At 68.9% G+C, this 40,585-nt stretch carries 40 protein-coding genes and 1 pseudogene; 35 read left to right on the forward strand and 6 right to left on the reverse strand.

Annotation, left to right across the window (positions count from 1 at the left end; genetic code table 11):
* Nucleotides 1–424 (reverse strand): annotated as a pseudogene (locus EIO58_RS01385) (polyketide antibiotic transporter); the annotation flags it as partial.
* Nucleotides 421–1,374 carry an ABC transporter ATP-binding protein gene (locus EIO58_RS01390; protein ID WP_127817907.1) on the reverse strand — a complete coding sequence of 318 codons (954 nt, stop codon included), beginning with the start codon at nucleotides 1,372–1,374 and terminating at the stop codon, nucleotides 421–423. The gene EIO58_RS01390 and the pseudogene EIO58_RS01385, both read right to left, overlap by 4 nt.
* A 254-nt stretch (nucleotides 1,375–1,628) precedes the next feature.
* Between EIO58_RS01390 and EIO58_RS01395 the strand changes: the two genes are divergently transcribed.
* From EIO58_RS01395 to EIO58_RS01490, 20 genes are all read left to right on the forward strand, one after another.
* Nucleotides 1,629–2,279 (forward strand): GntR family transcriptional regulator, encoded by a 651-nt coding sequence (locus EIO58_RS01395; RefSeq protein WP_127817908.1) that lies wholly within the window; start codon nucleotides 1,629–1,631, stop codon nucleotides 2,277–2,279.
* Between the two features lie 10 nt (nucleotides 2,280–2,289).
* The gene (locus EIO58_RS01400) at nucleotides 2,290–3,816 is read left to right on the forward strand and encodes an MmgE/PrpD family protein (RefSeq protein WP_127817909.1); all 1,527 of its coding nucleotides are present in this window, start codon (nucleotides 2,290–2,292) and stop codon (nucleotides 3,814–3,816) included.
* 124 nt (nucleotides 3,817–3,940) lie between these two features.
* Entirely contained in the window at nucleotides 3,941–4,843 is a 903-nt protein-coding gene (gene prpB, locus EIO58_RS01405) for a methylisocitrate lyase (RefSeq protein ID WP_127817910.1), read from the forward strand.
* A 1-nt stretch (nucleotide 4,844) separates the two neighbouring features.
* A complete protein-coding gene (locus EIO58_RS01410; RefSeq protein WP_127817911.1) occupies nucleotides 4,845–6,035 on the forward strand; it encodes a bifunctional 2-methylcitrate synthase/citrate synthase in 1,191 nt (396 codons plus the stop codon).
* Nucleotides 6,032–6,487, forward strand: a complete 456-nt coding sequence (locus tag EIO58_RS01415) for a hotdog fold thioesterase (protein WP_127817912.1) — start codon at nucleotides 6,032–6,034, stop codon at nucleotides 6,485–6,487. The genes EIO58_RS01410 and EIO58_RS01415 overlap by 4 nt, the downstream gene beginning before the upstream one ends.
* 16 nt (nucleotides 6,488–6,503) lie before the next feature.
* Nucleotides 6,504–7,691: a thiolase family protein gene (locus EIO58_RS01420; protein WP_127817913.1), complete on the forward strand. Its 1,188-nt coding sequence runs from the start codon at nucleotides 6,504–6,506 to the stop codon at nucleotides 7,689–7,691.
* 29 nt (nucleotides 7,692–7,720) lie between these two features.
* On the forward strand, nucleotides 7,721–8,158 hold the full coding sequence (locus EIO58_RS01425; RefSeq protein ID WP_205789076.1) for a pyridoxamine 5'-phosphate oxidase family protein: 438 nt from the start codon (nucleotides 7,721–7,723) through the stop codon (nucleotides 8,156–8,158).
* A gap of 101 nt (nucleotides 8,159–8,259) precedes the next feature.
* Nucleotides 8,260–9,327, forward strand: coding sequence for an ABC transporter substrate-binding protein (locus EIO58_RS01430; protein ID WP_205789077.1), 1,068 nt, complete (start codon nucleotides 8,260–8,262; stop codon nucleotides 9,325–9,327).
* The gene (locus tag EIO58_RS01435) at nucleotides 9,327–10,196 is read left to right on the forward strand and encodes an ABC transporter ATP-binding protein (protein WP_127817916.1); all 870 of its coding nucleotides are present in this window, start codon (nucleotides 9,327–9,329) and stop codon (nucleotides 10,194–10,196) included. Before EIO58_RS01430 ends, EIO58_RS01435 begins: the two co-directional genes overlap by 1 nt.
* Nucleotides 10,196–11,044, forward strand: coding sequence for an ABC transporter permease (locus tag EIO58_RS01440; protein WP_127817917.1), 849 nt, complete (start codon nucleotides 10,196–10,198; stop codon nucleotides 11,042–11,044). The genes EIO58_RS01435 and EIO58_RS01440 overlap by 1 nt, the downstream gene beginning before the upstream one ends.
* Entirely contained in the window at nucleotides 11,017–13,035 is a 2,019-nt protein-coding gene (locus EIO58_RS01445; RefSeq protein WP_240658516.1) for an oxidoreductase, read from the forward strand. Before EIO58_RS01440 ends, EIO58_RS01445 begins: the two co-directional genes overlap by 28 nt.
* Entirely contained in the window at nucleotides 13,035–13,928 is an 894-nt protein-coding gene (locus tag EIO58_RS01450; protein WP_127817944.1) for an alpha/beta fold hydrolase, read from the forward strand. The genes EIO58_RS01445 and EIO58_RS01450 overlap by 1 nt, the downstream gene beginning before the upstream one ends.
* Nucleotides 13,929–13,966: 38 nt before the next feature.
* A complete protein-coding gene (locus EIO58_RS01455; protein ID WP_164861467.1) occupies nucleotides 13,967–14,437 on the forward strand; it encodes a nuclear transport factor 2 family protein in 471 nt (156 codons plus the stop codon).
* The gene (locus EIO58_RS01460; protein ID WP_127817919.1) at nucleotides 14,437–15,465 is read left to right on the forward strand and encodes an LLM class flavin-dependent oxidoreductase; all 1,029 of its coding nucleotides are present in this window, start codon (nucleotides 14,437–14,439) and stop codon (nucleotides 15,463–15,465) included. The genes EIO58_RS01455 and EIO58_RS01460 overlap by 1 nt, the downstream gene beginning before the upstream one ends.
* On the forward strand, nucleotides 15,462–16,304 hold the full coding sequence (locus tag EIO58_RS01465; protein WP_205789081.1) for an SDR family NAD(P)-dependent oxidoreductase: 843 nt from the start codon (nucleotides 15,462–15,464) through the stop codon (nucleotides 16,302–16,304). Before EIO58_RS01460 ends, EIO58_RS01465 begins: the two co-directional genes overlap by 4 nt.
* An 84-nt stretch (nucleotides 16,305–16,388) precedes the next feature.
* Entirely contained in the window at nucleotides 16,389–17,636 is a 1,248-nt protein-coding gene (gene dctP, locus EIO58_RS01470; protein ID WP_127817920.1) for a TRAP transporter substrate-binding protein DctP, read from the forward strand.
* A 50-nt stretch (nucleotides 17,637–17,686) separates the two neighbouring features.
* Entirely contained in the window at nucleotides 17,687–18,277 is a 591-nt protein-coding gene (locus EIO58_RS01475) for a TRAP transporter small permease (protein ID WP_127817921.1), read from the forward strand.
* The gene (locus EIO58_RS01480) at nucleotides 18,277–19,746 is read left to right on the forward strand and encodes a TRAP transporter large permease (protein ID WP_127817922.1); all 1,470 of its coding nucleotides are present in this window, start codon (nucleotides 18,277–18,279) and stop codon (nucleotides 19,744–19,746) included. Before EIO58_RS01475 ends, EIO58_RS01480 begins: the two co-directional genes overlap by 1 nt.
* Nucleotides 19,743–20,486 (forward strand): SDR family NAD(P)-dependent oxidoreductase, encoded by a 744-nt coding sequence (locus EIO58_RS01485; protein WP_127817923.1) that lies wholly within the window; start codon nucleotides 19,743–19,745, stop codon nucleotides 20,484–20,486. The genes EIO58_RS01480 and EIO58_RS01485 overlap by 4 nt, the downstream gene beginning before the upstream one ends.
* Nucleotides 20,483–20,941 (forward strand): VOC family protein, encoded by a 459-nt coding sequence (locus tag EIO58_RS01490; protein WP_127817924.1) that lies wholly within the window; start codon nucleotides 20,483–20,485, stop codon nucleotides 20,939–20,941. Before EIO58_RS01485 ends, EIO58_RS01490 begins: the two co-directional genes overlap by 4 nt.
* 11 nt (nucleotides 20,942–20,952) lie before the next feature.
* Here the strand turns inward: EIO58_RS01490 and EIO58_RS01495 are convergent, their stop codons facing one another.
* Nucleotides 20,953–21,711 (reverse strand): enoyl-CoA hydratase/isomerase family protein, encoded by a 759-nt coding sequence (locus EIO58_RS01495; protein ID WP_127817925.1) that lies wholly within the window; start codon nucleotides 21,709–21,711, stop codon nucleotides 20,953–20,955.
* Nucleotides 21,712–21,827: 116 nt separating this feature from the next.
* Here EIO58_RS01495 and EIO58_RS01500 point away from each other — a divergent pair, with 116 nt between their 5' ends.
* The 5 genes from EIO58_RS01500 to EIO58_RS01520 all read left to right on the forward strand — a co-directional run bounded on the left by EIO58_RS01500 (nucleotide 21,828) and on the right by EIO58_RS01520 (nucleotide 27,778).
* Complete coding sequence (locus EIO58_RS01500; RefSeq protein ID WP_127817926.1) at nucleotides 21,828–22,802, forward strand: NADPH:quinone oxidoreductase family protein; 975 nt, start codon at nucleotides 21,828–21,830, stop codon at nucleotides 22,800–22,802.
* Between the two features lie 70 nt (nucleotides 22,803–22,872).
* Nucleotides 22,873–23,634 carry an SDR family NAD(P)-dependent oxidoreductase gene (locus tag EIO58_RS01505; protein ID WP_240658517.1) on the forward strand — a complete coding sequence of 254 codons (762 nt, stop codon included), beginning with the start codon at nucleotides 22,873–22,875 and terminating at the stop codon, nucleotides 23,632–23,634.
* Between the two features lie 66 nt (nucleotides 23,635–23,700).
* Nucleotides 23,701–24,780 (forward strand): ABC transporter substrate-binding protein, encoded by a 1,080-nt coding sequence (locus EIO58_RS01510; protein WP_127817928.1) that lies wholly within the window; start codon nucleotides 23,701–23,703, stop codon nucleotides 24,778–24,780.
* A gap of 61 nt (nucleotides 24,781–24,841) precedes the next feature.
* Nucleotides 24,842–26,041 (forward strand): ABC transporter ATP-binding protein, encoded by a 1,200-nt coding sequence (locus EIO58_RS01515; protein WP_127817929.1) that lies wholly within the window; start codon nucleotides 24,842–24,844, stop codon nucleotides 26,039–26,041.
* Nucleotides 26,042–27,778: an ABC transporter permease gene (locus EIO58_RS01520; protein ID WP_127817930.1), complete on the forward strand. Its 1,737-nt coding sequence runs from the start codon at nucleotides 26,042–26,044 to the stop codon at nucleotides 27,776–27,778.
* A 57-nt stretch (nucleotides 27,779–27,835) separates the two neighbouring features.
* Here the strand turns inward: EIO58_RS01520 and EIO58_RS01525 are convergent, their stop codons facing one another.
* Together EIO58_RS01525 and EIO58_RS01530 are read right to left on the reverse strand one after the other, a co-directional pair.
* Nucleotides 27,836–28,654 carry a sugar phosphate isomerase/epimerase family protein gene (locus EIO58_RS01525; protein WP_164861468.1) on the reverse strand — a complete coding sequence of 273 codons (819 nt, stop codon included), beginning with the start codon at nucleotides 28,652–28,654 and terminating at the stop codon, nucleotides 27,836–27,838.
* An 11-nt stretch (nucleotides 28,655–28,665) separates the two neighbouring features.
* Entirely contained in the window at nucleotides 28,666–29,832 is a 1,167-nt protein-coding gene (locus EIO58_RS01530) for an acyl-CoA dehydrogenase family protein (protein ID WP_127817932.1), read from the reverse strand.
* A 113-nt stretch (nucleotides 29,833–29,945) separates the two neighbouring features.
* Here EIO58_RS01530 and EIO58_RS01535 point away from each other — a divergent pair, with 113 nt between their 5' ends.
* From EIO58_RS01535 to EIO58_RS01555, 5 genes are read left to right on the forward strand one after another with little or no spacing between them, the layout of a single operon-like run.
* On the forward strand, nucleotides 29,946–30,836 hold the full coding sequence (locus EIO58_RS01535; RefSeq protein WP_127817933.1) for an HpcH/HpaI aldolase/citrate lyase family protein: 891 nt from the start codon (nucleotides 29,946–29,948) through the stop codon (nucleotides 30,834–30,836).
* A 22-nt stretch (nucleotides 30,837–30,858) separates the two neighbouring features.
* Nucleotides 30,859–31,317: a MaoC/PaaZ C-terminal domain-containing protein gene (locus tag EIO58_RS01540; RefSeq protein WP_127817934.1), complete on the forward strand. Its 459-nt coding sequence runs from the start codon at nucleotides 30,859–30,861 to the stop codon at nucleotides 31,315–31,317.
* Between the two features lie 4 nt (nucleotides 31,318–31,321).
* Complete coding sequence (locus EIO58_RS01545) at nucleotides 31,322–32,713, forward strand: MFS transporter (RefSeq protein ID WP_205789083.1); 1,392 nt, start codon at nucleotides 31,322–31,324, stop codon at nucleotides 32,711–32,713.
* Nucleotides 32,710–34,827 carry an acetate--CoA ligase family protein gene (locus tag EIO58_RS01550; RefSeq protein ID WP_164861469.1) on the forward strand — a complete coding sequence of 706 codons (2,118 nt, stop codon included), beginning with the start codon at nucleotides 32,710–32,712 and terminating at the stop codon, nucleotides 34,825–34,827. Before EIO58_RS01545 ends, EIO58_RS01550 begins: the two co-directional genes overlap by 4 nt.
* A 13-nt stretch (nucleotides 34,828–34,840) precedes the next feature.
* On the forward strand, nucleotides 34,841–35,857 hold the full coding sequence (locus tag EIO58_RS01555) for an LLM class flavin-dependent oxidoreductase (RefSeq protein WP_127817936.1): 1,017 nt from the start codon (nucleotides 34,841–34,843) through the stop codon (nucleotides 35,855–35,857).
* On the opposite strand, the gene EIO58_RS01560 is transcribed toward EIO58_RS01555, so the two are convergent.
* Nucleotides 35,854–36,051 carry a ferredoxin gene (locus EIO58_RS01560; RefSeq protein ID WP_127817937.1) on the reverse strand — a complete coding sequence of 66 codons (198 nt, stop codon included), beginning with the start codon at nucleotides 36,049–36,051 and terminating at the stop codon, nucleotides 35,854–35,856. The two genes, EIO58_RS01555 and EIO58_RS01560, sit on opposite strands and share 4 nt — an antisense overlap.
* Before the next feature lie 116 nt (nucleotides 36,052–36,167).
* On the opposite strand from EIO58_RS01560, the gene EIO58_RS01565 reads away from it, so the two are divergent.
* Genes EIO58_RS01565 through rarD form a run of 5 tightly spaced genes read left to right on the forward strand, consistent with a single transcriptional unit; the run spans nucleotide 36,168 to nucleotide 40,472 of the window.
* Entirely contained in the window at nucleotides 36,168–37,439 is a 1,272-nt protein-coding gene (locus tag EIO58_RS01565) for a cytochrome P450 (protein WP_127817938.1), read from the forward strand.
* A 42-nt stretch (nucleotides 37,440–37,481) separates the two neighbouring features.
* Nucleotides 37,482–37,916 carry an HtaA domain-containing protein gene (locus EIO58_RS01570; RefSeq protein ID WP_164861470.1) on the forward strand — a complete coding sequence of 145 codons (435 nt, stop codon included), beginning with the start codon at nucleotides 37,482–37,484 and terminating at the stop codon, nucleotides 37,914–37,916.
* Nucleotides 37,917–37,953: 37 nt separating this feature from the next.
* Nucleotides 37,954–38,265 (forward strand): 2Fe-2S iron-sulfur cluster-binding protein, encoded by a 312-nt coding sequence (locus tag EIO58_RS01575; RefSeq protein ID WP_240658518.1) that lies wholly within the window; start codon nucleotides 37,954–37,956, stop codon nucleotides 38,263–38,265.
* Nucleotide 38,266: 1 nt separating this feature from the next.
* Nucleotides 38,267–39,523, forward strand: a complete 1,257-nt coding sequence (locus EIO58_RS01580; RefSeq protein ID WP_127817941.1) for an NAD(P)/FAD-dependent oxidoreductase — start codon at nucleotides 38,267–38,269, stop codon at nucleotides 39,521–39,523.
* A complete protein-coding gene (gene rarD, locus EIO58_RS01585) occupies nucleotides 39,510–40,472 on the forward strand; it encodes an EamA family transporter RarD (RefSeq protein WP_127817942.1) in 963 nt (320 codons plus the stop codon). Before EIO58_RS01580 ends, rarD begins: the two co-directional genes overlap by 14 nt.
* Nucleotides 40,473–40,585: the final 113 nt, after the last annotated feature.

The following is a 40,585-nucleotide window of genomic DNA, read 5'->3' on the forward strand; positions in this document are numbered from 1 at the left end:
CGGCTGCGACGCCGACCGCGGCGCACGCGAGGGCGCCGTGCACCAGCGTCGCGGCGAACGGCACCCACCGGCCGGCGGGCGTGGCCGCGGCCAGCTCCGCCCTGCCCGTCTCCTCTTCGGCCCTGGTGTGGCGCACGGCGAGGAAGGAGGCCATGAGCGCGGCGAGCATCGCGAGGAACGGCAGCACGAGGAACACGATGAATGCGCCCTGGTCGGTCCCCGACGGCAGGCCTCGGAAGAGCAGGATCACGGGATTGGCGATCGCCAGCGAGAGCAGCGAGGTCCGCTCCTCGAGCGTCCCGAAGTTCTCGGTGACCCCCACGCTCGACCCGTAGGTGAGCAGGAGCATCGAGAGCGTCCAGACAGTGAGCTGCACCGCGTCCCGCCGCGTCCGCAGCCGCAGCAGTGCTCCGAACCCGTTCATCGGACGCCTTCGAGCTCGTCGCCGGCGACCTCCACCGAGGCGCGGTCGACGGCCAGTTCGTCTCCGTAGTGGCGGAGGAACAACTCCTCGAGCGAGGGCGGCGCGACGCGCAGGCCGGCGACGTTCCTGCGGCCGAGCTCCGGCAGGATGGATGCCACCGCGTCGCTGTCGACGGTGAACCGCACGCGCCCGTCCTCGGTCACCGCGTCGTGGGCCCCGGCGATGCCGGCGGCGGCCGAGGCATCCGCCCCCTCGAACGAGATCTCGGTGCGCGTGAGGTGGCGCAGCTCGGCGAGCGTGCCCGACTCGACGATCCTCCCGGCGCGGATGATCGACACGCGGTCGCAGAGCTGTTCGACCTCCGACAGGATGTGGCTCGACAGCAGCACGGTGGCGCCGGCAGCGCGCACGCGGGCGACCTCGCGCCGGAACATCACGTCCATGAGCGGGTCGAGCCCGCTCGTCGGCTCGTCGAGGATGTACAGGTCGGCCGGCACCGCGAAGGCGGCGATGAGAGCCACCTTCTGGCGGTTGCCCTTCGAGTACGCGCGGCCCTTCTTGCGCGGGTCGAACTGGAACGCCTCGATGAGTCGCTGCTTCTCGCCGCGGTAGGCGGCGTCGTGTCTGGACGCTCCTCGCAGCCGGGCCATGAGGTCGATCGCCTCGCCGCCCGACAGGTTCGGCCAGACGCTGACATCTCCGGGAACGTAGGCGATGCGGCGATGCAGGGCGACGGCGTCGCGCCACGGATCGCCGCCGAAGACGGATGCCTCGCCCCCGGTCTTGCGTGCGAGCCCCAGGAGCACGCGGATGGTGGTCGACTTGCCGGCGCCATTGGGGCCGAGGAAGCCGTGGACTTTGCCTTCGTCGACGGCGAGATCGAGTCCGTCGAGGGCGTGGACGCGGCCGTAGTGCTTCGTGAGGCCGCTGGTGCGGATGACAGTGGTCATGACGGCGAGCGTACACCGGATTCACAATTTTCTGAAGACTCTGTCTCACCGAGTGCGTGCTGCGGTACGAACCGCCCGACCGGGACCTGAACAGCAGGGCGCCGAATGATGGCGCAGGCCAACGTGATCGCGGTGGGGAGGATCAAACCGCGACCGCCTGATGTATACCCAAGAGCGGCGTTGCGGCGATCAAGTGGCACTTTCCTGCGCTTTATGTATACACTGGGTCGATCGTTACACGCGGAGGTGAGTGGATGCGGGCCAGTGACCGCGCCTACGCGACCCTCCTCGACGAGATCCAGTCGGGCATCCTGCGTCCCGGCGCCGTGCTCGGCGAGGTCGAGCAGGCGGCCCGGCTGGGCGTCAGCCGCACACCGCTGCGAGAGGCACTCGGCCGCCTCGCGGCAGACGGACTCGTCGCGCAGCAGTCTCCGCGGGTGACGGTGGTGACCGCCATCGACGCCGACGACATCCGCGAGATCTTCGAGCTGCGCCGGGCCCTCGAGGAGACCGCGGCCCGCCTCGCCGCCGAGCGGGGCGACGCCGCGGCGTTCGCCGAGCTCGCGTGCGCGTTCGCCGAGGTCGACCTCGACGAACGGGGCGACGGGCGGGACGACTACTACGGCCTCATCGCGCGGTTCGACGCGACGCTCGATGCCGCCGTCGCGAACGACTACCTCACAGCGGCGCTGCGCACCGTCCGCACCCATCTCGTGCGCGTGCGACGACTCGCACGCGACAATCCCGACCGACTCGCGGCATCCGTCGCCGAACATCGGCTCATCGCCTCGGCCATCGCCGCCCGCGACGCCGACCTCGCCGCCCACGCGACGCACGTGCACCTGCACAACGCGCTCACGAACATCCTCCGATCCCTCGGCGCTTCGACACGCTCAGCGACCTGAAAGGCCCGATATGACCGTCATCCACCCACTTCGAGTCCACCGCAGCGATGAGAACCTCGCGCGCGAGGGCCAGCTCGCCTGGCACATCGCCGAGGTCGCCGCCGACCCGGTCGAGGTCGAGCCAGACGTCGTCGACATGATCATCAACCGCGTCATCGACAACGCGGCGGTGGCCGCGGCATCCGTCACCCGCGCCCCCGTGAGCGCCGCGCGCCAGCAGGCCCTCGACCACGCCGTGTCGGTCGGCGGCTCGGGTGCCACGGTGTTCGGCTGCGCCCTCGACCGCCGCACCTCGCCCGAGTGGGCGGCGTGGGCGAACGGCGTCGCGGTGCGCGAGCTCGACTACCACGACACCTTCCTCGCGGCGGACTACTCGCACCCGGGCGACAACATCCCGCCGATCCTCGCGGTGGCGCAGCACGTCGGCGCGGACGGGGCGGCGCTCGTGCGAGGGCTCGCGACGGGATACGAGATCCAGATCGACCTGGTGCGCGCCATCTGCCTGCACAAGCACAAGATCGACCACGTCGCCCACCTCGGCCCGTCCGCCGCGGCGGGAATCGGGACGCTCCTGAACCTCCCGGTCGAGACGATCTACCAGGCCGTGGGCCAGGCGCTGCACACCACGACCGCCACGCGCCAGTCGCGCAAGGGCGAGATCTCGACGTGGAAGGCGCACGCCCCGGCCTTCGCCGGCAAGATGGCCGTCGAGGCGGTGGACCGCGCGATGCGCGGCGAGACCTCGCCGAGCCCGATCTACGAGGGTGAGGACGGCGTCGTCGCCTGGATGCTCGACGGGCCCGACGCGTCGTACGACGTGCCGCTGCCCGCCGCCGGCGAGCCCAAGCGCGGCATCCTCGACTCGTACACCAAGGAGCATTCGGCCGAGTACCAGGCGCAGGCCTGGATCGACCTCGCCCGCAGGCTGCACGGCGAGCGGCCCGAGGTCGCGGATCCCGCGAACGTCGAATCGATCGTGCTGCACACGTCGCACCACACGCACTACGTGATCGGATCGGGCGCGAACGACCCGCAGAAGTACGACCCGAACGCGTCGCGCGAGACGCTCGACCACTCGATCCCGTACATCTTCGCGGTCGCACTTCAGGACGGCGGCTGGCACCACGTCGACTCGTACGCGCCCGAGCGCGCCGGCCGCGCCGACACGGTGGAGCTGTGGCGCAAGATCACCACCGCCGAGGACGCGGAGTGGACGCGCCGCTACCACTCGGACGACCCGAACGAGAAGGCGTTCGGCGGCCGCGTCGAGATCCGCCTGGCCGACGGCTCGGTCATCGAGGAAGAGATCGCCGTCGCCGACGCCCACCCGCTCGGCGCGCGGCCGTTCGCGCGCGAGGACTACGTCCGCAAGTTCCGCACGCTCGCCGAGGGCGTGCTCGCGACGGACGAGATCGAGCGCTTCCTCGACCTCGCGCAGCGCCTGCCCGAGCTCACGCCCGAAGAGGTGCAGCAGCTCACGATCGTCGCCGGCTTCGGCGTGCTCGCAGCCGCGCCGGCGCCGAAGGGCCTCTTCTGATGCGCGGTGCCGATCGCGCCAGGGCGCATATCTCAGGCTGGATGCCGTCGGCGGGGCCCGTCGCGGCGGCTCGCTCCGCGTACGGCCTGAATTGTGCGCACTCGCCGAGAGAGGGAGTCCTCTGATGCTGTACTCCACCGTCCCCGCGCACGAGAAGCGGCGGGCGTTCCGCGAGCGGCTGGCGAGCGGTGAGCTGCTGCGGCTTCCTGGGGCGTTCAATCCGCTGAGCGCCCGGCTCATCGAGCGCAAGGGTTTCGACGGCGTCTACATCTCGGGGGCGGTGCTCTCGGCCGACCTCGGCCTGCCCGACATCGGACTGACGACGCTGACCGAGGTCGCCGCCCGAGGCCAGCAGATCGCGCGCATGACCGACCTGCCCGCCATCATCGACGCCGACACCGGGTTCGGCGAGCCGATGAACGTCGCACGCACCATCCAGACCCTCGAAGACGCCGGGCTCGCGGGCGCCCACATCGAGGACCAGATCAACCCCAAGCGCTGCGGCCACCTCGACGGCAAGGCCGTCGTCGACCAGGACACCGCGATCAAGCGCATCCGTGCGGCCGCCGACGCGCGCCGCGATCCGAACTTCCTCATCATGGCGCGCACCGACATCCGGGCGGTCGAGGGCATGGATGCCGCGATCGACCGCGCGAAGGCGCTCGTCGACGCGGGGGCCGACGCCATCTTCCCCGAGGCGATGCGCACCCTCGACGAGTTCGCTGCGGTCCGGGCTGCGGTGGACGTGCCGATCCTGGCGAACATGACCGAGTTCGGCAAGTCCGACCTGTTCTCGGTCGACCAACTGAGAGACGTCGGCGTCAACCTGGTGATCTGGCCGGTCTCGCTTCTGCGGATCGCGATGGGCGCGGCATCCCGCGCTCTGGATACGCTCATCGACGAGGGGCACCTCACGTCGAAGCTCGGCGAGATGCAGCACCGCGCCGACCTCTACGACCTGATCGACTACGAGCAGTACAACCACTTCGACACGAACGTCTTCAACTTCACGATCCCGAAGGACTGACATGACCGAGCCCGATATCAAGAAGGGACTGGCCGGCGTCGTCGTCGACTACACGGCGATCTCGAAGGTCAACCCCGACACGAACTCGCTGCTGTACCGCGGCTACCCGGTGCAGGAGCTCGCGGCGACGCAGCCGTTCGAGGCCGTCGCGTACCTGCTGTGGAACGGCGAGCTGCCCACCGAGGTGCAGCTCGCACAGCTGCGGGCGACCGAGCGGTCGTACCGCGCGCTCCCTGCCGACATCCGCGCGGCGATCGACCTCGTGCCGCTCGACGCCCACCCGATGGACGAGGTCCGCACCGCCGTGAGCCTCATCGGCGCGCGCGATCTCGCAGGTACCGGCTCGGTGCTCGACGCCAGCGGCAGCGCCGACGAGAACCTGTCTCGCAGCATCCGTCTGTTCGCGGTCCTCCCCGCGATCGTGGCGTACGGTCAGCGCCGCCGCCGCGGGCTGCAGCCGGTCGCGCCGCGCGACGACCTCGACTACGCGGCGAACCTCCTCTGGATGACCTTCGGCGAGGAATCCGGCGAGGTCGTCGTCGACGCCTTCAACCGCTCGATGATCCTCTACGCCGAGCACTCGTTCAACGCCTCCACGTTCACCGGCCGCGTCATCGCGTCGACCCTGAGCGACCTGTACTCGTCCGTCGTCGGTGCGATCGGCGCGCTCAAGGGGCCCCTGCACGGGGGCGCGAACGAGGCCGTGCTGCACATCTTCGACGAGATCGGATCGGCCGAGAACGTCGGGCCGTGGCTCGACCAGGCGCTCGCCGAGAAGCGCAAGATCATGGGCTTCGGCCACCGCGTGTACAAGCGCGGCGACTCGCGCGTGCCGACCATGAAGGCAGCGCTCGACGAGCTGGTGCACCACTTCGACCGCCCCGACGTCGCGGCCCTGTACGACGCGCTCGAGTCGGAGTTCGTCTCGCGCAAGGGGATCTACCCGAACCTCGACTACCCCTCGGGTCCGGCGTACAACCTCATCGGCTTCGACACCCTCACCTTCACGCCGCTGTTCGTGGCGGCGCGGGTCACCGGGTGGACGGCGCACATCATGGAGCAGCTCGCCTCGAACGCCCTGATCCGTCCGCTCTCGGAGTACGACGGGCCGGCCGAGCGCCACATCGACGGCTACGTTCCGGATGCCGCGACCCTGGCCGCCGCCGAGCGCGCCGAGGAGTCCGCGGGGTGAGCCTCTGGCACGGCGACATCTCCGAGGTCGACTTCGCGGCGATGGCCGGCGGAACCCTGATCGAGACCCTCGGCATCGAGATCGTCGAGATCCGCGACGACGCGCTCGTGGGACGGATGCCGGTGGACCGGCGCACCGTGCAGCCCGCAGGAGTCCTGCACGGCGGCGCCTCGGTCGCGCTGGCCGAGACGCTCGCGTCGTGGGCGGGCTTTCTCGCGATCGACCGTGAGCGGTTCCACGCCGTCGGACAGGAGATCAACGCCAACCACATCCGTCCGGTGTCGACGGGGTGGGCCACGGCGACCGCGACGCCGGCGAACATCGGTCGACGCTCCCACGTGTGGGAGATCCGCATCGTCGACGAGGCGGGCAAGCTCGTGTGCATCTCGCGGTGCACGCTCGCCATCATCGAGCAGCGCAGCACGTACGCCACCCCCGACCAGCGGGGCTGAATCGAGGAGATGATCCATGGCCACGCGGGAGAAGGTCGTCATCGTCGCGGGGGCACGCACGCCCGTCGGCAGCTTCGGCGGAGTGTTCCGAGACACGGCCGCTCACGAGCTCGGCGCTGCCGCCGTCGGTGAAGCGCTGCGCCGCGCCGGTCTTGAACCCGATGCGGTCGACGAGGTCGTGATGGGGTGCATCGGCCAGGTGGCCGGTGACGCGTACAACGCGCGTCGCGTCGCCCTCGCGGCGGGCATGCCGGTTCGCACGCCCGCCTTCACCGTCAACCGGCTCTGCGGCTCGGGGCTGCAGGCGATCTGGTCGGGTGCGCAGGAGCTGCTCTGGGGCGGTGCCGATGTCGTGGTCGCCGGCGGAGACGAGAACATGACGCGGATGCCGTTCTACGACTTCGACGCGCGGTTCAACGACAGGCTCGGCAATCGCACGATGGTCGATGGCACCGTGGCAATGCTCACGGATCCGTTCTCAGGTACGCACATGGGCGTCACTGCTGAGAACGTGGCGGCGAAGTACGGAGTCTCACGCGGCGAGCAGGACGAGTTCGCCGTCGAGAGCCAGCGCCGCGCCGCGACGGATGCCGCCCGTGCGGCGTTCGCGGAAGAGATCGTCACCGTCACCACGAGCGGACGCAAGCCGATTGACGTGTCGGCCGATGAGCACCCGAAGCCCGGGACGACCCTCGAGGTTCTCGCCGCGCTGCGCCCCGCCTTCCAGGCGGACGGCTCCGTCACCGCCGGCAACGCGTCGGGCATCAACGACGGCGCCGGCGCGACCGTGCTGATGCGGGAGGCCGACGTGCGCGAGCGGGGTCTGGCCGGACTCGCCACGATCGAGGCCGTCGCCACCGCGGGCAACGAGCCGGAGCTCATGGGCTACGCGCCGGTCTACGCGCTGTCGCGTCTGTTCGAGCAGACGGGGTTGACGGCGGCGGATGTCGACGTGGTGGAGCTCAACGAGGCGTTCGCCGCGCAGGCGGTCGCGGTCATCCGCGACGCGGGCCTGGACGCGGCGAAGGTCAACCCGTACGGCGGGGCGATCGCACTCGGCCACCCCGTCGGCGCGACCGGCGCGATCCTCACAGTGCGCGCGGCGCTTGATCTTCACCGCCGCGACCTCGAGTACGCGGTGGTCACGATGTGCATCGGCGGGGGCCAGGCGCTCGCGGCGCTGCTGCGCCGGTGGGAGGCATGAGCAGCCAGCGCCGCGGACGTTCGATCGCGATGACCGACGCTGAGCTCGACGAGTTCCTGGCGTCTGCGCGAACGACGCGGGTGGCGACGGTGGATTCCGCCGGGCGACCCCACGTGACACCGCTGTGGTTCGTGTGGCAGGCGGGGGAGCTCTGGCTCAACTCGCTGACGCGCAGCAGCCGCTGGGCGCACATCACGCGACGCCCCGACGTCGCGGCGGTCGTCGACGCCGGCGATCGATACGAGGAGTTGCGCGGCGTGGAGCTGCGCGGTCGCGTCCGCGTCGTCGGAGAGGTCCCGCGCGGCCGTGTGCGGAACGCGGAGCTGGATGCTGTGGAGGAGATGTTCGCGGCGAAGTACCGGCCGGGTCGGGTGTTCGAGCCCGACGGGCGTCACGCGTGGCTTGCACTGACGCCGGTCGACATCGTGTCGTGGGACTTCCGCAAGCTCCGCCCGCCCGAGCACTGACGGCGTCGCTAGGTACCGGGCCGGATCTCGTCGGTGGATTGATCGGCGCATAATTCATGCGTATGATCACAACCATTACATCGACGAAGATGGAGGCACTCATGCGCACGACGTCGAACGGCCGACGGTCCCTCTGCGGGCTCGGCGCGACCATCGCGGCCGCGATGCTGCTGACCGCATGTGCCGGTACAGCAGCGTCGCCACAGTCGTCCGCGTCCGGGGCGGCGGAGGTGACGCCCGTCCGCGTCGGAATCACGTCGAGCTTCAACAACGCGACGATGAATCTGGCGATCGACGCCGGTCTCGGCGAGAAGTACGGGATCGACCTCGAGAGGACGACGATCGCGGGCGCAGGCAGCACGAACCAGGTGGCGGCACTGCTGGCGGGCGATGTGGACGTCGCGGTGGGCGGCACGAACACCATCGTCGATGCGATCGCGCAAGGGGCCCCGCTGCAGATCATCGCGGGCATGGCGCCGCTCCTGTTCAGCGTGACGGTCAGCAACGCAGCTGCAGAGCGGACCGGGGTGGATCCCGACGACGACATCGAGGATCGGCTCCTCGCGCTGAAGGGCATGAAGATCGCCGTGAGCCCCCCCGGGTCGACCGGGAACATCGTGCTCAGCACCATGCTGGAAAGCGTGGGACTCGATCCCGCCACCGACGTGCAGCTCGTGCCGCTCAACGATCTGGGCGCCGTGCCCGCCGGACTCATCCAGGGCGTGTACGACGCGAGCTTCGCGGCGATCGGAACGGGCGACGTCGCCGTCGCGTCGGGCGACGCCGTGACGTGGGTGTCGCTGCCGCGTGGCGACATGGAAGACCTCGAGGACTACGTCGGGATCGTGGCGTACGCGTCGAAGGACTTCATCGCCGAGAACCCCGAGATCGCCGCCGCGGTCCACTCCTCGCTGAACGATGCGCAGGAGATGACCGTCGACGACCCGGAGGGCGTCGGCGAGATCCTCAAGGAGAGCGTGTTCGCGGAGATGGATGGGGAAGTGTTCGCGGAGGCATGGCAGCAGGCCCAGGACGCGTACACCGTCGGAAGCAACTTCACGGAGATGAACTGGGACACCTTCACGGCGCTGTTCGACGAGAGCTCCGAGAACGACTACGCCGCGATCGAGTACGACGACCTGGTCGCCGAGTTCGCGCGAGGCCGGTGATGGGTCTCTCACGCTCCGGAGGCGCCGCGGTTCGCGGGGCGCTCGGCGACGGCGCCTCGACGCACGCGTGGGGCGGCCCGATCTTCGAGGTCAGGGATGTCGCGATCGGCTTCGGTGATCGAGACGACGTCCTCGCGGGCGTCGACCTCGCGATAGAGAAGGGCGAGTTCCTCACTCTCCTCGGCCCGAGCGGGTGCGGCAAGACCACGATCCTGAACCTCGCCGCCGGCCTCCTCCAGCCGCGATCCGGGCAGGTGCGCTTCGCCGGCAAGGAGATCGTCAGTGTGAACACCAGCGTCGGCTACATGACGCAGGACGACACCCTGCTGCCCTGGCAGACGGTGAGCACCAACGTCGGGCTGCCGTTGCGGATGCGCGGCGTGACGAAAGCCGAGACGGCCGAGCGCGTCGCACGCTACCTCGACATGCTGGATCTCTCGCACGCGTCGAACCTGCTGCCGGGTCAGCTCAGCGGTGGCATGCGTCGGAGGGCCCTTCTCGCGCGCAGCATGATCTACGATCCGCAGCTGCTTCTCATGGACGAGCCGTTCGCGGCCCTCGACGCGCAGATGCGGCATCAGATGCACTCGGAGCTGCGTGCGACGGTGAACCGGCTCGGCCAGACCGTGCTCTTCGTGACGCACGACATCTCCGAAGCGGCGAAGCTGTCCGACCGCGTGCTGATCGTCGGAGGCGGTCCCCCGGGAGGAATCGTCAAGGAGTACACGCTGCCGTTCGGCCGCGAGAGGGATCTGGACAGGCTTCGTTTCACCGACGAGTATGCGCGCGTCGAGCGGGAGCTGAACGACGGACTGCTCGAGGCGCGATCGAGCCGCTCGGCTGCAGCGACGACGGAAGGGATGAGCTGATGAGCGCGAGCATCGTCGACAGCGCGCGGCCCGGGGTGCCCTCGACCGTCACCCGCGCGATCGCGACACGGCGCAAGGCCCGCAGGCACAAAGCGCGGATCATCCTGATCCAGTGCGCGGTCGTCCTCGTGTTCCTCGCGGTGTGGCAGTTCGTCTCCGGCCGCTTCATTCCCGATCTGCTCATCAGCAGCCCATCGCAGGTGCTTCCCCTGTTCTGGACCTGGCTGACCGACGGGACGCTCGCGTTCAACGCCCTGGTGACCTTCCAGAACGCCTTCCTCGGCCTGCTCGTCGGCGGCGTGCTCGGGATCATCGTGGGCATCATCCTCGGCCAGTCCACGGTGCTGGCCGAGATCTTCGAGCCGTTCATCACTGCGCTCTACACCATGCCCAAGCACGCCCTGATTCCTCTGTTCATCATGTGGGTGGGAATCGGCGCAATGCTCGGGATCCTGACCGCCGCCGTCATCGTGTTCTTCCTGGTGTTCTTCAACACCTTCTTCGGCATCAAGGACGTCAGCCAGTCCCTTGTCAACGGGGTGCGGGTGATGGGCGGTTCGCGCATGGACGTCATGTTCCGAGTGCGCCTGCCGTCCGCGCTCATCTGGGTGGTGGCGGCGCTCAAGCTGGCGGTGCCGCAGGCCGTGGTCGGCGTCGTCGTCGCCGAGATGCTCGCCGGCGACAGTGGGCTGGGATACCTCGTCTCGCGCAACGCCGGGATGTTCAACAGTGCGGGAACGTTCGCCGCGCTGCTCGCACTGCTGATCGCTGGGTTTCTCATCGATCGTCTGATGAGCTGGGTCACGCGCAAACCGCTGCAATGGAAGAACGCCAACGGCACCTCATGAGCGAGGACGCCAAGGCGGAGCAGGTCACCCACGTCCTATTCGAACCACTCCGGATCGGTGCGCTCATCGCTCGCAGCCGGGTCATCGTGCCGCCGCACTCGTCCGCCGTCGGAAACCTGTGGGGCTCGGAAGCGGAGGCCGCACAGGCGGTGGCCTACCTGCAGCGGCGTGCAGAGGCCGGCGTGGCGTGGACGACGATGCCCGGCCGCGTCAGCAACGTCCTCGCGCCCGGATTCGAGCCCTCCGGAATCAGCGCCGTCGTGACGGGTCCATTCCGCTACGACGACTACGTGGAGCGGATGTCGCGATTCGTGAGCGCGATGCACGCAGCGGGCGCGCTCGCGGCGACGCAGCTCACGATGAACGGCGGGTACCCGCACGCGCCCTCGGCGCGATTCGCCCAGCCCGTGAACGCGCTTGCGCCGCATGCGATCAGTGCGAAGGAGATCCGCCTGCTGCTCGAGGAGTACCGGTTCTCGGCCGCGCGCGCCGCTGAGGCCGGGATCGACATCGTCGAGCTGCACATGAATCACGAGGACCTGAGTCAGCAGTTCCTGTCTCCGAGCATCAACGTCCGAACGGACGAGTACGGCGGCTCGCTGGAGAACCGAACCCGCTTCGCAGTGAGCGCGCTGACTGCGGCGAGGGAGCAGATCGGTCGGGGCAGGGCGCTCGGCGTGAGGATGAACGCGGCGGATCCGCGCTTCTATTCGCTCGAGGAGGGGATCGAGATCGCGCAGCGCCTCGCGGCGACGGGTCTCGTCGACTACTTCCACATCGTGTTCGGCTCGACATGGGGTAACCCGAGCTACATCCAGCCGCACTTCTTCCGGCCCGGTCAGTGGTCCCCGCTGGCTGCGCGGTACAAGGCCGAGCTTCCGCTCCCGGTGATCTACACGGGTCTCGTCGACTCAGCGGAACGGGCGGCCGAGATCGTGGCGGCAGGAGACGCCGACATGGTCGGGATGGCTCGGGCGCATATCGCCGATCCGGACGTCCTCGCCAAGGCGAAGCGCGGAGCTTCGGCAGAGGTGCGGCCCTGCGTCGGGGTGAACGACTGCATCAACCGTCGTTACGTCGACGGGCTTCCCTTCGGCTGCGCGGTGAACCCTCACGCCACGAGGGAGCTCGACGGCGAGTGGGGCCGGACTCGGATCCACCGCCGTCTCCTCGTGGTGGGCGGTGGTCCGGCGGGCCTCGAGACCGCGGCGCTCGCGGCGGAAGCAGGCGCGACCGTGACGCTCTACGAACGCGCCCCGGAGATCGGCGGACAGCTCCTGGCGGCGTCGTCCGCACCCTCCTTCGGACGCTATGCGGACTATCTGGGATGGCAGGCGCGGCGTCTCGCCCGTCTCGGAGTCCGGATCGAACTGGAGACCGAGATCTGCCCGGACTCGAGCGAGCTCGATTCGCCCGACACCACCGTCGTCGTAGCCACGGGCGCGCGGGACCGTGTACCTCCCATCCCCGGCGCGGGCGGGCCGAAGGTCTTCACCGCGCGTGACGCGATGAGCGGCCGTGTCGAGGGCGAGGAGATCGCCCTCGTAGTCCAGGACGATCACCTCGCGCCGTTCGCGATCGCCGAGAAACTGGCAGTCGCCGGTGCGCGGATCACCATGTTCTACGCGACGCACGTGCCGGGACAGCTCCTCGGCCGCTACAGCATCGGGTCCGTCCTCGGGCGGATGGACGACCTGGGCGTGCGCATCCGCATCATGGAGGAGGTGGTCGAGATCTCGGAGGGGTCGGTGCACGTGCGCAACGTGTACTCCGGGCGACCTGACGTCGTGAGCGGGTTCCACGCCACCGTGCTCGCCTGCGGAGGAGAGTCGGAGTCCGGCCTGCATGAGAGTCTCAGCGTCGGCGGACGCGGCGAGGTCTACATCGTCGGCGACGCCTACGCCCCCAGGCGCCTCGTCTTCGCGACGCGCCAGGCACTTGCCGTGGCACGGCTCCTGACGGATGCCGCCGCGTCAGGGCGGCACGCGTGATGCCGCACGAGTCGGATGCCTCGGCGAGGCGGGCAGAGACGGTCGTGTTCGAGACCAGGATCGGGCGGCTCGTCGGGGAGCGCCACGACCCGGCGGGCGACCCCTCCGGCATCGTCCTGCTCCTGCACGGAAGCGGACAGCGCCGTCACTCCTGGCGCGAGACCGGCCCGCGCGTCTCCGATCGTGGATGGACGGTGGTCGCGCTCGACGCGCGTGGTCACGGCGAGAGCGCACGAGGCGGCTCCTACCGGATCGACGACTTCGTCGACGATCTCGCCGACGTCGTCGACGCGCTCGGCGAGAAGCCCGTGATCGTCGGCGCGTCACTGGGAGGGATGACCGGTCTCATCGGGGAGGGTGAGCGGGGTGGCCTCGCGCGGGCTCTGGTGCTGCTCGACGTCGCGGCGACCGTGGACATCGCCGGCGTCCGTCGTGTGCACCGGTTCATGCGGGCGAACCCCGACGGCTTCGCGACGCTCGAGGATGCGGCGGCAGCGGTCGCGGCGTACCGCGCCGAAGCCCCGTCGGCCGAGCGCCTGCGGCGCAACCTGACCGAAGGGCCGGACGGGAGATGGCGGTGGCACTGGGACCCGGCAAGCCTTCCGTCGCCGGAGGACCCGACCAGGGGTGCCGTCCCCGAACGGGCGGAGGCTGCCGCGCGGTCGATCGGCGTGCCGACGATGCTCGTGCGCGGAACGCGGTCGGACGTCGTCGACGAAGCCGCGTTCGTCCGCATGGGCACCCTCGTCCCTCACGCGAGGATGGTGCGTGTGGACGCCGGTCACATGATCGCGAGCGATGACAACGACACCTTCGTCGCCGAGCTGACATCCTTCCTCGCTGACGCGGTCGCGTCGCAAGGTCGGCGAGGGGCTCAGGATTTATGGTTATGATTCGTAGAGAATCGCACGACGAAGAGGTCACCGAAACCATGTCTGACACCCAATGGCAAGAACGCATCGCAGCGCTCGAGGCGAAGGACGAGGTGCGTGAGCTCATCGCCACGTACTGCTCTCTCAACGATGCTCTCACGCGGCTGGACGAGCTCGTCGGCCTCTTCACCGATGACGCCGTCATGGTGAACGCGGCGGGCGATCACGTCGGTCGCGCCGCCATCGGCGCGTACTACCGGGCGTTCTTCGACGGCTCGACCGAGTTCGCGCGGCACCACACGATGAATCAGGTCATCGACATCCTGGAGCCCGGCGTCGCGCGTCATCGATCCTACTTCATCGCGTTCCTGGGTCGGCAGGGGGACTCGAAGATCGCTTTCGGCGAGTATGACGACGTCCTGGTCAAGACGGCGGAGGGATGGCGGTTCTCGCGAAAGGTCAACCACGTCGCGGGCATCACGACAGCTGAGAGCGGTTGGGCGCGCGGTTTCGCGGGGGCGGTCCGCTGATGGAACTGGGCATCATCCTCGGCAACATCCCGACCGCGGTCTCGGAGCGGGAGCACTTCGACTCGATCCTCCGGCAGGCTCATGCCGCCCAGGAGGCGGGCATGACGCACATCCTCATCGGCCAGCACTTCCACTTCGAGGGTTCTCGCTGGTTCCAGCCGGTGCCCGTGCTCGCCCGGCTCGCCGGCGAGCTCGACCCGCATGTGCGCCTGTGCACGCAGATCCTGATCGGCCCGCTCTACAACCCGGTGCTTCTCGCGGAGGAGCTCGCGACCCTCGATGTCGTGACGGGCGGGCGCATCTCGGTCGGCCTGGGGCTCGGCTACATCCCGAAGGAATACGAGACCTTCGGCATCCCGTTCTCCGAGCGCGGCAGGCGGCTGTCGGAGATCATCGAGATCCTCAAGCTCATGTGGACCCAGGACCGCGTCACGTACCGCGGGCGCTACTACACGCTGGACGACATCGCGGTGCACATCCGCCCGCTCCAGCAGCCGCATCCGCCGATCTGGGTCGGCGCCGGCAGCGACGCGGGGATCAAGCGCGCGGCCGAGCTGGCCGACGCCTGGCCCATCACACCCCAGGAGAGGCCCGCCGAACTCCCTGAACTGCTCGGCAGATACTTCGATTACCGGGAGGCGGCAGGTCGCTCGCGCTCGGGGCGCGTACCGCTGAGGCGCGAGATCATGATCGGCCGCGACCGGGACGATGCCCTGAAGAAGGCGGTCACGGTCGCCTCCGAGTGGTACCTGAACATGGCTGCGACAGGACACAACGAGTACGTCGACCCGGAGGGGCTCCGAAGCTCGATCCCGGGTGTGATGGCGCAGCACTGGGTGCTCGGCGATCCCGAGGACTGTGCCCGGCAGCTGCGCGACATCGCCGCCCGGGTACCGGTCGATCCGATCATCACGCGGGCGAACTGGCCCGCGATGTCGACCCAGGGCTCCGTGGACTACATCCGCCTGCTCGGGGAGCGCCTCGTACCCGCGGTCAAGGACTTCGAACCGGTCGAGACGCTCGCGTGATCGCCTCGTCGGCCGGACCCGCTCGGCAGCTCGAGGATCGCATCTGCGTCGTATCGGGTGCAGCGCAGGGGATGGGCCGCTCTATCGCGCTCATGATGGCTGAGCGCGGAGCACGGGCGGTGGTCGTCGTCGATCGCGTCGAGAGCGCAGAGGTCTGCGACGAGATCCGCGACCGTGGGGCGGACGCTCTCGGTGTCATGTGCGATCTACGGGACCGCGAGTCGGTCCGTGTCGCGGTCGACGAGACCGTCGCTCGATTCGGGGGGATCGACGTGCTGGTCAACAATGCGGGAGTGCTCGAGCGCGCATTCACCAACGATGTCGACTTCGACACCGTACCGGAAGCACTCTGGGACCTCGTCATGGACGTGAACGTCAAGGGTGCATGGCTGCTCAGCCGATTCGCCGCGCCGCACCTTAGGGTCTCGCGCAGAACTCCGGCCATCGTGAACGCCGCCTCGATCGCGGGGCGCGCCGCCTTCAGCCACGCGGTCTACGGGGTGTCGAAGGCTGCGCTCATCCAGCTCACGCGCTCGATGGCGCTGACGCTCGCACCTGACGTGCGGGTCAACTGCTATTGCCCCGGGACGGTCGATACGGACATGAGCGCGAGCGCTCGCAGCGCGGGCGCCGTGGACTCTCGCGTCTCGGCCATCACCGAGACGAACCTCATCCCACGTCTGGCGCGACCGGACGAGATCGCTGAGCTGGCGTGCTTCCTCGCCTCCCCTGCGGCGAGCTTCATCACCGGTGCCGCGTACGACGTCGACGGGGGTGCGATGGCATGGCGGGGACACCGACGCGACCCGGATGCCGGCGGTTCCTCATCCCGCCATTGACACTGACCGGCATATTCAGTGTAATGGTATGCATCGATAGGTCCGGTGAGCGGCGTCGCTCACCCGTTGAGACAAGGCTGTCACATGCGCAAGAACACGAAGGTCCGTATCGGCGCGATGGGCGTCGTGGCCGCGATGCTGATCCTCGCCGGGTGCGGCAGCGCCGACTCCGCCGACTCCGGCTCCGGTGGTGAGAGCGAAGCGCACACACTCAAGGTGCAGGAGATCTTCGCGCCGGGCGAAGCCTTCGCCGACTCCACTCAGGCTTTCGGCGATGCCGTCACGGAAGCCACACACGGCAGTGTCTCGTTCGAGTACTTCTGGTCCAACGCCGTCGTCCCCACCAACGAGATCGCCGGTGCGATGAACGATGGGCTTCTCGATATGGGGCGGATTCAGCCGCCCGCCAGCCCCGCCGACTTCCCCACCATGAACTGGCTGTCGTCGGCGTCGAGTCTCAACACGCAGGCGTTCCCTGCCGGCCTCCTTCAGAAGATCGGCGCCCATCTCGAGTTCGTGATGAACTCCGAGACCGGATCCGCGCAGCTGGACTCGGAACTGCGCAACCTCGGCATCCAGTACATCGGCGCGTTCGCCCTCGTTCAGCAGTACGACCTCTTCTGCTCCAAGCCTGTGGCCTCGCTCGACGACTTCGCCGGTCTCAAGGTGCGCGTCGCCGGACAGGCATGGGTCGACGAGATCGAGAACCTCGGAGGCGAGCCGGTCACACTGCTTCCCGAGGAGATCTACGAGGGCTTCCAGCGCGGCATCGTGGACTGCGTCATGACATACCCCACGCACTACATCAACTCCGGACTGTGGGAGCTCGGCGGCTACTACGTCCCGCTCAAGCTCAACGGCTGGAATCAGGACGGGCTCACGATCTCGAACGCGGCGTGGAAGTCGCTCGACGAGTCGCAGCAGGTCGCGATGTACGACGCCGTGAAGGACTGGCTCCGCGTCTTCGTGGGGCGCCAGCTCGACGGGTACTGGCGGTTCATGACCGAGGGCCGTGAACAGCACGGCATCGAGTACCTCGAGCCGGACTCCGAAATCCAGGAGCGCATCGACGAGCATCATGACGCGGTCATCGAGAGCCTCGCCGAGACCGCGCCCGAGGGCGTGGCCGACCCTGAGGCGATCGTGGAGGAGTATGTCGCGCTCCACGACAAGTGGCTCGGCACGATCGAAGAGCTGGGCTTCGACGTCGAGGGCGACGGCGTCAACGACTTCCTCGCAGCCCTCGAAGACCCTGACGTTCCGCCGTCGGAGCAGATCGATCTCGAGCCGTGGCTCGACGCGATCATCGCCGCCGCCTACGAGAACAACTGACCAGGGCCGCCGGCGGCCACGCGTGGCCGGCTGCCGCGAAGGACCGTGCAATGAACGAAGCGAACGGCGATCCCGGGGCCGTCGACCTCCTCGATGAGGAGCTGCAAGGCGATCAGGACGTGTCAGGAGTGCTGGGCTCCGTGTCCCGCGTGTTCTGGGTCATCCTGACCGCGATCGGCGTGCTGAGCGTCGCCGGACTCTTCTTCACCGTCATCGTCGACGTGGTGCTCCGGTACACCGCGGGGTCCGGCATCCCGGGTGGGAACGACATGGTCTCGTCGTGGTGGATGGTGTCGATCGCGTTCGTCGGCATCGCCCTCGCACAGCATTCCCGCGGACGGATCCAGGTCGACTTCCTCGTCGACGCGCTCCCGCCGCGGATGCGCCGCATCGTCGACACCGCGATCTTCACGGTGGTCTGCGTCATCGGGCTCGTCCTCGTCGTCGCGACGTTCCAGGAGGCGCTTCATCAGATGGACGTCGGCGAATACGCGCCGATCGGCCACAGGCCCATCTGGCCGTTCCGGTTCATGGCTCCGCTGGGCTTCCTCGGGTTCTCCTTCGCCTGCGTCCTGTCGATCGTGAGCGTCTGGCAAGTGGCCGCACGCGAGCACGCGGCTTCGGTCACGGCGGTGCGCTGATGTCGGCCGTCGACCAGCGCGAGGAACTCAGCGCGGATGTCTCGCCGCAGAAGCTGCGGCGAGCTGCGGTCTGGTATGTCTACGCCACACCGATCGTGGTCGGCATGCTGCTCGTCCTCATGTTCACGGTGGAGTCGGGCATCGTCGTCGGCGCCCTCGCGTTCGTGCTGCTGCTGTGGCTCATGTTCCTGCGGATCCCCGTCGGGCTCACGCTCGGCATCGTCGGCGTCCTCGGGATATTCATCCTGGCCGGCGGCAACGCGGCGTCCTCGATGCTGCGGGGGTCTGCCTGGACGAGTTCGGCGAGCTGGACCCTGAGCGTCATTCCCATGTTCATCTTCATGGGCATGATCATGGAGCGCAGCGGCCTCGGCAGCACCGTCTTCGGAGCCGTGCGGGCGCTCGTCGGGCGCACGCCCGCCGGGCTGGCGGTCAGCACCAACTTCGCAGGCGCCGCCATGGGCGCCGCGAGCGGCTCGACCCTCGGCATCGTCTACGCGCTCGGCCGCACCGGGATCCCCGAGATGGTGAAGGCCGGCTACGACCGTCGCTTCGCCGCCGGCGCCGTGCTCATGGCGGGCACGGGCGGCCAGCTCATCCCGCCGAGCATCCTCCTCGTCATCTATGCCGGCATCGCACAGGTGCCGGTCGGGCAGCAGCTCATGGCGGGCGTGGTCCCCGGTGTCCTCATCCACGTCGCCTTCGCGTTCATGATGGTCGTGATGGTGCTCGTGCGTCCGTCGCTCGCACCGCGCCGCGACGGCGAGAAGCTCCCGATCGGCCGGCGGCTCGGTGCGATCGTGGGGCTGTGGCCTGTGATCGTGCTGATCGCCGTCGTGCTGGGCGGGCTCTACGCGGGCGTGTTCACCCCCACCGAAGCGGGAGCGTTCGGTGCACTGGCCGCATTGGTCATGGTGGGACTCACCAAGGGGCTCAAGGTACTCGGCCGTGCCGTGCTGCCGGCGGTGCGCGACACTGTGATCGCGACGGGTGGGATCTTCCTGATCATCATCGGCGGTGACATGTTCGGCCGGTTCATGACCGTGACCGGCATTCCGCGTGCCTTCACGACCTGGCTGGAGGATGTGGGCGCCGGGCCCGTCGTGTTCATGATCTTCGTGCTGGTCCTCTACCTGCTGCTCGGAACGTTCATGGATCCCGTGCCGATGATGCTCGTGACCGTCCCGATCCTCCTGCCCGTCGCGATGTCGGTCGGCGTCAACCCGCTCATCTTCGGCGTCTTCGTCGTGCTCCTCGGTGAGCTCGCGGTACTCACGCCCCCCGTCGGTGTGCTGGTGTTCGTCGTCCACCGCATCGCGCGCGAGGCCAAGGTGCCCATGACCCTCAGCGAGGTGAACCAGGGCGCGGCGTGGTTCTACCCCGTTACGATCCTCTTCGCGCTGCTGCTCATCCTGTTCCCCGATCTGTTCCTCTGGCTCCCAGAGGCGATGAACCAGACGGCGCCATGACGACCGCTCTCGCAGGACGCGTGGCGGTGGTGACCGGTGCTGCGAGCGGCATCGGATCGGCGACCGTCGCCGCGCTGCGCGCCGACGGCGCCGTTGTGGCGGCTCTCGACATCGCAGCGACGGACGCCCCTGCAGATCTGTTCGTGCCGTGCGACGTCGCGGAAGAAGCCTCGGTACAGGCTGCGCTTCAGCGCGTGCGAGAGGAGCTGGGGCCGATCGACATCGTCCACGCCAACGCCGGCGTCTGCTTCAACGGAGAGGGCGAGGCGCAGGACGGCCCAGCCCACGAGCTCGAGCTGGAGGTATGGAGTCGAACGCTCGCCGTGAACCTCACGGGCGCGTATCTCACCGTCAAGCATGGGCTCCGCGACATGCTCGAGCGACGATCGGGAGCTGTGGTGCTGACAGCCTCTGTCGGAGGAGCGTCGTTCGGCACCCGTCACCTCGCCTACTCGTCGTCGAAGGCGGGTGTGGTCGGGATGGCGCGATCGCTCGCTCGCGAGTACGGGCCCGCCGGCATCCGGACGAACGCCGTCTGCCCCGGGCCGGTGCGCACGCCGCTGTCGGTGATGGCACGCTCGAGCGGCGAGGAGTACGACGAGTGGATCGAGGGCATCCCGCTGCGCCGCATCGGCGAGCCCGACGATATCGGCCGGGTCGTGGCGTTCCTCGTCTCAGACGCCGCCGGGTACCTGAACGGAGCGAGCATCGTGGTCGACGGCGGGATGACGATCGCATGAGCGTCGTGACCGGCTTCTGGCACGTCGGACTGTCGGTGGCCGACCTGGAGCGGAGCATCGCGTTCTATCGCGACGGGCTCGGCCTCGAGGTGCGTTCGCGTGGCGAGATCAGCGCGGCGGGCCCCGAGGTGTGGGGGGCTGAGCCTGTCGCACGCGGCGACGTCGTGTTCCTCGGCTTCCCCGGCGGGCCGGACGTCATCGAGCTGCTCCGTGTCAGCGGCGTCCCTCAGCGCGACGCGTCGGCTCGTCCGTGGGACCGCGCGTCCGCGCATGTATGCTTCGAGACCGACGACCTCCCCGCCCTCTATGCCCACATGGCGTCGCTGGGGCACCGAGCGCGCTCGCAGCGCGCCGTCCCGCTTCCGTCTGGCGTGCTGGAGGGTGGCTGGGCGGTGTACTTCATCGATCCGGACGGCTTCCACGTGGAGGTCGTGGAGCGGCCTCCGGCATCCTGATCCGTCGTCGATCAATCCCGGAAGTTCGGCGGACGCTTCTCGAGGAAGGCCCTGGCGCCTTCGATCATGTCGTCGCTGCCGATGGCCTGGACGAGCATGCCGAGGCTCGTGCGCATGTTGTCTCCTGCGGCGTTCCACCACAGGTTCGAGCTCACCTTGACGATCTCGAGCGACCGAGGACTCAAGACGTGGATCTCGGCGAGCCAGCGTTCGACGGCCTCGTCGAGGCCGTCGTCGGAGGTGACTTCGTTGATGAGCCCCATGGCGAGCGCCTGTTCGGCGGAGTAGCGGCGGCACATCATCGCCATCTCCTTCGCGCGCTTCTCGCCGATCTGGATCGGGAGGAGGTTGGTGGCGCCCAGCACCGGAGCCGACCCGACCCGGGGTCCGGTCTGGCCAAAGGTCGACCGCTGCGTGGCGATCGCGAAGTCGCATGCGATGACCAGCTCGTTGCCGCCGCCCGCGGCGGCGCCGTCGACCGCCGCGATGACCGGGCGGGGACAGGCGCGGATCGCGTCGACCAGGCGAAGCGAGCTCGTGAACAGCTCTCGGATCGTGTCGGCCTCCGCCGACTCGAGATCGGCGAGGTAGCCCCCGGCGCAGAACGAACCGCCGCTGCCGGTCAGGATGACCGCGTCGAAGCGCGAGGCAGTCTGGAAGGCCTCCGTCATCGCCGCCGCCATGTCGCCGTCGTACGCGTTGCGGCGTTCGGGACGGTTGATGCGAATCCAGCGGGCGGATCCGCGATCCTCGATCTCGATGTCGGCCATTGGTGCGCCCTTCCTCGTCAACCCATCCTGGCGCTCACGCGCCACGCGAGCTACCTTTCGATTGATTATCATAGTAACGTCGGTGCCAGCATCGTGAACCACGACGAGGGAGTCGCATGCGCGCAGCACAGGTCGTCCGGCTCGAGGGGCCGGACGGGATCGAGGTACGCGACGTGCCCGAGCCGGCCGAGTCCGCCGGGTTTCCCCGGGTGCGCGTGCAGGCGGCAGGACTGTCGTTCCCCGATCTGCTCATGTCGCGCGGTCAGTACCAGTTCCGGCCGGAGCTTCCCTTCGCGACCGGCGTCGATCTCGCGGGCGTGCTCATCGACGATGCGCCGTCGCAGGGGCTGAGCGCCGGCTCGCGCGTCGTCGCCGCGATCACCCACGGAGCGGCGGCGCAGGTCGTCGCGGTGCCCGATGAGCGCCTTCTGCCGCTGCCGGACGTGCTCACGGCCGAGGAGGGGGCGGGGATGCCGCTGACCTTTCTCACCGCACATTTCGCGCTCCTCACGCGCGGCGACGCTCGCCCCGGCGACTGGGTGCAGGTGAACGGTGCGGCGGGCGGCGTCGGCAGCGCCGCTCTGCAGGTGGCGAAGGCGCTCGGATGCCGCGTCGTCGCGCTCGTGGCGTCAGAGGCGGAGGCAGCTTTCGTCGAGCGGTTCGAGCCGGATGCCGTGCTGACCGCGCCCGACGCGGGAGCCGTGCGAAAGGTCACCGGCGAACGCGGGGTCGACATCGTGCTCGACGTCGTAGGCACCGACGACCTCGTGCTGGAGGGACTGCGTGCTCTGGCGCCGCAGGGCCGGCTGCTGTCGATCGGCTATGTCGGCGGGACCATCCCGTCGGTGCGCCTCAACCGGCTCCTCCTGGGCAACATCGATGTGCGTGGCGTGTCGTGGGGACCGTACTCCAGGGCCAATCCCGGCTTCGCCCAGCGACAGTGGCAGGACATCGTTCGGTGGTGCGAGGCCGGCCTCGTCGTCCCCAGCCCGGCGGTGGTCCGGCCGATCGAGGAGGCGGCTGAGGCGCTGCGCGACCTCGACGAGCGGAGGGTCCGCGGCAAGGTCGTGCTGACGATACCGGCGGACTGAGCGGGTCCGATCCCGCGGCGATGCCGCGTAACGCAGAGGCGCTCGAGCGGCGCAGAAGGAGTGGATGTCGATGAGCGAGCGTGTGACCGGTGTTGTGACAGGCGCAGGATCCGGGCTGGGACGTGAGATCGCGCTGCTGGCGGCGTCTGCCGGCCGTCACGTCTTCGTCGCCGATCGCGATCTCGCGGGCGCGGAGGGGACGGTGAGGCTCATCGAGTCCACGGGCGGATCTGCACAGGCGGTGATCGTCGATGTCACCTCGGAAGACAGCGTGGCCGCCCTGTTCGCGGACGTGGATCGGCGCGGTCGCGGACTCGCATGGGCCGTCAACAACGCCGGGATCCATCCCGACGACGACCGGCTCGCCGACCTCGACCTCGCGGCCTTCGACCGGATCATGGCGGTCAACGCCCGAGGCGTCGCGCTGTGCCTCAAGTACGAGATGAGGGCCATGCAGTCCGCGGGAACGGCCGGTCGCATCGTCAACATCGGATCGACCAGGTCGTTCCGGGCGATCAGCGGATCGGCCGCCTACGTGGCGTCGAAGTTCGCGGTCATCGGCCTGACCGAGACTGCGGCGCTGGAGGGCGGCCCGTACGGCATTCGAGTCAACTGCGTCTGCCCGGGTGTGATGTCGACTCCGATGGTACGGGCCAGGCGGGAGGGCAGCGTTGAGAGCGAGGCTGCCTACGTCGATCGCGTTGGGGGCGTCCTCGGCCGGATCGGCTCGCCGGACGAGGTCGCCGAAGCGGTCGAGTGGCTGATCTCGGACGCGTCCTCGTACGTGACGGGACACACGCTCGTCGCTGACGGCGGGTACCGCATTCGTTGAGCAAAAACGTTGACATTCCTGCGCATCATTCATATCGTTAGATCCACCCTGATCAAGGAGGATCACATGCATTCACACAGCGCCCGCTCCCGTGTGGCCATGCGTGCTCGCCGAGGCGTGCTGGGCGGCATCGCAGCCGCCGCAGCCGCCGTGCTGTTCGCCGCCTGTTCCGCCGGGGCGCCCCCGACGCCTGCGAACACCCAGGTCCCGGCGGGCGATGACGACGCGCTCGGCGCACTCTACGAGGAGGCGCAGGCCGAGGGCACTCTCACCTGGTACACCTCGATCGTCCCTGACAACATGGACCAGATCAAAGCGGCGTTCGAAGCGCAGTTCCCTGGAGTCACGCTGCAGATGCTGCGGCTGGGCGGCACGGAGGGCCCGCTGCGGTTCTCGTCCGAGATGGAGGCCGGCGCCGTGTCGGCAGATGTGCTGACCACTTCCGAGGGCGACTTCCCCGATCATGCGCTCGAAGAGGGCTGGACGAAGAACCTGGACGAGTTCGACCTCCCGACGCTCGCCGACTACCCCGCCGACTTCGTCCGCGGGCCGCAGATCGTGAGTCAGGTCTCGCCCATCCGATTCCTCTACAACACCGAGACCGCCGAGGCGCCGGGCAGCTGGGAGGACCTGCTCGAAGACGAGTGGAAGGACCAGCTCATGCTGGTCGACCCCCGCGCCATCCTGCCGTGGATGGCCCAGTACAGCCTCCTCTATGACACGTACGGTGCCGAATACCTCGAGGGCATCAGCGACCAGGACTACCGTCTCGTCGACAGCGCGATCCCCGGAGCCCAGGCGCTCGCGGCCGGTGAGGCGATGGGACTGTTCCCGAGCCTTCCGTCGGTCGCGAATCCGCTCAAGGCGGAGGGGGCTCCCGTGGAGAACGCGTCGCTCGAGCCCTTCACCGGCGTCGAGAACACCACCATCATCAACTCCGAGGCCGAGCACCCCAACGCGGCGCGCCTGTTCGTCGCCTGGATCGCGACGCCTGAGGGCCAGGAGGCCTTCAACGGCAACTTCGCGGCCTCGCCGATGGACGACATCCCGAACGCGGAGAGCCTCGGAGACGGGTACATCCCGTACGACATCGCCGAGGTCAACGCCAACCGCGACGCCGTCCTGGCAGCGCTCGGCATCCAGTGACCGGCCGGGGTCGCCCGGCCAGTCCGGGCGACCCCACCCACGCGCATTCGAAGGAATCACCATGTCGGCAGAGAGCACCATCACGACGGTCCCGCGGCTCGCCCCGGGCACCGCCACGGTCCTCGCGGGGGCCGGGCTGGAGCCCGTGCTGCGAATCGACGACCTGCACAAGCACTTCCACCTTCCGGGCGAGAAGCGGGTGACCGCCGTCGACGGCATCTCGCTCGCCGTCAACCGCGGTGAGTTCCTGGTCCTCCTCGGGCCGAGCGGATGCGGCAAGACGACGCTGCTGCGCTGCGTCGCCGGCCTCGACCACCCCGACTCGGGGCGGGTCGCGATCTCGGGGCGTCCCGTGTACGACAGCAGCGCCGCGCTGAACCTTCCGCCCGAGCGTCGCCACGTCAGCATGATCTTCCAGACGTACGCGTTGTGGCCACACATGACCGCGGCGCAGAACATCGCCTATCCGCTGCGCACCCGGGGAGTGAAACGCGCAGAGATCAAGGAGCGCGTCGAGCGCGTGCTCGATCTCGTGGACGTCTCCGCCCAGGCCAATCGCTATCCGAACCAGATGTCGGGCGGGCAGCAGCAGAGGGTCGCGCTCGCGCGGGCCCTCGTCTCCGAGAGTGAGCTCGTGCTCTTCGACGAGCCGCTGTCGAACATCGACGCCAAAGTGCGCGAGCAGCTGCGCGAGGAGATGCTCGAGATGCAGCGCACCATCGGGTTCACCGCGCTGTACGTGACACATGACCAGTCGGAGGCGATGCACCTCGCTCACCGCATCGCGGTGCTCGACGACGGTCACATCGCGCAGCTCGACACCGGCCGCGCGATCTACACCCGCCCGGCGAGTCGTTACGTCGCCCGCTTCATCGGGCGTGCGAACGAGGCGACCGGCAACGTGACGGCGCTCGAGGGCGGGCGCGCTTCGGTTGCCACGCCGTTCGGGCTCGCGACGGCGGTCGTGTCGGGAGACCTGGTCGAGACCGGTGAGACGTGCGTCGTGACGTGGCGACCCGAGAACGCCCGCGTGGATCCGGTCGAACGTGCCGACGCAGCGGTGCCGGCGAGTCTCGTGATCGAGGGCGACGTCACGGCGCGGGTGTTCGTCGGACTCAACGTCGAGCTCCTCATCACGGCGGGCGACCGCACGATCCTCGCGCTCGCTCCCGCAGACTCCGACATCACCGAGGGTCAGCGCGTGCGGCTGTCGGTCATCCCGGACGGCCTGCTGGCGATCAAGAACCCCACAGAGGCCTGAATGACGACGACCGTGGCCGGGCGTCCGACGATCGCCCAGCGCGTCGTCGGACGCGTACGCAACCTGTCGCTGTTCGGCGTCTTCGCCGGACTCGTCACCGCGGGCATCGTCATCCTCGTGGGGTATCCGCTGATCTCCACCCTCGTGTCGGTGTTCATCTCCGACGGCCGCCTCGACCTGAGCGCCTTCGTCGAAGTCTGGGCGCTGCCCAATATCGGGACGGTCCTGCTCAACACCTTCGTCGTCCTCGCGATCTCGATTCCGATGTCGCTCGCGATCGCGACGCTCTTCGCCTGGGTCATGGAGCGCACGGACGCGCGCATCGGCTGGGCGTCCACGGTTCTCCCGCTCATCCCGCTCATGATCCCGTCGCTCGCCGGCACCGTGGGGTGGATCGCCCTCACGTCGGGGCGCGCCGGCCTTCTCAACGTGTGGATCCGCGACTTCCTGGGGATCTTCGGCATCCAGATGGCAGAGGGGCCGTTCGAGATCTACTCGTGGGGCGGGCTGATCTTCCTCTACGTCCTCTACATCGTGCCGTTCGGCTACCTGAGCATCAGCTCGGCGCTGCGCAACCTCGATCCGTCCCTCGAGGAGGCGGCGCGCGTGAACGGGTCTGGCGTGTTCCGCACCTTCTGGACCGTCACCCTCCCGTCGATCAAGCCGGCGCTCGTCGGCGCGTTCAACATCCAGCTCATCATCGGGTTCGCCATGTTCTCCATCCCGGCGACGGTCGGCGTCTCGGCCGAGATCGAGCTGCTGTCGCTGCGGATCTACCGGCTGCTGACCTTCGCGTATCCGCCCGACACCGACGTGGCCGTCGTCCTCAGCATCCTCATGCTCCTCGTCGTGGCCCTCGTCGGGTGGTGGCAGATCCGGGTCAATCGCACGAAGCGCTTCGGCACGATCGGGGGACGCATCGGACGCGGATCGGCCGTCGAGCTCGGACGGTGGCGTGGGGTCGCGCGGTTCGGGGTGCTGTTCTACATCGCCGCGACGTCGATCCTGCCATTCCTCGGCCTGATCTTCCTGTCGGTGCAGGGGTTCTGGTCGAGCAGCTTCGACGTGTCGAAGTACAGCCTGAAGAACTACGCTGCGATGTTCCAGGATCCCGAGATCCAGCGGTCGCTGATGAACTCGGTCATGTTCGGCATCCAGGGCGGCCTGATCGTCATGGTGGTCGCCACGATCGTGGCGATGTACCTGGCGCGCAACAGCGGATTCCTCGCGAAGGTCGTCGACAACGTCTCACGCCTTCCCGCGACGATCCCTCATCTCGTCGTCGCGGTCGCGTTCGTCGCGGCGTTCGCCGGTCCGCCGTTCATGCTGTCGGGCACGTCGTTCATCCTGATCGCGGCGTACATCGTGATGTATCTGCCGCAGGCGGTCGTGTCGGCGAACTCCGCCGTCGCGCAGGTCGGCAACGACATAGTCGAGGCTTCTTACGTCTCGGGGGCGGGCCAGGGCCGCACGTTCTTCCGGGTGATGCTCCCGCTGATCTGGCCGGGGTTCATCTCGGGCTTCGCGCTGTGCTTCGTGCTCATGGCGGGGGAGCTGACCGGGTCGGCCATCCTCGCCGGCATCAATACGCCGGTCATCGGCTTCACGATGATCAAGATGTGGCTGAACGGCTCGACGACGCAGCTCGCGGCCCTGTCGGTCATCGTGAGCGTCGTCTTCACGGTCGTCACGCTCCTCGCGCTCCTGATCGGGCGCCGGCGTCAGCGCCACGCGTGAAACGGGACGGCGGCCCGTTCCTGTGCGATCGGGTCGCCGTCCGGTCGGCCAATGGCCTCAGCGGGCGATGCCGGCGAGGAACGAACGGAGACCGTCGCGCGTGCGCTGGGCGACCGTGTCGGTATCGAGGGCGCGCAACTCGTCGGAGAGGACTTCCATGCCGACGGGCGACGAGACGCCCATCCTCCGAAGTGTGTCGAAGAGGCCGCGGAGGTCGAACTCGCCCGCGCCTGGCAGGTGACGGAGGTGGAACGTGTCGTCGAGCTCTGTGCCAACCCGGGTGAGGGGGCCGTCGCTGAGCTGGATCACCGGTATGCGGTCGGCCGGGACCCGCTCCAACTGAGCGAACGTGCTCCCACCGCGGAAGAAGTGCCACGTGTCGACGACCACGCCGCCATTGGGCTCGCCGGCGGCCTCGACGATGCGCCACGCGTCTTCCACGGTGCGCGTGTCGGTCCACGGCAGGAACTCCAGCGCTACGCGGAGGTCATGCTCGGCGGCTCGTCGGCACACACCCCTGAAGCGCTCCGCCACCGCGTTCAGGCCGCGATCGAGCGGGCCTGCGATCACCATCATGTGACGTCCGCCGAGCGCGTTCTTGAGGGAGTGAAGGGATGCCTCGTGGGCGAGCGACTTCGCGTTCTCACCGTCGGGCAGCCACCAGTCCGACAGGAATCCGACCTCGAACACCTCGAGATCGTGCAACGCGAGCTCGCTGCGGATCTCGTCCGTGTCGGCCCCTTCGGCCTGAGCGCGGGCGAGGTGGCCGGGACGAAGGCCGATGCCGTCGTACCCGGCTCGGGCCGCCGCGACGATGCGCTCCCGCAGGGGCGCCGCATCGATGGTCGACGCGCACAGGAAGACCTCGTCGATCATGTCGGGAGCCATCAGTACGAGCGGGGAAGGCCGAGGACGTTGGAGCCGAGGAAGGCCAGCACGAGCTCGTTGCTGATCGGGGCGATCCGCTCGATGCGGACGTCGCGCCAGTAGCGCTCGACGTGGTACTCGGTCGTGTAGCCGTAGCCGCCGTGGAACTGGATGGCGCGGTCGCAGGCCTCGAACGCCCACTCCGACGCGAGGTACTTCGCCTCGTTCGCCTCCTTTCCGCAGGGCTCGCCGTTGTCGTAGAGCTTGGCGGCCTGGCGCACGAGAAGCTCGGCGGCGTCGAGCTTCGCGAGGGAGTCGGCGAGCGGGAACTGCACACCCTGGTTCTGCCCGATCGGGCGTCCGAACACCGTGCGCTGCTTCGCATACTCGACCGTCTTGCGCAGCGCGGCCCGGCCGATCCCGAGGCAGACGGCGGCGACGATGATGCGCTCGGCGTTGAGGCCGCTGAGGAGATACCTGAACCCGCGTCCCTCCTCGCCCACGCGGTCCTCGTCGGGGATGAACAGGTCGTCGATGACGAGCTCGTTGGTGGCGATGGCGTTGCGGCCGAGCTTGGGGATCGGGTTGATCTGGACGTGCTCGTGGTCCATCTCCGCGAAGAACAGGGTCATGCCGTCCGTCGGCTTCGCGCCCTCGGCGCGGGGCGACGTCCTGGTGATCAGCAGCATCCGGTCCGCTTCGAGCGCGCGGGAGATGAACACCTTGCGACCGTTGACGATGTAGCCGCCTTCGACCTTGCGCGCCGTCGTCGTGATCGACGTCGTGTCCGTGCCGGCATCGGGCTCGGTGACGGCGAAGCACACCTGGAGCCTGCCCTCGACCGCCTCGGGCAGGAATCGCCGCTTCTGCTCCTCGCTGCCGTGCTTGACGATCGGCTCCAGACCGAACAGGGCCACCTGGACCGTCGTGGCGGCATTGAGCGCACCGCCGTTGCCGGCGACCTCTTCCATGAAGATCGCAGCTGCCTGCACACCGGCGCCTCCGCCGCCGTACTCTTCGGGTGTGCAGATGCCGAGCCAGCCCTCGTCGGCCATCGCGCGGTAGAACTCCCACGGGAACTCGTGGTGCGTGTCGGCGTGCGACCAATACTCGTCGGGGAACTTCGCGCAGATCGCGCGGACGGACTGGCGGATGTCGTGCTCGGCCTCGGGAGAGAGCTCTTCCATGAATGGCTCCGATCGGAATCTATGGATATGATACATATCAAATGCCGCGAAGTCGGGGCAACCCGCACGCGGCGGAGAGGCCGTGCCGTGATGCGGCTGAGGAAGGATCCGCCATGCGTCCGTATCGTTCGATGCTGTTCGTCCCCGGTCACCGTGTCGACTGGGTCGACAAGGCGATCGCCTCAGGTGCCGACGCGATCACCCTCGATCTCGAAGACAGTGTCCCCGCCGATCTGAAGCCGCAGGCGCGGGAGCAGGTCGCGGCATCCATCCGCCGACTTCACGACGAGCAGGTCAACATCGGGGTTCTCGTCCGGGTCAACGGCCTTGCCACCGGGCAGACCGGCTTCGACCTCGAGGCCGTCGTCGGGCCGGGACTCGACGCCGTGTTCGCCCCCAAGATCGAATCGGCGCTCGACGCGCAGCGCTTCGAGACCCTGATCGACTACGTCGAAGCCCGCAACGGCGCGTCGGATGTCGAGCTCGTCGTGCCGATGGAGACCGCGCGCGCGCTCGTGCACTGCGAGGAGATCGCGACGAGCACGCCGCGGATGGGCTGCGTGATCGGATCGACGGCGGAGCACGCCGACGTCGCGCGGGAGGTCGGCTACGAATGGACGCCCGAAGGGCTCGAGACGCTCGCCATGCGCAGCCGCGTGCTTCTGGCGTGCCGCGCCGCCGGCGTGCACGCCATGACGGGGCTCTGGGAGAGGATCCACGATCTCGACGGCCTGCGTGCGTTCGCGAAGCAGGGCAGGCAGCTGGGCTTCCGCGGCCAGATCGCCATCCACCCGAGCCACGTCGGGATCATCAACGAGGTGTTCGGGCCCGATCCCGAGCAGCGCGAGTTCTTCGAGGGTCTCGTCGCCGCCTATGAAGAGGCCGCGCAGCAGGGTGCCGGTGCCGTCGTCTACCGAGGCGGACACATCGACAAGGCGCACGTCGACAAGGCGATCGAATGGCTGGCGCGTGCCGACGAGATCGCCGGCATGAACGCCCGTTGAGGCGGGAGAGGGGACGCATCATATGAAAGGCCTGTACTTCGAGGAGATGGAACCGGGAGCAGTCATCCGGCACCCGCTGACTCGCACCGTGACCGAGATGGACAACGTCTTGTTCACGTCGCTGTCGATGAACGTCGCTCCCATCCACCTCGACGCGGAATACGCCAAGACGCTCCCGTACGGGAAGCCGCTCGTCAACAGCCTCTTCACGATGGCGCTCATCGGCGGCATGACTGTGCCCGATCTCGTCTTCCAGACCTCGCTCGGCAACCTCGGGTACGAGCACGTCGAGTTCCCGAACCCCGTCTTCCATGGCGACACCCTGCGAGCCGAGACGACGATCCTCGACAAGCGCGAGTCGAAGAGCGATCAGACCCGCGGCATCGTGTGGTTCGAGCACCGGGGCATCAACCAGCGCGACGAACTCGTCCTGCTCTGCAAGCGCGTCGGCATGATCATGCGCCTGCCCGCAGCCGACTGACGCCGTGCCGAGCGCGGGCGAGCGGGTGCTCAGCACGGGGCTGGTGTACGCCGCCCTGTCGTCCGGCATCGTCAGCTCGCTCGGCATGCTGCTCGTCCCGAGCGTCGCCGCCGAGATGCAGGTACCCGTGAACTCGGCACAGTGGATGCTCACGGTCAATCTCCTCGTGGGCGCCGTCGCCACCCCGATCATGGGGCGTCTGAGCGACGGAGCCCGCAAGCGCCGCCTGTTCGTCGTCTCGCTCGGTGTCATCCTCGTGGGGTCACTCGTGTGCGCCACCGCCGACGACTTCGCGGTGTTCCAAGTGGGACGAGCGCTGCAGGGACTCGCGTACGGCGTCTTCCCCGTCGCGATCTCGATCTGCCGCGGACTCGTGTCCAGGCCACGGCTTCGAGCCACGATGTCGACGCTCGCGGTCACCGGGGCTGCCGGCGCGGGCATCGGCTATCCGCTGACGGGAGTGCTGGCGCAGCTCGGCGGGTTCCGGCTTGCATTCGTCTTCGGCGCCCTCTTCATGGCGACCGCGATGGCCGTCGTCCTGTTCGTCGTGCCGCGCGATCGGCCGGTGCCCCTCCGACGGGGCCGCTTCGACGTCCTCGGTGCCGTGCTGCTCGGCGGCGGGCTCACGGCGCTCCTCCTCACGGTCAGCGAAGCCCCCGTGTGGGGGTGGCTGTCGCCGTCCACGATCGCGATGGCCGCGGCATCCGTCGGCCTGCTCGCGGCGTGGGTGCTCGCAAGCCGCCGCACGCGGCGTCCGCTCGTCGACCTGCGCGTCCTGCGCGATCCCGACATCGCGATCGCGCACGGCACTGCGATCGCCCTCGGCGCGACGATGTACATGGTGCTGTCGGTCTCGAGCCTCGTGGCCCAGGCGCCGCAATCGACCGGCTACGGCGCGGCACTGCCGCTCGTGTGGGCGGGCTTCGTCATGCTGCCGTTCACGATCGGCTCCCTCATCGCGAACCGTGTCGTCCGGAGGCTGCGGGGCGAGCACGCGTCCCGGCTCGTCCTCCCGGCGGGGGCCATCGTCGTCATGACGTCGGCGGCGCTCCTCGCGATCGTGCACGACAGCCTGGTCTGGGTGCTCCTCGGCATGTTCCTCAACGGCCTGGGGGTCGGTTCGACGTACGCGGCGCTTCCGCTTCTCATCGCGCGCCGAGTCGCCGCGGACGAGTTCGGCAGCGCGGTCAGCTTCAACCAGGTTCTGCGCACCGTCGGGGGATCGGTCGGGAGCGCGATCGCTGCCGCCGTGTTCGCGGCCGCACTCGCGCCGACGGGGTTCCCCTCGAGCGCCGGCATCACATTCGCGTACGCCGTCTCGGCGGCCGGCAGCGCCGTCACCGTGGTCCTGCTGAGCATCAACATCGTCCGACGAGGAAGAGGGAGCACGACGTGAAGACCCAGACGGATGACCGAGCCTCGAAGGTGGACCTGGATCGGCTCCTCGCGCCCCGCTCGATCGCGATCATCGGGGCCTCCGCGGACGAGGGGCGCCACAACGGACGTCCCATCGCCAACCTCCTCCGCACCGGATACACCGGACGCCTCTATCCGGTCACGGCGCGCGAGGGCGATATCCGCGGCCTTGCGAGCTACCGACGCATCGGCGATGTGCCCGAGCGTGTCGATCTCGCCTACGTCCTCGTACGCGCCGGACTCGTGGAGGACATCGTCGCCGAATGCGCCGAGGCGGGCGTCGGGGCCGTCGTCGTGTGCTCGTCGGGGTTCGCCGAGGAAGGGACGGATGGGCAGGTGGCGCAAGAGCGCATCCGCGAGCTGGCCGCTCGCACAGGGATGCGCGTCATCGGCCCCAACTGCATCGGGCTCATCAGCGTTCCCGAGAACGTGCTGTCGTGCACGACGCTCAATGTGACGACTCGGCAGCTGCCGGGGGACGTCGCAATCGTGAGCCAGAGCGGCGGGATGGCCGCGAACCTCTTCAACCGGGCGCAGGGCGACGACGTCGGTGTGCGTGCGATGGTCAGCGTGGGGAACGAGGCCGACGTCGGCATCGCCGACATGGTCGCCGCGTTCGCGGATGACCCGTCGGTCCGGACGATTCTGCTGTACGTCGAGCAGCTGCGCGACATCGGCGCGTTCCGGGATGCCGTGGCGCGGGCGCGCGCGACGGACACGGCGGTGCTCATGCTCAAGGTCGGGCGTTCGGCCGCAGGCGTGCGCAGTGCGCAGAGCCACACCGGCGCGATGGCCGGGTCGTACGACGTCTTCCGGGACCTCATGCGCCCCTTCGGAGTGCGCGTGGTCGACAGTGTCGACGACCTGGTGGACGCCGCGCGGCTCCGGCAGCAGCTGCCGGCGCTCGGAGGGCGGCGCGTGCTGGTCGTGTCGCCCTCCGGCGGCGAGTGCGGCTACGTGGCCGACCTCGCCGAGGGGGCGGGTCTCGAGCTGCCCGAGCTGTCGCCGGCGCTGACCGAGGCGCTGTCGCGCACGATGCGGTTCGGATCCCCAGGCAATCCGCTCGACCTGACGGGGCAGATCATCGGCGACCAGGAGCTGCTGGGGAACGTATTCGCCGCCATCGCCGATGCCGGCGAGCACGATGCCGTCGTGGTCGCGCTGCCGACGTGGGGCGAGTTCGACTCGAGGCGCCTGACACCGGCGATCGTGGAGGCGACGCGGGGCTCGCGCATCCCGATGATCGTGACCGCCTGGGAATCGCACGGACTCACCGAGTGGCGGGACGCGTACCTGCGCGACTCCGGAGTGGTCGCCTTCTCGGACGCCGCCCGCGGGGTGCGCGCGCTCGCTCTCACCGCAGATCTCGAGCGGGTCGCCCCACCGCCCCCCGTGCGCGAAGCGGTCGAGCCGCCGGCTGCCGGCCGCGTGCTCGGCGACGAGGCCGTCCGTGACGAGGCCGGAGCGAAGTCCCTCCTCGCCGCGTACGGTGTCCCGGTGAGCGTCGAGCGCGCAGCGCGCACCCGAGGCGACGCTCTCACGGCGGCGGCGGCCCTCGGCTACCCGGTCGTCGTGAAAGGCCTGTGCCACGGCATCCAGCACAAGAGCGATCTGGGGCTCGTTCGCACGGGCGTGGCCGACGATACCGCCCTCGCGGCAGCGCTCGACGCGATCGACGGGGCGGTCGCGCGTCACGGCCTGGACTTCGACGCCTACCTCATCGCACGGCAGTACGCCGGGATGGAGATGATCGCCGGCGCGGTCCGAGACCCCGCCCTCGGCCCCGTGATCATGGTCGGCGCGGGCGGTGTGCTCGCCGAGGTGCTCGACGACCGTGTCTTCCTCCCCTGCCCGGTCGGTGCCGTCGCGGTGCGCGACGCGATCGCGAGCCTGCGCGTCGGTGGCGTCCTCGGCGGGCACCGTGGACACAGCTACGACGTGGCTGCGCTGGCGAACGTGGTCGCCGCGGCTTCCCGGCTCATGGCCGAGCATCCCGATCTCGGCGAGATGGACCTCAACCCGATTCTCGTGGGCGCGGACGGGGAAGGAGCGGTCGTCGTCGACGCGCTCCTCGCGCGTGCCCGCGACAACTGAAAGGACCGCCCGGATGGCTCTTCGCTTCGGTCTCGCTCTCATGAACGACTTCCCTCCCGGCACGCGCGTCGCCGAAAGGGTGCCGCAGCTGCGCGAACAGGCCCGCGAGGCCTCGCGCAACGGCATCTCGTCGCTGTGGGTGCTGCAGCACTACCTCGGCACGATGCCGACGCTGCAGCCGCTGCCTCTGCTGGCGGCGCTGGCAGCAGACAGCGGGGACCTCGAACTCGGCACCAACATGTTCATCCTGCCGCTGCGTCATCCCGTCGGCGTGGCCGAGGAGTTCTCCACGCTCGATCACCTGAGCGGCGGCCGCGCGGTCGCCGGTTTCGGCATGGGCTATCGCGAGAACGAGTTCGCCGCTTTCGGAGTGCCGATGGACGAGCGCATCGCCCGTTACACGGAGGCGATCCACATCGTCCGGGCGCTGTGGTCGGGGCAGCGCGTGACCTTCGAAGGCCGCCACTTCCACATCGACGATGAGAAGATCAGCCTCGTCCCCGTCCAGGAGGGCGGCCCGCGCATCCTGATCGGCGCCGGTGCGCACAAGGCGGGCATCGAGCGGGCGGCCGCGCTCGGGGACGCCTGGATCGTGCCTCCCCACGTCACCGGCGATCGCCTCACGCGCGCGATCCGGCTGTACTCGCAGGCGCGCTCGGAGGCCGCCCCGGGGGAGTCCTCGAGATTTGTCGTGCGGCGTGAGCTCGTGCTGCACTCAGACCGCGAGCGGGCGCTCGCCGAGGGCACCGCCGCCCGCTCCGAGCTCACCGCCGAGTACGGAAGGTACAACGCCCCCGACCGGACGGCAGACTATGCGCAGCTCGCCGATCCGGCCGCGGCCGAGCAGAAGGCGAGAGAGGCGTACATCTTCACCGACCCCGCAGGAGCCGTCGAGGAGTTCCGTCGGCTCGAGTCGGCCGGGGTCACCGATGTCGTGCTGCGCATGCAGTGGTTCGGTTTGGCCCACGAACGGATGCTGCAGACCCTGGCGCTCTTCCGCGACCAGGTGCTGCCGCAGCTGGCCGGCTAGTCCTCCTCGATGCGGATCGCCCGCTCGGGGCAGTTGCCCTGCGCCTGACGGGCGAGGTTCCGCTCGGCATCCGTCTGCGGCTGCATGACGACCCACGCGAGGCCGTCCGCGTCGTCGATGTCGAAGATCCTGTCGGCCACCATGAGGCAGACGCCGTGACCCTGACAGACGTTCTTGTCGACGGTGACTCGCATGGGCTCCTCCTCTTCATCGAGCGTTGACCAAAGACTATGATAATGGTTAGGCTAGTCGCAACGTCTCAAGTCGCGCTGATCCGGGTCGGCCGGCACACAGTGAAGTGGAGAAACCCTTGAGCGAGCAGCAGCGCACACCGGTGATCGAGTTCGACCACAACTCGGCCGGGCACAGCGCCGACACGGTCGGGGACTTCCGGCGCGTACGCGAGCAGGCGCCGGTCGCATGGACAGAGGCATGGGGCGGGTACTGGCTGCTCAGCGGCTACGACGCGGTCTTCGATGCCGCACGCGACGACGACCTCTTCAGCTCGGCGCGCCATGCGGAGTTCGGGATCACCGGTCAGGCGATCACGCTGCCGCAGAAGCCCATGGCGCTGCACCTGCCCATCGAGCTCGACCCGCCGGAATCGCAGAAGTACCGCTCGATCATGAACAGGCTCATCACCCCGAGGCAGGTGAAGGAGTTGATGCCGATGATCGAGAAGTACGTCGACATGTTCATCGACGAGATCATCGAAACCGGCGAGGCCGACTTCTCGACGCTGACCGGTGTGCCCGCGATCGTCACGATCACATGGCTCGGCGCCCCTCTCAGGGACTGGCGCCGCCACGCGAAGCTGCATCGTGCGATCCTCGCCGAGCCGATCGGCAGCGAGGCGTATCGGCATGCCGTCGAGGTGGAGCTCCCTGCGCTGTCGAAGATCATCGAGGAAGTGATCCACGAGCGTCGGCTGAACCCGACCGACGACGCCATCAGCTTCATCGTGACCCAGGAAGTCGACGGGCGCCCGATCACCGAAGAAGAGGCGTTCAGCATGATCGAGCTCCTGATCTCGGGCGGCGTCGGCACGACCGCCGCACTCACCGGGCAGTCGCTGGTGTGGATCAGCGAGCACCCGGAGGTCAAGCAGCAGCTGCTGGACGACCCCGGGCTGATGCAGACGGCGCTGGAGGAGTTCCTCCGCGTGTTCAGCCCGACGCAGGCGCTCTCACGGACCGTGATGAAGGATGTCGAATTCCATGGGGTGCAGCTGCGGCGCGGCGAACGCGCGCTGCTCGCCTGGGCGTCGGCGAACCGCGACGGCGCGGACGCCGGCGACACGCCGGACGAGGTCGACATCCGTCGCTCCCCGAACCGCCACCTCGCGTTCGGCGTCGGCAGCCACAGGTGCGCCGGCTCGCACCTGGCGCGCCCGCTGGCACGCACGATCATCACGAAGATCCTCGAGCGGATGCCGGACTACCGCATCGATTCCGTGAGCGCCCGTCGATACGATCGCCAGGGCGTGAACACCGGCTACGAGTACCTGCCGGCGACCTTCTCGCCCGGTGAGCGCGTGTATACCGACGAGGCGCTGTCCGACTTCGAGGGCCCGGAGAACTGATCGGTGATGGTCGGATCGACCGCCCCGGCACCTCTGCGGGGAATGCGGTGGGGGATCAAGGCGAGCTTCCTCGCGTATCTGGCGCACCTGCCCGACACGGCGATGTCCGCGACGGACGGCGCTGTGGACTCCCCGGAGGGCTTCGTCTTCCCTCTCGAGGACGCGAGCGACTTCGACGCCCGGACGGGCGCGGGCGAGCTGCGATTCCGCGGCGATGTGAGGCTGCGGGGGCACGGCGGGATGCTGTCGGTGCGCTTCGCGAATCCCCGCGTGACGGTCGACGACGTCGGACCGTGGCTGTCTGTCGAGGATGCAGCGGGCGCTCGACGGCGAGTCGCGGCGCTCGGCACGCCGAGGTCCGCCGGCGGCGGCGGGATCGAGATCCCTGCCGCGCTCACGGCGGAGGCCGTGGCGTGCTTCAACGATGTGTACCCCGAGGGGACCGGGCTCGACCCGGTCGTCATCCGGGGTGTGTGACAGGGCGAGTCGGGAGAGGGCTGGAATGTCCGCACAGGTGACCTACACCTCGTCGACCGGCGAACAAGTGACGTACGAGGGCGCAGCAGGCGAGTCGGTGATGCAGATCGCCATGCACCACGGCCTGCGCGGCATCATCGCCGAATGCGGGGGATCGATGTCGTGCTCGACATGCCATGTGTTCGTCGACGAGGACGACCTTGAGCTGCTGCCGCCGGTCTCGGAACTGGAAGACGAGATGCTCGACACCACGGCCGTGGACCGTGAGCCGAACTCTCGACTTTCCTGCCAGCTCGTGCTCGCTGACGGCTGCTGGATCCACGTGACCACACCAGAGAGCCAGATGTGACATGGCGAACGGAATCGTCGTGGTGGGCGCCTCTCAGGCCGGCGTGCAGCTCGCTGCGAGTCTGCGGGAGGGCGGGTTCCGCCACCCGATCACTCTCATCGATGGCTCCACGCACGAGCCGTACCAGCGCCCGCCGCTGTCGAAGGACTTCCTCGCCGGCCACGTGGATGCGGAGGGGCTTCGGTTCCGCGATCGCGAGTACTACGAGGAGAACGGCATCGCGCTCGCGCTCGGCTCGCCGGCGGTCCACGTCGAGCGTGACCACGAGGGTGGCGTCGTCGTCACCGCGGACGGGTCGCGGCATCCTTACGACCGGCTCGTGCTCGCAACCGGCGCGGCCCCGCGCCGGCTCGACATTCCCGGTGCCGACTTGGACGGTGTGCTGGCGCTGCGCGATGCCGACGACGCCGCGCGGCTCAAGGCCTCCTTCGCGACGACCGAGAACGTGGTCGTCGTCGGCGGTGGCTTCATCGGGCTGGAGGTGGCGGCGAGCGCACTCAAGCAGGGCAAGAAGGTCACCGTGCTCGAGGCGGCGCCTCGCATCATCGGGCGTGCCGTCGGAGAGGAGACGAGCAGCTGGTTCCTCGAGGCGCATCGCGCGCGCGGAATGCGGATCGACACCGGGGTCTCCCTCGCCCGCCTGGTGGGCGACGACGACGGCCACGTCATCGGCGTCGAACTCGCCGACGGTGCAGTGGTGCGCGCGGATGTCGTGATCGTGGGGATCGGCGTCGTGCCGCGCACCGAGCTCGCCGAGCAGCTGGGCCTCGAGATCGCGAACGGCATCGTGGTGGACGAGCACTCGGTGGCATCGGATGGCAGCACCCTCGCAGTCGGCGACGTCGCCAACCTTCCGAATCCCTATGGGCGATGCGCCGAGGCGATGTCACGCATCCGCCTCGAAAGCGTGAACAATGCGATCGAGCAGGCGCGGTTCGCCGCGGGCACCCTGCTGGGCGATCCGCGCACGTACGCCTCCGTCCCGTGGTTCTGGTCGAACCAAGGGGACATCAGGCTCCAGATGGCGGGCCTCAACGTCGGCTACGACCGCGTCGTGATCCGGGGCGACGTGCCGGCCGAGAAGTTCTCGGTGCTCTACTTCCGCGACGACATGCTGCTCGGGGCCGACTGCGTCAACAATCCCGTCGACTTCATGGCTGTGAGGCAGGCCCTCGCGCGCGACAGGCATCTGGTTCCCGAGGATGCGCTTCGGCCTGAGCCCCTGAAGACGCTCTTCGTCGACGGTGCGACCACCTGAGGCCGCCGTCCGCCGCGCCGACGCCGATCGTCGCGGAGGCCTTCTCTGGGCGGCGGCGGCCTTCACGATGTGGGGGCTGTCCACGCTGTTCTGGCCGTTGCTGGTCCCGGCCGGGCCGATCGAGGTGCTGATGCACCGCATCGTCTGGGCGTTCGTGCTGAGTGCGGTCCTCATGTCCGTTCTGCGCAGCTGGGGGAGCCTGCGGGGTCTCAACGCACGGACGTGGTCGCTGATCGCCGCGGGCGGCGTGCTGAATGCCGCCAATTGGGGGCTGTTCATCTTCGCCGTGCTCAGCGGTCAGGTCATCTCCGCCTCGATGGCGTACTTCCTCAATCCGATCGCCAGCGCCGCCTTCGGTGTGCTGGTGCTCCGCGAACGGCCGCGCGCGACACAGATCGCGGCGCTCGCGATCGGTTCCGGCGCGGTCGTGGCGACGGGTTTCGCCGCCGGCGGCAACGTCTGGCTGCCGCTCCTCATGGCCACGTGCTTCGGCCTCTACGCGCTGGTCCAGCGCGTGGTCCGGCTCGCTCCGGTGGCGACGCTCACGGGCGAGTCCGCGGTGCTGTTCCCCTTGGCGATCGGCGTGCTCGCGATCCTGCAGCTCACGGGCGAGTCGACGCTCCTCGATCAGGGCCTCTCGCACGTCGTCCTGTTCGTCGTCGGCGGTGCCGTCACCCTCGCCCCTCTGCTCGCATTCGCCTACGCCGCGCGTCGCACGCCGCTGAGCACGATGGCGGTGATGCAGTACATCGCGCCGCTGATCCAGTTCTGCGTGGGTGTCTTCGTCATGGGCGAACCCATGCCGGCTGCGCGCTGGATCGGTCTGGCCCTCGTGCTCGTCGCGGTGGCCGTCTTCACGACGGGGGAGATCGCGGCTGCACGCCATCGTGCGAGGCCTTCCGGCCGCAAGGGGTGGGGCCCGCAGCGTTCCGCCGCTATGCCCGATTGACCCCGCGTCAGCCGGTCGAGCCCGACCAGCGGGCGATCGCCTCATCGGCCGGGAGCGGAGCCGCGTCCGGCCGGCCGGGAGCGGCGGCAGGAGTCCGCGAGAACCGCGGGGCC

The sequence above is a fragment of the Microbacterium sp. CPCC 204701 genome, from assembly GCF_004010105.1.
GTDB lineage: Bacteria > Actinomycetota > Actinomycetes > Actinomycetales > Microbacteriaceae > Microbacterium.

Excerpts from the sequence above, each read along its gene's own strand:
- EIO58_RS01425 (WP_205789076.1), top strand. The coding sequence starts at position 7,721 with ATGACCGACGCTGAGCTCGACGAGTTCCTGGCGTCTGCGCGAACGACG.
- EIO58_RS01560 (WP_127817937.1), bottom strand. The coding sequence starts at position 36,051 with ATGCGAGTCACCGTCGACAAGAACGTCTGTCAGGGTCACGGCGTCTGC.
- EIO58_RS01445 (WP_240658516.1), top strand. The coding sequence starts at position 11,017 with ATGGAAGAACGCCAACGGCACCTCATGAGCGAGGACGCCAAGGCGGAG.
- EIO58_RS01495 (WP_127817925.1), bottom strand. The coding sequence starts at position 21,711 with ATGGCCGACATCGAGATCGAGGATCGCGGATCCGCCCGCTGGATTCGC.
- EIO58_RS01395 (WP_127817908.1), top strand. The coding sequence starts at position 1,629 with ATGCGGGCCAGTGACCGCGCCTACGCGACCCTCCTCGACGAGATCCAG.
- EIO58_RS01555 (WP_127817936.1), top strand. The coding sequence starts at position 34,841 with ATGGCTCTTCGCTTCGGTCTCGCTCTCATGAACGACTTCCCTCCCGGC.
- EIO58_RS01480 (WP_127817922.1), top strand. The coding sequence starts at position 18,277 with ATGTCGGCCGTCGACCAGCGCGAGGAACTCAGCGCGGATGTCTCGCCG.
- EIO58_RS01485 (WP_127817923.1), top strand. The coding sequence starts at position 19,743 with ATGACGACCGCTCTCGCAGGACGCGTGGCGGTGGTGACCGGTGCTGCG.
- EIO58_RS01390 (WP_127817907.1), bottom strand. The coding sequence starts at position 1,374 with ATGACCACTGTCATCCGCACCAGCGGCCTCACGAAGCACTACGGCCGC.
- EIO58_RS01450 (WP_127817944.1), top strand. The coding sequence starts at position 13,035 with ATGCCGCACGAGTCGGATGCCTCGGCGAGGCGGGCAGAGACGGTCGTG.
- EIO58_RS01440 (WP_127817917.1), top strand. The coding sequence starts at position 10,196 with ATGAGCGCGAGCATCGTCGACAGCGCGCGGCCCGGGGTGCCCTCGACC.
- prpB (WP_127817910.1), top strand. The coding sequence starts at position 3,941 with ATGCTGTACTCCACCGTCCCCGCGCACGAGAAGCGGCGGGCGTTCCGC.
- dctP (WP_127817920.1), top strand. The coding sequence starts at position 16,389 with ATGCGCAAGAACACGAAGGTCCGTATCGGCGCGATGGGCGTCGTGGCC.
- EIO58_RS01430 (WP_205789077.1), top strand. The coding sequence starts at position 8,260 with ATGCGCACGACGTCGAACGGCCGACGGTCCCTCTGCGGGCTCGGCGCG.
- EIO58_RS01435 (WP_127817916.1), top strand. The coding sequence starts at position 9,327 with ATGGGTCTCTCACGCTCCGGAGGCGCCGCGGTTCGCGGGGCGCTCGGC.
- EIO58_RS01525 (WP_164861468.1), bottom strand. The coding sequence starts at position 28,654 with ATGATCGACGAGGTCTTCCTGTGCGCGTCGACCATCGATGCGGCGCCC.
- EIO58_RS01500 (WP_127817926.1), top strand. The coding sequence starts at position 21,828 with ATGCGCGCAGCACAGGTCGTCCGGCTCGAGGGGCCGGACGGGATCGAG.
- EIO58_RS01410 (WP_127817911.1), top strand. The coding sequence starts at position 4,845 with ATGACCGAGCCCGATATCAAGAAGGGACTGGCCGGCGTCGTCGTCGAC.
- EIO58_RS01515 (WP_127817929.1), top strand. The coding sequence starts at position 24,842 with ATGTCGGCAGAGAGCACCATCACGACGGTCCCGCGGCTCGCCCCGGGC.
- EIO58_RS01475 (WP_127817921.1), top strand. The coding sequence starts at position 17,687 with ATGAACGAAGCGAACGGCGATCCCGGGGCCGTCGACCTCCTCGATGAG.
- EIO58_RS01420 (WP_127817913.1), top strand. The coding sequence starts at position 6,504 with ATGGCCACGCGGGAGAAGGTCGTCATCGTCGCGGGGGCACGCACGCCC.
- EIO58_RS01535 (WP_127817933.1), top strand. The coding sequence starts at position 29,946 with ATGCGTCCGTATCGTTCGATGCTGTTCGTCCCCGGTCACCGTGTCGAC.
- EIO58_RS01520 (WP_127817930.1), top strand. The coding sequence starts at position 26,042 with ATGACGACGACCGTGGCCGGGCGTCCGACGATCGCCCAGCGCGTCGTC.
- EIO58_RS01490 (WP_127817924.1), top strand. The coding sequence starts at position 20,483 with ATGAGCGTCGTGACCGGCTTCTGGCACGTCGGACTGTCGGTGGCCGAC.
- EIO58_RS01505 (WP_240658517.1), top strand. The coding sequence starts at position 22,873 with ATGAGCGAGCGTGTGACCGGTGTTGTGACAGGCGCAGGATCCGGGCTG.
- EIO58_RS01510 (WP_127817928.1), top strand. The coding sequence starts at position 23,701 with ATGCATTCACACAGCGCCCGCTCCCGTGTGGCCATGCGTGCTCGCCGA.
- EIO58_RS01455 (WP_164861467.1), top strand. The coding sequence starts at position 13,967 with ATGTCTGACACCCAATGGCAAGAACGCATCGCAGCGCTCGAGGCGAAG.
- EIO58_RS01540 (WP_127817934.1), top strand. The coding sequence starts at position 30,859 with ATGAAAGGCCTGTACTTCGAGGAGATGGAACCGGGAGCAGTCATCCGG.
- EIO58_RS01570 (WP_164861470.1), top strand. The coding sequence starts at position 37,482 with ATGCGGTGGGGGATCAAGGCGAGCTTCCTCGCGTATCTGGCGCACCTG.
- EIO58_RS01580 (WP_127817941.1), top strand. The coding sequence starts at position 38,267 with ATGGCGAACGGAATCGTCGTGGTGGGCGCCTCTCAGGCCGGCGTGCAG.
- EIO58_RS01460 (WP_127817919.1), top strand. The coding sequence starts at position 14,437 with ATGGAACTGGGCATCATCCTCGGCAACATCCCGACCGCGGTCTCGGAG.
- EIO58_RS01400 (WP_127817909.1), top strand. The coding sequence starts at position 2,290 with ATGACCGTCATCCACCCACTTCGAGTCCACCGCAGCGATGAGAACCTC.
- EIO58_RS01530 (WP_127817932.1), bottom strand. The coding sequence starts at position 29,832 with ATGGAAGAGCTCTCTCCCGAGGCCGAGCACGACATCCGCCAGTCCGTC.